General features: G+C 70.0%; 43 protein-coding genes and 1 CRISPR repeat array (1 of these 44 running past the window's edge). Of the genes, 25 read left to right on the top strand and 18 right to left on the bottom strand.

The window, feature by feature from the left end; all coding sequences use genetic code 11:
• The 3 genes in view from HNV26_RS03485 to HNV26_RS03475 are tightly spaced (at most 7 nt apart) and all read right to left on the bottom strand, a layout consistent with a single transcriptional unit that may run on beyond the window.
• Positions 1–109: the 5' portion of a YncE family protein gene (locus tag HNV26_RS03485; RefSeq protein ID WP_171439995.1), read on the bottom strand. The gene continues 1,145 nt to the left of window position 1, outside the view; the window shows 109 of its 1,254 coding nt (coding positions 1–109); it begins with the start codon at positions 107–109; the stop codon falls past the left edge of the window.
• The gene (locus HNV26_RS03480; RefSeq protein ID WP_216611759.1) at positions 106–714 is read right to left on the bottom strand and encodes a hypothetical protein; all 609 of its coding nucleotides are present in this window, start codon (positions 712–714) and stop codon (positions 106–108) included. The genes HNV26_RS03485 and HNV26_RS03480 overlap by 4 nt, the downstream gene beginning before the upstream one ends.
• 7 nt (positions 715–721) lie before the next feature.
• Positions 722–2,041 (bottom strand): WD40/YVTN/BNR-like repeat-containing protein, encoded by a 1,320-nt coding sequence (locus HNV26_RS03475; protein ID WP_171439993.1) that lies wholly within the window; start codon positions 2,039–2,041, stop codon positions 722–724.
• Positions 2,042–2,183: 142 nt separating this feature from the next.
• Here HNV26_RS03475 and HNV26_RS03470 point away from each other — a divergent pair, with 142 nt between their 5' ends.
• The 3 genes from HNV26_RS03470 (at position 2,184) to HNV26_RS03460 (ending at position 5,794) form a co-directional block, all read left to right on the top strand.
• Complete coding sequence (locus HNV26_RS03470; protein ID WP_171440042.1) at positions 2,184–3,224, top strand: aldo/keto reductase; 1,041 nt, start codon at positions 2,184–2,186, stop codon at positions 3,222–3,224.
• A 150-nt stretch (positions 3,225–3,374) separates the two neighbouring features.
• Positions 3,375–4,562 carry a cyclic nucleotide-binding domain-containing protein gene (locus HNV26_RS03465; protein WP_436410027.1) on the top strand — a complete coding sequence of 396 codons (1,188 nt, stop codon included), beginning with the start codon at positions 3,375–3,377 and terminating at the stop codon, positions 4,560–4,562.
• A gap of 14 nt (positions 4,563–4,576) precedes the next feature.
• Entirely contained in the window at positions 4,577–5,794 is a 1,218-nt protein-coding gene (locus HNV26_RS03460; RefSeq protein WP_171439991.1) for a cyclic nucleotide-binding domain-containing protein, read from the top strand.
• An 84-nt stretch (positions 5,795–5,878) separates the two neighbouring features.
• Here the strand turns inward: HNV26_RS03460 and HNV26_RS03455 are convergent, their stop codons facing one another.
• Entirely contained in the window at positions 5,879–7,072 is a 1,194-nt protein-coding gene (locus HNV26_RS03455; protein WP_171439990.1) for an OmpP1/FadL family transporter, read from the bottom strand.
• A gap of 27 nt (positions 7,073–7,099) precedes the next feature.
• Positions 7,100–10,075 (bottom strand): hypothetical protein, encoded by a 2,976-nt coding sequence (locus tag HNV26_RS03450; RefSeq protein ID WP_171439989.1) that lies wholly within the window; start codon positions 10,073–10,075, stop codon positions 7,100–7,102.
• A 192-nt stretch (positions 10,076–10,267) separates the two neighbouring features.
• Between HNV26_RS03450 and HNV26_RS03445 the strand changes: the two genes are divergently transcribed.
• Positions 10,268–10,795, top strand: a complete 528-nt coding sequence (locus HNV26_RS03445; RefSeq protein WP_216611758.1) for a hypothetical protein — start codon at positions 10,268–10,270, stop codon at positions 10,793–10,795.
• A 20-nt stretch (positions 10,796–10,815) separates the two neighbouring features.
• On the opposite strand, the gene HNV26_RS03440 is transcribed toward HNV26_RS03445, so the two are convergent.
• Positions 10,816–11,703 (bottom strand): OmpA family protein, encoded by an 888-nt coding sequence (locus HNV26_RS03440; protein WP_171439988.1) that lies wholly within the window; start codon positions 11,701–11,703, stop codon positions 10,816–10,818.
• A gap of 108 nt (positions 11,704–11,811) precedes the next feature.
• On the opposite strand from HNV26_RS03440, the gene HNV26_RS03435 reads away from it, so the two are divergent.
• Both HNV26_RS03435 and HNV26_RS03430 read left to right on the top strand, forming a co-directional pair.
• Positions 11,812–12,069, top strand: a complete 258-nt coding sequence (locus HNV26_RS03435) for a hypothetical protein (protein WP_171439987.1) — start codon at positions 11,812–11,814, stop codon at positions 12,067–12,069.
• Positions 12,070–12,189: 120 nt separating this feature from the next.
• Positions 12,190–12,879 (top strand): nucleotidyltransferase family protein, encoded by a 690-nt coding sequence (locus HNV26_RS03430; protein WP_171439986.1) that lies wholly within the window; start codon positions 12,190–12,192, stop codon positions 12,877–12,879.
• Positions 12,880–12,943: 64 nt separating this feature from the next.
• On the opposite strand, the gene HNV26_RS03425 is transcribed toward HNV26_RS03430, so the two are convergent.
• A complete protein-coding gene (locus HNV26_RS03425) occupies positions 12,944–13,873 on the bottom strand; it encodes a hypothetical protein (RefSeq protein ID WP_216611757.1) in 930 nt (309 codons plus the stop codon).
• 333 nt (positions 13,874–14,206) lie between these two features.
• Here HNV26_RS03425 and HNV26_RS03420 point away from each other — a divergent pair, with 333 nt between their 5' ends.
• Positions 14,207–14,611, top strand: coding sequence for a response regulator (locus HNV26_RS03420; RefSeq protein WP_171439984.1), 405 nt, complete (start codon positions 14,207–14,209; stop codon positions 14,609–14,611).
• A gap of 44 nt (positions 14,612–14,655) precedes the next feature.
• Here the strand turns inward: HNV26_RS03420 and HNV26_RS03415 are convergent, their stop codons facing one another.
• The 3 genes from HNV26_RS03415 to HNV26_RS03405 all read right to left on the bottom strand — a co-directional run bounded on the left by HNV26_RS03415 (position 14,656) and on the right by HNV26_RS03405 (position 17,641).
• Positions 14,656–15,519, bottom strand: coding sequence for a hypothetical protein (locus tag HNV26_RS03415; RefSeq protein ID WP_171439983.1), 864 nt, complete (start codon positions 15,517–15,519; stop codon positions 14,656–14,658).
• A gap of 79 nt (positions 15,520–15,598) precedes the next feature.
• Complete coding sequence (locus HNV26_RS03410; RefSeq protein WP_216611756.1) at positions 15,599–17,110, bottom strand: hypothetical protein; 1,512 nt, start codon at positions 17,108–17,110, stop codon at positions 15,599–15,601.
• Positions 17,111–17,269: 159 nt separating this feature from the next.
• Complete coding sequence (locus HNV26_RS03405) at positions 17,270–17,641, bottom strand: hypothetical protein (RefSeq protein ID WP_171439981.1); 372 nt, start codon at positions 17,639–17,641, stop codon at positions 17,270–17,272.
• A gap of 377 nt (positions 17,642–18,018) precedes the next feature.
• Between HNV26_RS03405 and HNV26_RS03400 the strand changes: the two genes are divergently transcribed.
• Positions 18,019–18,867, top strand: a complete 849-nt coding sequence (locus HNV26_RS03400; RefSeq protein ID WP_171439980.1) for an HAD family hydrolase — start codon at positions 18,019–18,021, stop codon at positions 18,865–18,867.
• Between the two features lie 78 nt (positions 18,868–18,945).
• Here HNV26_RS03400 and atpA read toward each other — a convergent pair whose 3' ends face one another.
• The 3 genes from atpA to atpH all read right to left on the bottom strand — a co-directional run bounded on the left by atpA (position 18,946) and on the right by atpH (position 22,914).
• Positions 18,946–20,493: a F0F1 ATP synthase subunit alpha gene (atpA, locus tag HNV26_RS03395; protein WP_171439979.1), complete on the bottom strand. Its 1,548-nt coding sequence runs from the start codon at positions 20,491–20,493 to the stop codon at positions 18,946–18,948.
• 247 nt (positions 20,494–20,740) lie between these two features.
• Positions 20,741–22,219 (bottom strand): PAS domain-containing sensor histidine kinase, encoded by a 1,479-nt coding sequence (locus tag HNV26_RS03390; RefSeq protein ID WP_171439978.1) that lies wholly within the window; start codon positions 22,217–22,219, stop codon positions 20,741–20,743.
• A gap of 146 nt (positions 22,220–22,365) precedes the next feature.
• Positions 22,366–22,914, bottom strand: a complete 549-nt coding sequence (gene atpH, locus HNV26_RS03385) for an ATP synthase F1 subunit delta (protein ID WP_171439977.1) — start codon at positions 22,912–22,914, stop codon at positions 22,366–22,368.
• A gap of 192 nt (positions 22,915–23,106) precedes the next feature.
• On the opposite strand from atpH, the gene HNV26_RS03380 reads away from it, so the two are divergent.
• From HNV26_RS03380 to HNV26_RS03365, 4 genes are all read left to right on the top strand, one after another.
• Positions 23,107–24,933 carry an Hsp70 family protein gene (locus HNV26_RS03380; RefSeq protein ID WP_171439976.1) on the top strand — a complete coding sequence of 609 codons (1,827 nt, stop codon included), beginning with the start codon at positions 23,107–23,109 and terminating at the stop codon, positions 24,931–24,933.
• 70 nt (positions 24,934–25,003) lie between these two features.
• Positions 25,004–26,167, top strand: a complete 1,164-nt coding sequence (locus HNV26_RS03375; RefSeq protein WP_171439975.1) for a TIGR02266 family protein — start codon at positions 25,004–25,006, stop codon at positions 26,165–26,167.
• A gap of 75 nt (positions 26,168–26,242) precedes the next feature.
• Complete coding sequence (locus HNV26_RS03370) at positions 26,243–28,423, top strand: beta-propeller domain-containing protein (protein WP_171440040.1); 2,181 nt, start codon at positions 26,243–26,245, stop codon at positions 28,421–28,423.
• A 147-nt stretch (positions 28,424–28,570) separates the two neighbouring features.
• Positions 28,571–29,968, top strand: coding sequence for an MATE family efflux transporter (locus HNV26_RS03365; protein ID WP_171439974.1), 1,398 nt, complete (start codon positions 28,571–28,573; stop codon positions 29,966–29,968).
• Between the two features lie 14 nt (positions 29,969–29,982).
• On the opposite strand, the gene HNV26_RS03360 is transcribed toward HNV26_RS03365, so the two are convergent.
• Positions 29,983–30,696: an esterase family protein gene (locus tag HNV26_RS03360; protein WP_171439973.1), complete on the bottom strand. Its 714-nt coding sequence runs from the start codon at positions 30,694–30,696 to the stop codon at positions 29,983–29,985.
• A 485-nt stretch (positions 30,697–31,181) separates the two neighbouring features.
• On the opposite strand from HNV26_RS03360, the gene HNV26_RS03355 reads away from it, so the two are divergent.
• The 8 genes from HNV26_RS03355 to HNV26_RS03320 all read left to right on the top strand — a co-directional run bounded on the left by HNV26_RS03355 (position 31,182) and on the right by HNV26_RS03320 (position 45,284).
• Positions 31,182–33,428, top strand: coding sequence for a CRISPR-associated endonuclease Cas3'' (locus HNV26_RS03355; protein ID WP_253816181.1), 2,247 nt, complete (start codon positions 31,182–31,184; stop codon positions 33,426–33,428).
• A gap of 21 nt (positions 33,429–33,449) precedes the next feature.
• Positions 33,450–34,109, top strand: coding sequence for a type I-C CRISPR-associated protein Cas5c (gene cas5c, locus HNV26_RS03350; protein WP_171439971.1), 660 nt, complete (start codon positions 33,450–33,452; stop codon positions 34,107–34,109).
• Positions 34,106–35,848 carry a type I-C CRISPR-associated protein Cas8c/Csd1 gene (gene cas8c, locus HNV26_RS03345; protein ID WP_171439970.1) on the top strand — a complete coding sequence of 581 codons (1,743 nt, stop codon included), beginning with the start codon at positions 34,106–34,108 and terminating at the stop codon, positions 35,846–35,848. Before cas5c ends, cas8c begins: the two co-directional genes overlap by 4 nt.
• Positions 35,849–35,886: 38 nt before the next feature.
• Positions 35,887–36,801 carry a type I-C CRISPR-associated protein Cas7/Csd2 gene (gene cas7c / locus HNV26_RS03340; protein WP_171439969.1) on the top strand — a complete coding sequence of 305 codons (915 nt, stop codon included), beginning with the start codon at positions 35,887–35,889 and terminating at the stop codon, positions 36,799–36,801.
• Positions 36,798–37,439: a CRISPR-associated protein Cas4 gene (cas4, locus tag HNV26_RS03335; RefSeq protein ID WP_171439968.1), complete on the top strand. Its 642-nt coding sequence runs from the start codon at positions 36,798–36,800 to the stop codon at positions 37,437–37,439. The genes cas7c and cas4 overlap by 4 nt, the downstream gene beginning before the upstream one ends.
• A 12-nt stretch (positions 37,440–37,451) precedes the next feature.
• Positions 37,452–38,480 carry a type I-C CRISPR-associated endonuclease Cas1c gene (cas1c, locus tag HNV26_RS03330; RefSeq protein ID WP_171439967.1) on the top strand — a complete coding sequence of 343 codons (1,029 nt, stop codon included), beginning with the start codon at positions 37,452–37,454 and terminating at the stop codon, positions 38,478–38,480.
• Positions 38,480–38,779, top strand: a complete 300-nt coding sequence (gene cas2, locus HNV26_RS03325) for a CRISPR-associated endonuclease Cas2 (protein ID WP_253816180.1) — start codon at positions 38,480–38,482, stop codon at positions 38,777–38,779. The genes cas1c and cas2 overlap by 1 nt, the downstream gene beginning before the upstream one ends.
• Before the next feature lie 182 nt (positions 38,780–38,961).
• Positions 38,962–44,837: direct repeats of the CRISPR family, unit length 37 nt; unit sequence GTCGCTCCTCGTGAACGCGGGGAGCGTGGGTTGAAAC.
• A 39-nt stretch (positions 44,838–44,876) separates the two neighbouring features.
• On the top strand, positions 44,877–45,284 hold the full coding sequence (locus HNV26_RS03320; RefSeq protein WP_253816179.1) for a hypothetical protein: 408 nt from the start codon (positions 44,877–44,879) through the stop codon (positions 45,282–45,284).
• Here the strand turns inward: HNV26_RS03320 and HNV26_RS03315 are convergent.
• Both HNV26_RS03315 and HNV26_RS03310 read right to left on the bottom strand, forming a co-directional pair.
• Entirely contained in the window at positions 45,266–45,982 is a 717-nt protein-coding gene (locus HNV26_RS03315) for a YqiA/YcfP family alpha/beta fold hydrolase (RefSeq protein ID WP_171439966.1), read from the bottom strand. The two genes, HNV26_RS03320 and HNV26_RS03315, sit on opposite strands and share 19 nt — an antisense overlap.
• Before the next feature lie 36 nt (positions 45,983–46,018).
• A complete protein-coding gene (locus tag HNV26_RS03310; protein ID WP_171439965.1) occupies positions 46,019–46,612 on the bottom strand; it encodes a hypothetical protein in 594 nt (197 codons plus the stop codon).
• Positions 46,613–46,817: 205 nt separating this feature from the next.
• Between HNV26_RS03310 and HNV26_RS03305 the strand changes: the two genes are divergently transcribed.
• The 4 genes from HNV26_RS03305 (at position 46,818) to HNV26_RS03290 (ending at position 53,209) form a co-directional block, all read left to right on the top strand.
• On the top strand, positions 46,818–47,999 hold the full coding sequence (locus HNV26_RS03305) for an AAA family ATPase (RefSeq protein ID WP_171439964.1): 1,182 nt from the start codon (positions 46,818–46,820) through the stop codon (positions 47,997–47,999).
• Between the two features lie 121 nt (positions 48,000–48,120).
• Positions 48,121–48,624, top strand: a complete 504-nt coding sequence (locus HNV26_RS03300) for a bpX5 domain-containing protein (RefSeq protein WP_171439963.1) — start codon at positions 48,121–48,123, stop codon at positions 48,622–48,624.
• Positions 48,621–50,441, top strand: coding sequence for an amino acid adenylation domain-containing protein (locus HNV26_RS03295; RefSeq protein ID WP_171439962.1), 1,821 nt, complete (start codon positions 48,621–48,623; stop codon positions 50,439–50,441). The genes HNV26_RS03300 and HNV26_RS03295 overlap by 4 nt, the downstream gene beginning before the upstream one ends.
• A complete protein-coding gene (locus HNV26_RS03290; RefSeq protein WP_216611755.1) occupies positions 50,438–53,209 on the top strand; it encodes a bpX6 domain-containing protein in 2,772 nt (923 codons plus the stop codon). Before HNV26_RS03295 ends, HNV26_RS03290 begins: the two co-directional genes overlap by 4 nt.
• A 4-nt stretch (positions 53,210–53,213) precedes the next feature.
• Here HNV26_RS03290 and HNV26_RS03285 read toward each other — a convergent pair whose 3' ends face one another.
• Together HNV26_RS03285 and HNV26_RS03280 are read right to left on the bottom strand one after the other, a co-directional pair.
• Entirely contained in the window at positions 53,214–53,903 is a 690-nt protein-coding gene (locus HNV26_RS03285) for a response regulator (protein WP_171439960.1), read from the bottom strand.
• A gap of 693 nt (positions 53,904–54,596) precedes the next feature.
• Positions 54,597–56,897: a sensor histidine kinase gene (locus HNV26_RS03280; RefSeq protein WP_171439959.1), complete on the bottom strand. Its 2,301-nt coding sequence runs from the start codon at positions 56,895–56,897 to the stop codon at positions 54,597–54,599.
• 227 nt (positions 56,898–57,124) lie between these two features.
• On the opposite strand from HNV26_RS03280, the gene HNV26_RS03275 reads away from it, so the two are divergent.
• Positions 57,125–57,671, top strand: a 547-nt coding sequence (locus HNV26_RS03275) for an RsbRD N-terminal domain-containing protein (protein WP_495525088.1), incomplete at its 3' end; no start/stop codon positions are given.

Genomic DNA, 57,671 nt, shown 5'->3' with positions numbered 1-57,671 from the left:
AGTCCAGCCCCTCCGGTGGCGCCACGCCCACCACCCGCGCCGAGTTCTCATCACAGCCGGCCATCAGCAGCGCCAGCACCGGCATCCACCACGGCGTCCGGTGACTCATCGCGAATCCTCCACGCGGATGGTGCGTGGTGACTCCAGGCGATATGGACCTTCACGCAGCCGGTTCTGGACCAGGTAGGCGCTGGTCACCTGGACGCGGAGGTCCTGACCCGGGGCGGCACGCAGCACGTCCCAGGTCGACGCGTCGAGCTGCCACTCCATGTTCGACGTCAGCAGCTCCACCGGACACCGCCGCCCGGGCACGGTGATCTGCACCCAGTAGAAGTCGCCGGTGACGGGCGGCAGATGCGCCTGGGCGGATGGCAGCAGCAGGTTGCCCAGCCACGCCAGCATGGAGCGGGGCGTCTCGCGCGATGGAAGCCGGGAGGCCAGTGGAGACGTCCAACGCCACGTGGGCGGCGCCGCGTCCATCGCATAGGTCTGGCCCGGGACGGGGGACTCCAGCGTCACGGCCTGGGAGCTGTCGGTGGGGCGGCCTTGCGCGTCGACGAAGGTGCGCCACGCCTCGTCGGTGGCCTCGCCGCCGTAGAGGGGTTCGCCGCACGCTTCGTCCCGTGGCGCGTCCTCGCCGTCGCAGGCGGTGCCCAGCACCAGCAGCACGGCCGCGCAGGGGGCCCACCGCCGCTTTCGAATCGGGAGTGTCATCAGAAGCCTATCGATGTGGACGCCGTGGGCCACGGCACTTCGGGAGGAGGGAGGACAGCAACAACAGCAGGGGCAGGGTGGGGCCCGTCGCGGCGGCGCAGCCACCGGACTTCGGCTCGATTGGGCGTTGCTCGGGCGGCTGTTGCCCCGCGTCCGGGGGCCCCGCATCCGGCGGCGGTGGCTCCTCCACGCCACCATCCGGGTAGAGCGGAGCGCCCAGTTGCTCCGCGAGCTGCGGCCAGCGGGCCGGGCAGAGGTCCCGCACGGGGGTTCCGCGTGGGCAGAGCTGCGTGCCCTGGATTTCGTACAGCGCGAAGATGTGCTCCCACGTGCGCCCCTGGTCCGTGCTGCGCGCCAGGGCCCAGTCGTGCAGCCAGGTGGAGCCGCAGCCGTAGAGCGTCTCGCCATCGCGCAGCACGCACGCATTGCCGGTGGGCAGGGGCTGCTTCTCCAGCGGGCCGGTGCTCGAGCCCATGAAGAAGGAGTTGAGGGTGCCGACCCAGGCGGTGCCTCCGTCGGAGGACAGGTCCATGTTGATGAACGTGTCATCCAACACGGTCACCTGCGTCAGCGTGCGGCCCCCGTCATCGCTGCGCAGCAGGTGCGTGTAGCCCTGCGCGGAGACGCGCACCCACACCACGTCCGCGGCGACGGGGTCCACCGCCACCACGGTCAGCGCGTAGGGCCGCAGCAGCTCTGGGAGCGTATGGGGGAACTCCTGCCAGGTGTCCCCCGCGTCGTCGCTGCGCAGCACCACCATCTGGTTGTTGGAGACGCCCGACACGTAGATGCGGCGGGGGGCCACCGGGGACACGCGGACCGCGTTCAGCTCCAGCCCTGTGCGCAGCAGCGGCGAGGCGGTCCACGTCTCTCCGCCGTCGTCGGAGCGGTACAGGCCGTTGGCGATGCCGGGCCGTCCGGTGACGGCATGGAAGACGCGGTCATCGGTGGGGTGGGCCGCCAGCCCCGTCACCCAGGTCGACTTGAAGAAGGGATGCGTGCGCCAGGAGCAGCCCTCATCCGGGGAGTGCAGCAGGGCGCTGCCCGTGGCGGCGAGGATGTCGCCGGATTCTCGCCAGAGGTAGGCCTCCGGGCGCCATCCGCCATACCCCATGGCATCCGGGCACACCCAACGCCACGTCTTGCCGCTGTCGCGGGAGATGACCGCGCCGAACGTCGTCCCGGAGAAGAAGTCCTGGGGGTGGCCCCGGCGGAGGGTGATGTTGGACGTCTCCGGGAGGCCGGCGTGGGCATGCGAAGCCATTCCAGGCAGCAAGGCCAGGAGGGACGCGACGGTGCTCCAGGCAACCGTGATGCGCGACTTCATTCCAATGGACTCCGGGAGAACGTGCCGGCCCCCTCGTTAACGTTCACCGCGTTGAAACATAGCGGGGCGAATCGCTGCCCGGGTCGCGCATTCCGATGGAGCGCCTGGGGCTCGCCCGTTATCAGGAGGCCCCTCTATGGGAATGGAATATCGGCAGCTCGGCGGCTCTGGCTTCAAGGTTCCGGTGTTGACGCTTGGGACGGGGACCTTTGGAGGCCAGGGGGACTTCTTCAAGGTGTGGGGCAGCAGCGGGGTCGAGGAGGCCACGCGCCTGGTGGACATCTGCCTGGAGGCCGGGCTGAACATGTTCGACAGCGCGGACAACTACTCGCGCGGCCTGGCGGAGGAGATTCTCGGCAAGGCCATCTCTGGCCGCCGGGAGAAGGTCATCCTCTCCACGAAGGGCACCTTCCGCTCGGGTGAGGGGCCGAACGACGTGGGCTCCTCGCGCTTCCACATCACCCGCGCGGTGGAGGGCAGCCTGAAGCGGCTGGGCACCGACTACATCGACCTCTACCAACTGCACGCCTTCGACGCGCTCACGCCCGTCGAGGAGGCGCTGCGGGCGCTCGACGACCTCGTGCGCGCCGGGAAGATTCGCTACATCGGCGCGTCGAACTTCTCCGGCTGGCACCTGATGAAGTCGCTCGCCACCTCGGAGAAGTACGGCCTCGCGCGGCACGTGGCGCATCAGGCCTACTACTCGCTGGTGAGCCGGGAGTTCGAGTGGGAGCTGATGCCCCTCGCCCTGGACCAGAAGGTGGGCACCGTGGTGTGGAGCCCGCTCGGCTGGGCGCGGCTGACGGGGAAGATTCGCCGGGGACAGCCCCGGCCCGAGGGCTCCCGCATGCAGTCCTCGCTCAACGCCCAGGGGGCGCCGCCTCTCTCCGAGGAGTACCTCTTCCGCGTGGTGGACGCGCTCGATGCCGTCGCCGCAGAGGCGGGGAAGACGGTGCCCCAGGTCGCCATCAACTGGCTGCTCCAGCGCCCCTCCGTGTCCACCATCGTCATCGGCGCGCGCAACGAGGCGCAGCTCCGGCAGAACCTGGGCGCGGTGGGGTGGAGCCTCACCCCGGACCAGGTGGCCCGGCTCGACGCGGCCAGTGCGGTGACGCCCACCTACCCGTACTGGCACCAGCGCGGCTTCTCCGAGCGCAACCCGTTCCCGACGAAGGTGGATTGAACGCGGCCTGGGGCGGCGTCTTCCATGTGGAAGACGTCTGCCTCGCGAGGACGCTCGCCTCCGTTCATGGGGTCTGCTACGCACGGCGCCTGGTCCGGCACGTGGAGAGCCCAGGGGGTGGGCCCAGGGGTGCCTGGGGGAGTTCACGGCATGGCGCGTTCCACGGTGGAGCCGGGGCACGGTGACGAGCTGCCCGCAAGCGCGGGTACGCGGCCCTTCTGGGAGGCGGTGGCGCAGGGGACGGTGGACATGGCCGTCCGCATCTACGAGGCCCTGGCGGCGTCGCAGCGAGACGTCGTGCTGGAGGAGTCCTCGCGTGCGTCCGCGTCCGCTCGCGTCACCCTGGTGTCGGTGCTGCGGCGGGCGCGTGACTTCGCTGGCGCCGCGCGGGTGCTGGAGGTGGATGGCGCCGCGGCCGAAGTCGCACAGCTCCACGAGCAGGCGGGCGCGTTGCTCCCGGCCGCGGAGGCGTGGCTGCGCGCGGATGAACCGGCCCGGGCGGCGGCGGCCTTCGAGCGCGGCGGCGCGTTGGAGCGGGCGCTGTCGCTGTACGAGTCGCTGCGGGCGCGCGAGGCCATGGCCCGCTGTCTCACCCGGCTGCGCCGTCCCATGGAGGCCGCCGCGGTGTACCGCGAGCTGGGCAACCCGCACGCGGAGCTGGAGTCCCTGCGTGCCGTGTCTCCGGACATCGCGGTGGCGCGGCGTGAGGCGGTGCTGCGGATGAGCGCGCTGCTCGACGCGCAGGGGGAGTCGTGGCGGGCGCTGGTGCTGCTGGCGGATGCGCTCCAGGAGCCGGAGCTTCGGGGAGACATCGCGCTCCAGGCGGAGCACACGCGGCTGCTGCGTCACCTGAACCTGAATGGCGGTCCGTCGGTGGAGCCCGCCCGCGCGCCGCCACTGCCACCGCCGCCGCCGGACGGCTACGAGTACCTCAAGGCCATTCCCCTCTTCGGCGAGTTGTCCCTGGTGGACATGAAGGACCTCTACCAGCTGGCGCGGCCGGTGCAGTTCGCGCGGGGGGCCACGGTGCTGGCGAAGGGCGCGCCCGGCTCGGGGCTGCTGGTGCTGTTGGAGGGGACGGTGGACGTGCTCGTCGGTCCGGAGCCCGGCGCCCGGTTGCTCAACACGCTGGGGCCTGGAGCCTTCATCGGCGAAGTTTCCCTCATCCTGGACGGAGACACGTCCGCGCAGGTGTGCGCGCGCACGGACGTGCGGGCCCTGCGGGTGACGCGCGTGGACTTCCAGCACTACCTGGACACGCACGAGGCGGCCGCGCTGCGCATCCTCCGCCTCTTCACGGAAAAGCTCGCGGAGCGCGTGCGCGCGCTCAGCGCGTAGCAGGGGAGGCGGCCATGGCGCACGTGCACGGCGCGGACAGGCAGCGGGCCGTCCAGCTCGCCAGCGAGGGCAGGTTGGAGGAGGCCCTGGCGGAATACCAGGGCGTGGTGAAGGACGCCCCAGACGACGCGGAGGTGCGTCAGAAGGTGGCGGAGCTGCTGGAGTGGCTCGGCCGTCCCGCGGACGCTGTCGCCGCGTACCAGGAGGCCGCGCTGGCTTGGACGAAGGCGGGCCAGCCCCTGCGCGCGGTGGCCGCGTGCGTGGCCTTGCCTCGGCTGGGCGCGCCCCAGGCCGCGCTCGTGCGCACCGCGCGCGTGCTGGCGGAGCGCTTCGCCCTGCCGCCGGGCGCGGCGGTGCCCGTGGAGGCCACCCGGGCGCATGTCGCGGAGGATGGCGCCACCGGGCTGCCCATCCTCTCGCAGGTGGGCCGGGAGGCCTTCGTCGCGCTGCTCGAGGTGCTCCAGGTGCGCGCCTTCTTTCCGGGGCAGGTGGTGGTGGAGGAGGGGACGCCGGGGGCCTCCATGTTCGCCCTGGTGGAGGGCCGCGCGGACGTGGTGCGCGCGCTGGAGGACGGCCAACGGCGGAGCGTGGGCACCGTGACGCCCGGGGACTTCTTCGGGGAGCTGGCGCTCATCTCCGAGGGGCCCCGGCTGGCCACCGTGGTGGCCACCGAGCGAGCGGTGCTGCTGGAGCTCACGCGCCAGCACATGGAGGCGGTGGCGGCGCGGCACCCGGACGTGACGGCGGTGGTGGACGCCTTCTACCGGCGCCGGATGGTGGAGAACCTGCTGCGCAGCAACCCGCTCTTCAATCAGCTGTCGCCCGCGCAGAAGGCCGCGGTGTCGCGCGACTTCGAGCTGCGCTCCTTCGCCGCGGGCGAGGCGTTGATGACGCAGGGCCAGCCGGGAGACGCCTTCTACGTGCTGCTGCGTGGGCGCTGCACTCCGTGGCTGGAGCAGCCTCACGGACGGCGCGTGGCGCTGTCCGCGCTGCGCGAGGGTGATGTCTTCGGTGAAATCTCCCTGCTGCTGGACAAACCGGTGTCCGCGACGGTGCGCGCGGACGTGGCGGGCGTGGTGCTGCGGCTGGAGCGCGACGCCTTCCAGAAGCACCTGCTCAGCCAGCCAGGCCTCAAGGGCCAGTTGATGCGCATGGGCACGGAGCGGCTCCAGCGCACGGCGCAGGCGCTGGCCTCCGGGCGGGTGTTGCACGACGGAGACCTGCGCGTCTGACGCGAAGGGCTGCCGCTGGAAACACAACGCCCGGGCCTCCGTGAGGAGACCCGGGCGCGGTGAGGTCCGGACAGTCCCGGAAGACTACATGGAGTAGCCGAGCGTCAGGCCGAACACCTGGGCCGTGCCGTTGTAGATACCCGTCATGCCCGGCGCGGTGCTGTCCTTGTCGAACAGGTTGACGAACTGGTAGGCCGCGTCGACGCGCACGGCGCCGAAGCTGTAGCCCACGCCCGCCGACACGCCGAAGCGGTCCGCGTCCGGCAGGTCCGGCGTCAGCGTCTCATCCGGGCTGGGCGCCGGGTCCCACAGCACGCCGGCGCGCACCTGCAGCGCGTCGGTGATGCCGTACTCACCGCCCAGGTGGAAGTTCCACGTCGAGCGCCAGTTCTTCGGCAGCGGGTTGTTGATGGCCGGGTTGTCCGGGAACTCGATGGCGAGCTCCGGGAAGCTGGACCAGCCCACCCAGTTGGCGTCGAACGCCAGCGTCAGGCGCTCCAGCGGCGTGACGGCGATGCCCGCCACCACCGACTGCGGCAGCTTGACGTCACCCTCCACGCGGGTGTCCGGCAGGCGGCCCTGGAAGGCCGGCGGCACGTCGCGGAAGTCCGCGTCGCCCTTGAACGTCATGCTGATGGGGCTGCGGTACTGCACGCCCAACGTGACGAGCTTCGGGACCACCACGGCCTGGACGCCGGCGTTGAAGCCGAGGCCCCAGCCCGCGCCGCCCAGGTGCACCTGGCCCTCGCTGGTGACGAAGCCCAGGGCGCGCTTCAGCTCCAGCGTGCCGCGGGTGATGTTGAGGCCCGCGCCCACGCGGAAGCGCTCGTGGACCTGGTACGCCACCGTGGGGTTGATGTTGTAGATGGACAGCGCGGACTCCTGGGCGCGGAAGCGGCCCACGAACCCGTCTTCCCACCGGCTGCTCGCGCCGAACGGCGTGTAGAAGCCCACGCCGGCCGCCAGCGAGTCCGTGAGTTTGTACACGGCGAACACGTGCGGCGGCGGGGACAGCGTCGTCTTCTGCCCCTGCACCGGGCCACCCGTGGGGGTGAACTGCAGGCTGGGGAGGATGCCGGTGACGCCCGCGGTGATGTCCAGCTTCTCCACGCCCAGGATGTTGGCCGCGTTGGAGTAGATGGCGGACGAGTCATCCAGCCACGCCGCCGCCGCGTTGGCCATGCCCGAGGAGCGCGCGCTCTGGGTGTTGACCTGGAAGCCCGCGGCCTGGGTCGTCCCGGCGGCGAGCAACGTGATGAGGGAGAGTGTCTTCTTCATGTGGGTTCGTTCTCTCTCTGGAGGCCGTTACGGGGTGGGCGACGCGATGCCCGTGTTCAGGAACTGGATGACCTGGTTCTGCGCGGTGTTGCGCACGGACCGGAGGAACTGGCTGCTCCCCGAGCTGGGGTCCAGCGACGGGTTCACGATGCCGAAGAACGCGTGACGCACGTCCTCGGGCAGGCCCATCCCATCCGCTGCCAGGTACGTCTGCACCGTGCGGGGCGTGGAGACGTTGACCAGCGGGTGGTGGGCCGCGCTGATGAGTCCCTCGGTCACCGCGTTGGGGATGACCATGTCACCCGCGATGTACTGGATGAACGCCTCGCGGTTGGCGGGTGCGGACGGCGCGTTCTCCAGGTACTTGCCGTAGTTGCGGGGCGAGGCCGGGTCCAGGATGGTGCGCGCCAGGGTGATGAACTCGTAGAACTCCGGCGAGCCCGGGGCGCGGCCGTTGTTTGCCAGGGTTTGGAAGAAGCCCGCGCGGTACCGCACGAACGCCGGGTCCGTGGCCGTCAGGAGGACGTCCACCAGGTCACCGCCCACCGTGTTGAGCGCCGTGCGGCCCACGACTGGGGACACGGAGGCGGACAGGACGCCCTGGATTCCGCCGAGGCTCTGGCCCACGTAGTTGAACTGGCTGGTGTTCAGCGTACCGGCGCCCGCGGCAGCCAGGCGGCCCTTGAGGCTGTCGGTGTTCAGCGCGCGCACCAACTGGGCGAAGTCCACCACGTGGTGGCGGAAGTTGTCGCGGGTGGCGAACAGGTTGACCAGGTTCAGGAAGCCCGCGCCGGAGACGTACGGCGGCTGATTGGGACCCGGACGGGCGAAGTCGCCGCCCTCGCAGGTGCCGGTGGCGCTGGTGGGCGCGGCCACGCAGCGGCCCAGGCCCTGGCTGGCGCAGAACACGTCACCGTGCGGCGACGCGGTCGCCCCCACGTCGCAGGCCGGCTGGTTGTTCGACACGCAGCGGCCGAAGGTGGGGCTGCCCGCAGTCACGTCGCAGGTGTCGCCGTCGTCGCAGGCCTCATCCGGCGTGGTGAAGATGAACTCGGGGACGCCATCGCGGTTCTCGTCGATGATGACCGGGGCGTCCTCGCTGATGCCGGCGCAGCTGGCGCGCTCACCGTGGAACACGGTGTCGATGGCCGCCACGGCGTAGCCCGCCGCGTTGAAGTTGTTGGCCACCGTCATGATGTTGGTGCGGTTGCCCGTCAGGCCGTGGCCGTAGATGACCACCGGGTAGCCGTCCGCGGGCATCGTGCCCGCCGGCGTGAAGAGCATGAACGGGACGCGGTCGATGCGCGCCGCGGCGCGGTTGAGCGTGCCCTGCACGTCATCCAGGAGGAAGGGCGAGTGGTACGCGCCGATGAAGACGCGGCCCACCGCGTCGTTGTCCAGCGTCAGGGCGGCCATCGTGCCCTTGATGGTGGTCGTCTGGTCCAGCAGATAGACGGGGTCGGCCGGCACCGGCGTGGGGGCCGCGTTCAGCTGCTCGAGGATGGAGCGGGTGCTCTGGGTGGTGAAGGCCCACGCCAGGTTGATGTCCTTGCGCGGGATGCCCGCGGCCTCCAGGCCGTCGAACAGCGGCTTCATGCCCACTCGCGCCCGCTCCAGGTCCTGGGCGAGCGTGTCGGGAACGGCGGACACCTGGCTCTTGCCGTTGGCGTCCACCAGCGGGTTGGCCATGCGCATCAGCGCCTGCGCGGCGGTGGGCGCCACGGTGCGGCCCAGCGTGTCCTTCATGCCGCGCAGCATCACCACGCCATACTGGGTGGCCTCATCCAGGGGCACCTCCGGGACAATCTGGAGCTGCTGGGGCGAGTTCGGCGCCGGCGTCAGGCCCTCAACGACGGGCTCGCAGTTGAAGCACACCTTCACCTGGGGGTTGGTGCCCGAGGCGTGGTTCGTCAGCTTGACGAAGCGCAGCGTGGTCTTCGGCTCCGACTCGTCGTCCGGCGTGAAGCCGATCTTCATGCGCACGGTGTTCGCGTCCAGCAGGGAACCCGTGTCGATGGTGCCGCGTTTCGCGCCGTTCTCCGACACGATGGGCGCGGTGGTGGACCAGCCGTCCAGGGTGTTGAGGCCCAGGATGAGGCTCTGTGCGGTGCCGGCCTCGGGGGGCACCGGCAGGGCCAGCTTCCCGGTCGCGGGGTTGCGCAGCAGGTCATTGGGGAAGGGGACGACGCCGTTGCCCGGATCGAAGGTGGCCTCCGGGTGGTCCATGATGGAGAAGGTCCACAGGAGGACGATGTCCTCGCGCTTCACGCTGAACTGCTCGGACACCTCCTTCAGGATGGGCGCGTAGCCGCGGCGCAGCTGCTCCAGCCGCAGGGCGCTGGCCGTCTGGTCCGCCAGGCGGGCGGCGGGCTCCGTCTCCGTGGAGGGGATGAGCTCGGTGGCCGTCTGGCAGTTGGGCGCCTTCAGGTCGTCGCAGGTGACCAGCGACTCGGTGGAGCTGGCGAAGGCCCACGTCGCGGACGGGATGACCGGCTTGCCGGCCGTCGTCTTCACGCCGTTCTCACCGCCGATGATGGCCACGGCGTAGCGGCCACCCTTGGGCCAGCCCCCGGGCAGCGGGGGGATGATGGTGACGAGGTTGGTGTTCTCGTTGTACCCGATGTAGCTGGGCGTCGCCGGCCTCGCCAGCGGCGTGCCCGCGTACACGTCGATGATCTTCACCGTGTTCGCGTTGACCGTCGCCGCGTCCAGACCGCGGATGCGCGTGGTCGCGGTGATCGTGGTCGGGAAGCCGTTGAGCGTGTTCACGTAGTCGCGCGTGAACTCCTGCTCCGCTGCGGGCGCCTGCGGATTGATGGGCGCGTTGACCAGACCGTTGACGATGGCCAGGTCGTTGGGCGAAGGGACGACGGGCGGAGACCCGGTTGGATCGAACTCCGCGACGACGGAGTCTTCGGGGCTCCGCGGCGGATCCTGGGCGATATCGGGAGTACAGGCCGAGGCGCCCAGGGCAAAGGCCCCGAGGAACAACACCTTTCTCATGGGTACAACCCCCTCCAAGTCCTGGGTTGGGATGACTGGACTGGAAACGTCCGTGGCGTACCACGTCCATGGGTTGGCAGGAAGACAAGGGACTTGACGCGTCGTGTCAGTTGTGATGGCGCGTGCGGGGTTGTGAGACGGGCGGTCGTTGACACGCTGCGCAGTGAGGCCCAGGCGGTTACGCTGCCGCGCATGAACCGACTATTGGGTGTGCTGGTGGTGGCCGTTGCCGTGGTGGCGCATGCGGAGGAGGCGGGGGGCCTGAAGTGGACGGCGCCCGCGGACTGGGCGGTGCAGGGGGCCCGGCCAATGCGCGCGGCGACGTACAAGATTCCCGCGGCGAAGGGCGACACGGAGGGGGCGGAGCTGGCCGTCTTCTACTTCGGCCAGGGCCAGGGCGGCGCGGTGGACGCCAACGTGAAGCGCTGGGTGGGCCAGTTCCAGACGGCGGACGGCAAGCCCATTCCCCAGGAGAAGTCGAAGACGAAGACGGAGAAGGTCAACGGCATGCCGTTGACGACGGTGGACGTGAAGGGCACGTACACGGGCGGCGGGCCGATGATGGGCCCCTCGACGCCCAAGCCCGGCTTCCGGCTGCTGGGCGCCATCGTCGAGGGCGCCCAGGGCGCCGTCTTCTTCAAGCTGACGGGCCCGGAGAAGACGGTGGCCGCTTCGGAGAAGTCCTTCCGCAAGCTGCTGGAGTCGGTGGAGAAGCAGTAGCGGAGAGGCGCGGCGCGCGGCTACTTCGCCCCGCGCGCGGGCTTCGCCTGGGCCTTGGTCGCGGTGCCACCCGCGACCGCGCGCTGGACGGCCGCGGCCGGCGTGCGCTTGGAGGGCAGGTCCGGCATGAGGAGCACCTCGATGCGCCGGTTGCGCGCGCGGCCCAGCGGGGTCGCGTTGGTGGACACCGGACGCATTTGCCCGTAGCCCGCCGCCACCAGCCGGCGCGCGGGCACGCCGCCCGTGTCCTGGAGGAAGCGCACCACGTTCACCGCGCGCGCCACGGACAGCTCCCAGTTGGACGGGAAGGTGCTCTGCAGCTTCTGCGACGGGGGTGAGTCATCCGTGTGGCCCGACACCTGGATGGACTTGTCCTCCACCTTGGCCAGCACGCTGCCCAGCCGCGTCAGCACCTCCTGGCCGCGCGCGCTGATGCTCGCGTCGCCGGAGTCGAACAGCACCTTGTCCACCAGGTCCACCTGGATGCGGCCCTCCACCTGGGACAGGCGGATGGCGCCCTCGGCGATCTCCGCCTTCATCTTGTCCTGCAGGTCGTCGTAGGTCGCCTTCAGCTTCGCCAGCTCCGCCTCCTGCTCCTGCACCGTCTGGCTGAGCTGTTCCTTCTCCGTGCTGAGCCGCTCCTTCTCCGTGGCAAGCTGGGCGCGCTCGGCTTCCAGCGCCGCCAACTTCTGCTCCAGTTGCAGCCGCGCGGCCTCCGCGTCACGCGCCCGCGTGGCGGCCTCCACCGCGGACTGGCGGGACTGCTCCGCCAGTGCCTCGGCCTGGCTCGTCCCGCGGTGCGCCAGGTACATCACGCCGCCCGACATCAGCACCACCAACGCCGTCACCAGCCAGGGCACCCAGGGCCGTCCGTGCTGTGCCTGGCCGTGTTGCGTGGACTCCGTCATGTCGCGACCTCCCGAGTGGCTGAACGGGGGCCACCGTAGCCAGACGCCCAGGGTGTGCCTCAAGGCGCCCCGGTGTGCGCAGGTGTCTGGCGTTGCAAGGTTGCAGCGGTGTCAGAAGGGCGCCCTCCGCTTCGCACGCCGCGTCCGGAGGACACGGCCTGGGAGCAGAACCCCGCGCCGGAGGTGGCGCACCTGGCGGCGAGGATGGCCACGACCTTCCAGGGCTGCTCCGGCTCCGTCCCGGAGCGCTTCCGCGGCTTCGAATTCACGCGGGAGCCCCCCCGACAGGGCACGGTGTTTCGGATGACGCATAGGGGACGGAGCGCCTGGCTGGAGGCTCATCCAGCGAACACCCGTCCGGAGTGACTGGCGTCTGGCTGACGGCTGGGACCCTGGGGTGGGCTGCAATCCCACGCGGACGCCACAGCCTTTGAGCGGAGGCCCCCGGGCCTGCGGCGTTCATTCATGGGGGCGGAGGAGGCTGGCATGAAGGCAGTGGCGATCATCCTCGCTGCGGGTGAGGCCCGGCGGATGGGCCACCCCAAGGCGCTTATCGAGCACGAGGGAGGCAAGAGCTTCCTCCAGTCCCTGGCATCCACCTTTGGCAAGGCGGGTTCCATGGTGCTCGGCGTGGTGGGGAAGGACTCCGAGGCGGTGCGCGAGCAGCATCCGGGGATGGAGCTGGTGGAAGCGGAGCGGTGGCAGGAAGGGCCCCTCCTGTCGATAAAGGCGGGGTTGGACGCCGCGCTGGAGGCGGGCGCGGACGTGGTGCTGCTGCATCCGGTGGACATGCCGGCGCTGCGCGCGTCCACGCTCAAGTCGCTCCTGAAGATGGCGGGAGACGCGGATGAGCTGCTGCGCCCGGAGTTCGAGGGCGCGCCTGGCTGGCCACTGGTGCTCTCACGGAGCGGGGCGGAGCGGCTGCGCGCCGCGGAGGGCCAGCAGTTGGAGCCCGCGTTGGCGACGATGAAGGTGCGCCGCGTGCCGGTGAAGGACCCGGGCGTGGTGGTGAACATCAACACGCCGGAGACGTACGAGCGCCTGTTCGGCACGCAGCCGCGGCTGGCGCCTCCGCCCAAGCGTCGCGGCGCCAAGCGTGGCACCGCGTCTGCGACGTCCAACGTGGCGGAGCTGGGCGGTGGTTCGGCGCCCATGGCCGCCGCGTCCGAGGAGTAGCGCGCGACGGCCGGCTGGCTGGGGCCCGTGAGAGAAGGGGCTCCGGCCAGCACCACCCGAGGCGTCAGAGCGTGAGGCCCAGCCCCAGGTACGGGCCGGTGAGCCGTTCGATTTGCTTCTCCCCGGTCGTGTGACCGGCGTCATTGAGGTAGAGGGCCCGCCAGCCGCCGCGCAGGTGGAGCGAACCCACGTGCACGGCCAGGCCGGCCTGGGCATCCACCTGACGGTGCGGGAAGGGCACCGCCTGGATGCGGGCCTCGAGGTCCACCGGCGAGGCGCCGATGCAGGCCTCCGCGGACGCGGCGAAGCTGGGGCCCACGAAGAGGATGTCCGGCGCATGCGCGCTGGCGACGCCGCCCTCGAGTCGCAGCCGGCCCCGCTCCCCCGCCCACAGCGCCGCGGAGGCGTGCGCGCTCAGCAGGGTGATGCGGTCGGTGGCCTCCGAGCCATCCTTCGTGGGCAGCGACATGCCGGTGATGCGCGCGTCCAGGCCCAGATGGCGGCCATCCATGGCCATGAAGAGCCCCATGGCCCCGGCGTCGCCCAGCAAATCTCCCTGCACGCCCATGCGCACCAGCAGCGGCACCGTGTCCTCTGGCTCGCGCACCACCCGTTGGGCGGGCCGCGCGGCGGCGAAGCCTGGGCGGGTTGCGCCGATGACGGCCCCCGCGACGATGGAGCCCGCTGGTGGCCGGCGCACGCGCGTGGCGCGCCGCCGGGGCGCGTCGTCACCCCGGGGCGTGCGCTCGCGGCCAAGGGCGGAGGCCGGGTGCGTGCGGCGGTTGTCATGCGAGCCCTCAGGGGACTGGCCAATGGCGGACGCGGGATGGGCTCGGGCGCGGCGTGACTCCTGGGACGGGGAGGCCTGACGGGACGTGCCCCGTGACGAGGACGAGGAGGCGTCTCGCTTGCCGAAGCGCGCCTGCGCGGGAGAGGTGCCCAGCAGGACACTGACCGCGAGCGCGGCGCACAGCACGGCCTTGGATGCGGGCAAGGTCCACTCCTCGTGGGGATTTCGGGGGCGGGCGGATTCAACCGACTTCCCTCCCCAGGGACCATGGGCCTCCAGGCGCGAGGTGTCGTCCACCAGCGTGTGCTGTGCGGCGCCAGACACCGCGCCGGTTCGCCGTCGCTGCGAATGCCACCCGGTGGAAGCTCACGTCGCGCGCCTGCCCGGGAGGCCGTGTGGCTCGCGGCGCCGAAGGGGCCACAGCGGCCTCGCCCGTGCTGTAATATCTGCATGCGCGGGCCCGGCAGATGCTCATGCTTTGACAGTGAGCGGAATGCGGCGAAGTCGCTCGTGCCTGGGCGCGAAGGAGGGACTAGGGTGCCGGGTGTGACTCATCCCGTGGTGCAGCCGCAGGTCCTGATTGTGGAGGATGACCCGGACGTTCGGGGGGCCATGGCGGAAGCGCTGCATGACGAGGGCTTCGAGGTGTCCATGGCCATCAACGCCGTGGAGGCGCTTCGCGTGCTCGCGGCGCTGGAGTCCGCCTGCCTGGTGCTGCTCGACTGGGAGATTCCGCGCGTGGACGGGCGAGGTCTGCTCGAGCGGCTGCGGTCCGATGAGCGCTTCGCCGGGACGCGGGTGGTGGTGATGACGGCGGAGGCCGGGCCGCTGCCGCCTGGCGCGGCGGGGGTGCTGCGCAAGCCCGTAAGGCTGGAGATGCTGCTGGCGGCGACGCGGCGGCACTGCCCGGTGGCCAGCGGCGCGGTGAAGACGCCCGCGTGAGCGCGGGCTGCGCGCTGACGCGGGCGTGAGGACTTCAGCGGACGTCAGTAGGTAAGGCCCAGGCCCAGGAAGGGGCCGTGGAAGGTGTCGACGTGGGAGGCGCCATCCACGTAACCGGCGTCGTCCAGCACCATGCCGCGGTAGCCGCCGCGCAGCACCACCGCGCCCAGCTTCAACGCCAGCGCGGCGTTCGCGTCCACCTGCCGGTAGGGGAAGGGCGTCACCTGCAGGCGCGCCTCCAGGTCCAAGGGGCCGGCGATGCAGGCCTCCAGGGAGGCGCCGAAGCTGGGGCCGACGAAGGTGATGTCCGGCGCGTGCGCGGTGCTGACACCGGCCTCCGCGCGCAGGCGGGCACGCTCATGGGAGATGAGCGCCCAGGTGAGGTGCGACTGCGTCAGGGTGATGGAGTCCGAACCACTCGTCCCGTCATCCGTGGGCAGGCCCAGGCCCGTCAGCCGCAGGTCCACGCCGAAGCGCCGGCCCTCCAGCCCGAGGAACAGGTCGGCGCCGCCGCCCCCTTCGTCGAGCGGCCCTCCCTGGATGCCCACGCGGAAGGACAGCGCCGCCGCGTGGCGCTCCCCGCGCAGCTCCGGCGACACGCCCATCCGGTGGTTGCCGGTGATGAAGAGGTAGGAGAGCCAGCTCACCGTCACCGTGCTCGAGCCGCTGCTCACGTGCCGCCGGTTGCTCGAGGAGCGCCGCCGGGAGCGGCGACGTGGCGCGTCGTCGTCGTCATCGTCGTCGTCCGAGCCGATGGCGGAGGCCCCGTGCTCCTGGTCATCCCTGTCCCGGTTCGAGTCGCTCTGGGACGGCCGCGAGCGCTTGCCGAAGCGGGCCTCCGCCGCCGTGGGACCCAGGCCCAGCGCGAGCGCGAGAAGGGCACACAGCAGGGTCCGGATTGGGAACACGGGTCAGCTCCTGACGATGGGCCGGGGATGCGGCCGCCGGAGACCTGGACGCCTGGCGGCCTGCTTTATTCAATCCGAATCACTGTTGAGGTGGCTCCGGGCAGTTCTTGGGGTTGTTCAGGCACGCGTCCGTCTGGAGGCACTGGCCCGGGGACTTCTTGAGCTTGCACGTGTCCGAGCACTTGGGAGGGAACTCGGAGTAGTCGCACGTCACCCCACAGGTGGTCTGCGTCTTGGGGGAAATCGCCTCGCAGGGCGAGCGCAGGTACACGGTGATGGGCTCGGGGTGCTGGAAGCCGGCCTCGTCCATGCAACCCTCGAAGTCGCCGTCCCCCCACACCGCGGTGCCGTCGTTCACCTTGCAGCGGACGGCGCGGGGGTTGTAGCTGCCCGGTTCGCAGGGGCCCTCCGCGCGGGCCATGCAGCCGGCGATGTGCTCACCGCCGACGTCGGCGTTGGCGCAGATGCGCGAGCGCAGGTGGCTGTCGCCGTCCACCCAGTCCCGGCCGTGGCAGGCGTGGACGTTGTCATGGACCACGCCCTTGAAGCGCAGGTTGACGAGCTTGGGCTGGAGGGTGTCCTGATTGAGGACGACCTCCACCGTCAGGCCGCGCGAGTCGAACATGTTCCCGTAGAAGGCGCCCTCCCGGAACGTGTACGCGCCGAAGGGCTCGGCCGGGTAGGTGCCGGAGGTGGCCACCGGGGCCACCCACGAGCCCGGAATCGCGGCGCGGCTGTAGGGCGCGGACATGACGCTGTAGCGGCCGCTCGCGGGGCACTTGAACTCGACGCTGGGCTCGATTCCTCCGCAGGGGTTGCCGAGCGTGTCCGCCAGGCGGTCCTCCCAGGCGCAGCCCCGCGGGTCCTCGCACACGCGCAGCACCCGGTCTCCGAAGATGCGGCCCAACTGGCCCGTGCACGTGGCCGGGTGGGGCGCGCCCGCGGCCACCGTCACCGTGTCGCCCGGGTTGCAGGTGCCCACGTTCTCCCCCAGCCAGCCGCACTCGGCATGGAGGCCCGCCTCACCCGACGCGCAGGGCAGGAACATGGGGCTCCACTCCTGGCGGGCGCCCGAGGGGTTGAAGCGCCGGGGTTCGCTCGGGTCCTCGCCGCGCATGGACACCATCACGCGGCGGCCGAAGGCGTTGTTGCGCGCCAGGAGACAGGCCGTCACGTAGCCCAGGCAGGCCTGGCTCGGCTTGTCCTTCTCCCACTCGGGGCACAGCCCCACCTCGCCCTTGAAGGTGTACGTGTCGCCAGCGCGGCTGGTCCACTCCACGGCGGCGCCGGGCGGCAGCGCGCACTCGGTGAGGTACGCCATCACGTTCCGGGCAGGTGGGTGCTCCAGCGCGTGCTTGAGCCGGCCGTCGAAGACGAACGTCTTCGAGTGCAGCGGCATCTCGGTGAGGGCGTCCAGCGCGGCCCGATTGCTGGTGAGCGCGTTGAAGGCCAGCTCCTCGGCGCGGAGCGAGTTCAGGATGCGGATGCCGGGCTCGGCCCGGGCCGGGGCCTGGGGAAGCAGCAGCGCGGTCAGGAACAGGAGCGCGGCCCGCAGGGAGCGCGAGGAGGGGCGAAGCGCGAAGGGCGACATGGAGCGTGGACCTCGGAGCGAAAAGAGACTCGGTGGCTCCGGCGGTAGCACGTCGCGGGCCGGGCGCTCAGGCCCGCGGTTTCGCGGGGTTGGCGGTGGGCCCTGTTGCCTGGGGGTCCACACCCTCTCAAGGCGTGTGGACGTGGTGGCCACGCGCCGTCAGCGCCGGCCCTGCTTCTTGGCCTTGGCCAGGCGCCGGGGGTCGGGCTTGCCCGGCGCGGGCGGCGGCTGGAGCGCCGTGGTGCACGCGGCGGTGGCCGTCACCGCGGCGGCATAGGCGGCGTGGTGCTGCTGCTCCAGCGTGCGCAGCCGGCGCGACATGGCCTCGCGCAGGGCCTGGAGCTCGGCCACGCGGGCCTCGGACTCGGCCGCCTCGCGTGTCAGCGCGTCGTTGCGTTCCACCAGGGCGGAGATGGAGCGCGAACCCGCCCAGGCCCCTGTCGTGGCGAGCAGCACCGCGCTCACCAGCAGGCCCCAGGGCAGCCACGCCCGGCGCGGGGGCGCCGACTCGTTTCGCTGCATCGCTTCCATGCCCGTGAGGTTAGTGGCCTGGGCGGGGTAGGCTTCAAGGGGAGGACGTGGGAGCCTGCGGCACCTGGGGCATGGGTGGCGCGGCACGAAGCGCGCGCCGGGGCCCACGGGAGGCGCTTCCACAGTCAGCTCGCCGCCGTGGGCGCGCGGGCACGCTGGCGGACCTGGGCGACAGGCCACGGGGGGGGGGCCTGGGCTGTACGGTGGGCCGTTCCGTGGCGGGATGACAACCCGGGGTGCAGGGGGAACATCCGCGGGGTGATGTTCCCAGGGGCCGTGGCCGCCCAGCCGCCCGTTGATGCGGGCGGGCTTGATTCGAGGCCCGTGGGTGAGGCCTCATCCGGCCCCTTTCTTCATCTTCGGGAGCTGATGGTCTGATGGCGATTGCGTGCGTGGTGCTGGACTTCGACGGAACCTTCACGGACGTGGCGGCGGAGAGCGCCCCCTTCCTCCGGCATTTCCGGCAGGGCCTGGCGGCGGCGCTGGGCGAGGATTTGGAGACCGCGTGGGAGGAGGAGGTCGCCACGTTGCGCGCGGGCGCGGACGCGCTGGGTTGGGATTTGGGCGGCCGGGTGGTGGCGCCCGCCACGGCGGACCCGTACCTGACGGCCACCTGCGCGGCCCACCGCCTCATGCAGCGCTTCGCGCAGGGCCAGGACGAGGCCCGCCGCTCCGACGTGGTGCAGAAGCTCTACCGCGAGGCCTACGCGCACTCGGCCACGGCCTTCAAGCCGGAGGCGAAGGAGGTGCTGGAGGCGCTGGTGGCCACGGGCCTGCCGGTGACGGTGGTGACCAACGCGCACACCGACCTGGTGGAGAAGAAGCTGGACCAGCTGGCGCCCAAGGGGCGCGAGAAGCTGACGGTGTCCGGGGACGCGCGCAAGTTCCTCCTGGACCCGCCGGACGCGGCGGATGCCCGCTTCACCGCGGTGCCGGAGACGCAGACGTTGGACGGCGTGCTGCGCCGCCCCGTCTACCTGCGCCGGGGCCGGTACTTCGAGGCCCTCAAGCGCGTCTGGGAGTCCACGGGCACCACGCCGGAACAGACGCTGGTGGCCGGTGACATCTACGAGCTGGACCTCGCGCTGCCCGCCGCGCTGGGCGCGCATGTGCAGCTGGTGGCCCGTGACAACGTGCTGCCCTACGAGCTGAAGGCCATGGAGCTGCTGGGCGCGCGCGGCGGCGTGGACCGCAGCCTGCACGGCGTGCTGCCCCGCCTTCGCTGAAGGCCGGGCCCGCAAGCACGAAGCCCCGCCTCCCGGTGAAGGGAGCGCGGGGCTCGTGGGCTACCACCGGCGAGGGCGTTAAACCTTGGCGCCCGGCGTCGGCTGGAAGACCTCGTTGAACTCGGTGATGGCCTTGCTCAGCGCCGTCTTGATGTCGGCGGTCAGCTCGCGCTTCGACGCCAGGTCCTTGGCGACGTTCGGGTGCTTGCCGTCGGCGAACTCCAGGAACTCACGCATCCAGCGCACCACGTCGGACGTCGGGATGTCGCGAATCCAGCCGCGCTTCTTGGGGTCGTCGCGGTTGGTTGCGGCGTAGATCTGCATGACCTGCTTCTCGACGGGCATGGGCTCGTACTGGCCCTGCTTGAGCAGCTCCACCATGCGGGCGCCGCGCGCCAGCGTCTCCTGGGTGGCCTTGTCGAGGTCGGAGCCGAACTGGGCGAAGGCGGCCAGCTCGCGGTACTGCGCGAGCTCCAGCTTCATGGTGCCGGCGACCTGCTTCATGGCCTTGATCTGCGCGGCCGAACCGACGCGGGACACGGAGAGGCCCACGTTGATGGCCGGGCGGACGCCGGCGAAGAAGAGGTCCGTCTCGAGGAAGATCTGCCCGTCGGTGATGGAGATGACGTTCGTCGGGATGTACGCCGACACGTCACCGGCCTGCGTCTCGATGATGGGGAGCGCGGTGAGCGAACCGGCGCCCTCCTCGTCGGACAGCTTGGCGGCGCGCTCCAGCAGGCGGCTGTGCACGTAGAACACGTCGCCAGGGTAGGCCTCGCGCCCCGGCGGGCGGCGGAGCAGCAGCGACAGCTGACGGTACGCCACGGCCTGCTTGGACAGGTCGTCGTACACGATGAGCGCGTGCATCTTGTTGTCGCGGAAGTACTCGCCCATGGCCACGCCGGCGTACGGCGCGAAGAACTGCATGGGGGCCGGGTCGGAGGCGTTGGACGCCACCACCGTGGTGTACTCCATGGCGCCGTAGCGGTTCAGCTTCTCCACCACCTGGGCCACCGTCGACTGCTTCTGGCCGATGGCCACGTAGATGCAGTAAACGTTCAGGCCCTTCTGGTTGATGATGGTGTCGATGGCGACGGCCGTCTTGCCCGTCTGGCGGTCACCGATGATGAGCTCGCGCTGACCACGACCCACCGGCACCAGCGCGTCCAGCGCCTTGATGCCCGTCTGCAGGGGCTCGTGCACGCTCTTGCGGGACACGATGCCGGGCGCCTTCACTTCCAGGCGGCGCGTCTCGGTGGCGGCGATGGGGCCCTTGCCGTCCAGCGGCTTGCCGAGCGGGTCCACCACGCGGCCGAGCAGCTCCTTGCCCACGGGCACGGAGGCAATCTGCTGGGTGCGCTTGACCGTGTCACCCTCGCGGATGGACTGGAAGTCACCCATGATGGCGACGCCGACGTTGTCCTCTTCCAGGTTGAGGACGAGGCCCTGCACGCCGTTGGCGAATTCCACGAGCTCACCGGCGAGCGCACCCTCGAGGCCGTAGATACGCGCGATACCGTCACCGACGGACAGCACGGTACCCGTCTCCGCGACGGTGACCTTCTTCCCGTAGTCCTTGATCTGCTCCCGGATGATTCTGCTGATCTCGTCGGCGCGGATTTCCATGAGCGTATGCGTCCTTGCGCAGGGGCGGCCGACGTGGAGCAGGCCGCCGAAACCTTGAAGTCGGGGCCCCTTACCACGCACACCCACCCGCTGCAATGCGGTCCGCCCCACCCGCAACGGGGTGGGAGAGGACGGCCGTTCAGGAGTGGGACAGGCGGCTGCGCAGAGGCGCTCCAGGGGGGCCGAATCGCGCCTGGCTACTCTGGTGCATCAGCCGCCGTTGAGGCGGCGCCAGGCGCGGAGGCCTTCAGTGCCCCGGCCCCTCGCGGGGTAGCCAGGCGGTGAAGCTCATGCCGCCCTCGGAGCAGGACTCCACCGCCAGCTTCCCGCCGTGGGCCACGGCGATCTGCCTGGCGATGTAGAGCCCCAGGCCCAGGCCCTCTGGCGTGGCGCCGCGCTCCCTGCGGAAGGGCTCGAAGAGGGAGGTGCGCTCCTCCGCCGCCACCGTGAGTCCGGGGCTCCTCACACACATCGTGACGCCGCCCACCGCGCCCACCGCGCGCAAGGTGACCGGCGAATCCTCGGCCCCTTGACGGAGCACGCTGCCCAGGAGGTTGTCGGCCAGCTGCGCCAGCCGGTGGGTGTCCCAGTGGCCGCGCAGGTCGCCTTCCGTCTCCAGGTGGAGGGGGCGCCCGGGGTGCTCACGGCGGCGCTCCTCCAAAACGCGCGCCACCACCGCGTCCAGCACGGCGGGCTCTGGCCGCAGCGCCAGTCCGCCCCCCAGCCGCAGGCGGGTGAAGTCCATCAACTCCTGGAGCATCCGCTCCATGCGCCGGGCGGACCGGGCCACCTGGCTCACCAGGGCGCGCTGCGGCTCCTCCAGCGCGACCAGCCGCTGCAGGGAGCGCGTGCCCTCCCGCAGCGATTGCAGGGGCGCTCGCAGCTCCACATCCACGGCGCCCAGCATCTGGTGCCGGAACTGCTCGGTGTTCGCGGACAGCTCCTCCGCGGCCTTGCGGCTGCTGATGTCCCAGACGGCGACCAACCGCACCTGCCGGCCTTCCCACGTTACGTAGCGCCCCAGCACCTCCAGGGGCAGCCGCTGGCCATCCCGTCGGAGGACGACCACCTCATAGGGGGTCTCCAGCCCGCGGCTGAGCACCAGCCCCACCTGCGAGCGGAACTCCGGGGCGACGTAGTCCGCCAGATGCCGGCCGATCATCTCTGAGGGGGACGCGTAGCCCAGCAGCTGTGACATCGCGCGGTTGGTGTCCATCACGATGCCGTTGTCATGCAGGAAGTGCCCGTCACAGGCCACGTCCGCCAGGCTGCGCATGTGAGACTCCCGCGCGCGCAGCCGCTGCTCCTCGAGGAAGCGCTCCGTCTCGTCGCGCACCCACAACGCCACCCCCGCCAGCGCGCCGCCCTGCAGCGCCGGGGACAGGCCCACCCGCAGGTGCCGCTCACCCGCGGCGGGGGCCAGCACGCCCCGCACGGGGGCATCCATGACGTCCTCTCCGGAGAGTGCCCGGGCCAGCAGCGGTGACAGCGCCTGCGCCACCTGCGGCCACAGCTCCGCGAGAGGACGGCCCACGTGCGCGCGTGGCTCCAGGCCGGACAGCGCCGCCAGCGTGGCATTCACCCACACGGGGCGCAGCTCCCGGTCCAGCAGGGCCACCCCACAACCCGCCGCGCTCAGGAGGGCCCCCAGAAAGGGCCGAGCCTCCTCGGGCGCCGCCAGCGTGGACGGACCTTCGGAATACCGGTGGAGTAGGGACTGCGGCATGTTCAGGTCATCCAGGCGGCGCGGGGCTGTCCCGCACCACCTGAGAGTATACCGCTGTCAGGGTCCGCTGGAAATACCGGTTAGCCCTGGACTGCGGGGTGATAAAGACGACCTGGAACGTTGGTTGCCCGGCGAGCGGGCGGGTTTCAGCGCTGCTTCAGTTCGCGGCGCATCTCTTCGAGCTGGGTCCGAATGCTGCCGTCGTAGAGGATGCTGCCCACCTGGGCGGAGACACCACCCAACAGGCTGGGGTCCACGCGCGTCTCCAAGAGGACGTTGCGCTGGGTCAGCTGCTGCAGGGTCTGCTGGAGCTGGGCCAGGGCGTCGGCCGGAAGCGGCGCGGCGCTGGTGACGTGGCCCCGGACGCGGCCGGCACGGGCGTCCGCCATGTCGCGGAAGAGGCGGGCGATGTCCGCCAGGGAGCCCAGGCGGTTGCGGTCCACCAGCAGGCGGAGGGTGTTGGCCAGCGTGGCCTCCACGCCGCCAGGGATGACCTGCATCACCGACTCCACCACGCGCAGGCGCTGCTCCCGGGCGTAGGCGGGGTTGACGAGCACATCCGTCAGCTCGGCGTTCTTCGCGATGACGTCGGCGAAGGCGGTGAGCTGCTCGGCGACGGCGTCAGTGCGGCCCGCCTCCGAAGCGACATCGAGGAGGGCGCGGGCGTAGCGGCGGGCGATCGACACGTTCACCATGGCGGTCGCGCCCTTAGCATGAGGATTTCCCCCGGGCAATGTCCCTGGCATCGTGAAGCCCTGTCGTCGGGGGCACGCTTGCTGGCCCGGGCCGTGGCACGGGAAAGCGGCGCTTATCGGCAGGCCGGCGAGGGAAGGGGGCTTGGCGAGCTGGCGCGAACACCCGTAGGGTGGTGTCCTCTCGGCCCCCCAATGCATGACCCCGTCATCGGCATCGACCTGGGTACTACCAACAGCGCCGTGGCGACCGTTGAAGACGGACGCCCGCGCATGATTCCCCCGCGCGCGGGTGGCCGGTTGACGCCGTCCACACTGGGCGTGAACAAAGCCGGCGAGCGCGTGGTGGGCGTCGCGGCACAAACCCTGGGCGAAGAGCACCCGGACTCCGTGGTGTGGGCCACCAAGCGTTTCCTGGGGCGCCGCTACACGCCGGAGCTGGTTCAGGAGGCGAAGTCGCTGGTGCCGTATCCGCTGGTGGCCGGGCCCTCTGGCGACGTGCGCGTGCGGCTCGCCGGGCGGGTGATGCCCGTCACGCAGGTGTCCGCGATGATTCTGGGCGAGCTGGCCCTGGACGCGCAGGCGCACTTCGGCCGCCCCGTCACCAAGTGCGTCATCACGGTTCCCGCCAACTTCGACGACAACCAGCGGCAGGCCACGCGCGAGGCGGCCAGCATCGCCGGGCTGGACGTGGTGCGGCTGGTGAACGAGCCCACCGCCGCGGCGCTGGCGTATGGCCTGTCGCGCGGCTTCGAAGGCAACGCGCTGGTGTTCGACCTGGGCGGTGGCACCTTCGATGTGTCCATCCTCGAGGTGAAGTCCGGTGTCTTCGAGGTGCGCGCCACCGGCGGCGATCCGCGGCTGGGTGGCGAGGACTTCGACCAGCGCATCGTCCAGTGGCTCCTGGCGCAGGTGGACGATGAGCTGCGGCACGTGGTGTCGCAGGACGCGCAGAGCCTGCGCCGGCTGAAGGTGGCCGCCGAGTCCGCCAAGCGCGAGCTCACCGAGAAGGAAGAGGCGTCCATCTACGTCGCCGGGTTGGGCGACCACTCGGCGCCCGGCAAGCGGATGGCGGAGCTGGAGACGGTGCTGACGCGCTCCTTCTTCGAAACGCTGTCCGAGCCGCTGTCGCGCCGCTGCCTCGAGGTCTGCGAGTCGGTGATGCGCGAGGCGAAGATGGACCCCCACGCGGTGGACGTGGTGCTGCTGGTGGGCGGCATGACGCGCGTGCCGCTGGTGCGGCGGTTGGTGGCGGACTTCTTCGGTCGCGCGCCCTCCACGGACGTGCACCCGGAGGAGGCCGTCGCGCTGGGCGCCGCGGTGCAGGCCGACGAGCTCGTCCGCCAGTCCGGTCAGGCGCTGCTGCTGGACGTCGCCGCCCAGAGCCTGGGCGTGGGCGTCATGGGTGGGCGCGTGAAGCGGCTCATCCCGAAGAACACCGGCGTGCCGGTGGTGGCGCGGGACATCTTCTATCCGGGCAGCTCCGGCCAGCAGGCAGCGCGCATCCCCGTGTACCAGGGCGAGAGCGAGTTCCAGGACGAGAACTACAAGCTGGGCGAGGTGGTGCTGAAGCGCCTCCACGTCGCCGCGCGGGGCGACGTCCCGCTGGAGGTCGTCTTCGAGCTGTCCAGCGAGGCCATCTTGTCCGTCAAGGCCACGGACCTGACCTCAGGCAACATGGAGGCCGTGCGGCTGGAGGCCCGTGCGGGGCTGCCGCAGGGCGAGGCAGAGAAGTTGGGCGCGGAGCAGGCCCACTACGCGCGCTCGCAGGGCGTGGTGGACGCGAAGCGCGCGGAGGAGCTGTTCCGCAAGCTGCTGGAGCGCGGGGAGAAGCTGGCGCGGCTGCTCCAGCGCAGCGCGCAGGAGAACCCCAGCCCGGAGGCGCAGGCCACCCTGGGCACGGTGCAGCGTCTGTTGGAGGGCGGCCGCTCTGCCCTCGACAGCGGCAACGCGGCGCAGTGCGCTACGATTGCCAAGCAGCTCACGCGGCTGTTGTCTGGTCGCCAGGAGCCTCGCGCCTGAGCGTCCATCCCCGAACGGTGGCCCCGGGCGCCCGTGGCCTTGGCACCCCTTTCCACCTATCCGTGAACGTATGAGCCCTCCTCCCAACGCGCGTGACACCGTGTTCGTGGTGGATGACTCCCGTACCGCCCGGGAGGTGGTGCGCCTGCACCTGACACGGCTGGGCTGCGAGGCGGTGGCGCTGGAGGGCGGCGAGGCGTGCATGGCCGAGCTGGCCCGGCGCACCCCGGCGCTCATCCTGTTGGACCTGCGCATGGAGCGCATGCAGGGGGACGAGGTGTGCCGGTTGGTGAAGGCACACGCCGCGGGGCGCAACGTGCCCGTCATCATGTTCACCTCCGGCGGCGAGCCCCACGAGGTGATGCACTGCTGGCGCGCGGGCGCCGACGACTTCCTGCCCAAGCCGGTGGCGCTGGGCGCCCTGGAGGCGAAGCTGGCCGCGGTGCGCCAGGCCCGGGAGCGTGTCCGCGAGGGCCTGCCGCGTGGGCGCAGGGTGCTGCTGGTGGAGGGCGGGCGTTTCCTGCACACCTTCCTGGGCGGCTCGTTGGAGCAGGAGGGCCTCCACGTCCTCTACGCGCGGGACATGGGGGACGCGGCGAACCTGGCGGTGGAGCACGGCGCGCAGCTGGATGGCTTCGTGGTGGACGTGTCGCGCACGCCGCGCGAGGCGCTGGCCCTGGCCACGAAGCTCCACGACGCGCACCCGCGCAAGCCGCTGGTGCTGCTGTCGCGCGCGGAGGAGTCGCAGGAGGTGCTCGCCCGGGCGCAGGCGCTGGGAGGCGCGCCGCTCCTGGAGAAGCGTCACATGGGCGCGGACGAACTGCTCGGCTGCGTTCTGGGGCGACTGCTTCCCGGCCACGCCCCGCTGCGCGCCGCGGAGCGCGTGCCCTTCTTCACGGTGGTGGAGTTCACCACGCCCAACGGGGCGACGCTGTCGGGCTTCAGCCATGACGCGGGGCCGGGCGCGCTCTTCGTGCGCACGCTGACGCCGGCGCGCGAGGGCGCCCGGCTGACGCTGAAGGTATTGCTCGCGGGCCAGCGCGCGCCCTGCACCGCCGAGGCGACGGTGGCGTGGTCCAACCCGCCCCTGCCGCAGGGAGTCTTCCGGTCCTCGGTGGGCATGGGGCTGCGGCTGGAGCACATGGACCCGGTGCTCACCCAGCAGTTCGTCCGCTTCGTGCCCCGGGGCCTCGGTTTTCCGGCTCCAGGTTCTCCGCGCGCCTCAGGTTTCTGAGAGGCGAGGGCGCCCGCAGCGGGTGGCGGGGCCTGGGGTTCCCTGGGGGAGCGTGCCCTGGCACGCCGGTGGCAGATACCCTGGCCGCCGCTGGCGTGGCACCGGGGAGGCCCGGGGGCCGTCAGTGGGGCCGAAGTGCAACGGGAGGGTCGAATGCGGCAGTGGAAACGCTGGAGCTGGGCCGGAGTGGTGGCTGTCGTCGCGGTGGGGTGTGACGAGGGCAACAAGCCGTTGTCCCCGGTCGACAACGAGCCCGTGCAGCAGGAGGCCCGGCTGGAGAGCTTCCCTGGCTGTGAGGCCCTGGAGCAGCACATCGAGGACACCGCGACGAAGCACATGCGCGCGGAGCTGGAGCGCTACAAGCAGTACGCCTACGGCGGTGGCGATGGGGGGGCGCCCACGGCGGGACCGCCGCAGGAGGACTCCTCCGGGGGCGGCGACAGGCCCACCGACTACACGGGCACGAACAACCAGGTCGCCGGCGTGCACGAGGCCGACTTCGTGCAGAACGACGGCACGCGCATCTTCGTGCTGTCGGGCCCCCGGCTCTACGTCCACCGTTCGTGGCCCGCGGAGCAGCTCACGCGGACGGCCGTGCTGGAGGTGGAGGGCTGGCCGCGCGAGATGCTGCTCGACGCCGAGCGCAACCGGCTGGTCATCACCTCCTCGGTGGCCGAGGACCGGCCCGGGACGGTGGCGGGGGGCCGCGGCACGGACGACATGCCGGTCATCGACTGCGCCGGCTTCGGTTGTGGCCATGCGTACAGCAACACCGTGAAGGTGACGGTGGTGGACGTGGCGGACCTGGAGGCGCCTCGGGTGCTGGAGCAGGTCTACCTGCCCGGCGGCTACATCAACGCCCGGCGCGTGGACAGCGCGGTGCGGCTGGTGTTCTCGGACGGGTTCCGCTGGCCGGCGGACGTGCGCCTCTATCCCGAGTACTCGCCGGGGCTCTTCAATGACCGGGGCCGGCTGGTCGCGTCCATCGACGCGCTCATCAAGCAGAACGAGCAGCGCATCCGCGCGCAGTCGCTGGAGCACTGGCTGCCGAAGGGCCGGCGCATGATGGCGGACGGCGAGGTGAGGCCGCTCGCGTATGACTGCTCGTCGTTCTACCGCTCCAACGGGCCCACCGGGTTGGGTCTGGTGTCGGTGCTGTCGCTGAACCTGGACGCGGAGGAGTCTTCGCCCAGCCGGACCAGCGTGGTGGGACTGCCCGGCGAGGTGTACGCGTCCCATGAAGCGCTCTACGTAGCGTCTCGCCACTGGTGGTGGTGGCCGGAGCCCGGCCAGACGACGCACACGTACCTCCACAAGTTCGACATCCGCGACCCGGACCAGGCCACCTATGTGGGCAGCGGCACGGTGGAGGGAAACATCGTCAACCAGTTCGCCATGGACGAGCACGAGGGAGTGCTGCGGGTGGCCACCACCGTGGAGCTCCCACCGGAGAACCCGGGGACTGGGAACGGCGGGGACACCGTGTGGACGCCTCCGGAGACGGTCAACCGGGTGGTGACGTTCCGCGAGGAGGGCGGACGCCTGAAGGAGCTGGGCCGCAGCGAGGACCTGGCTCGGGGTGAGCGCATCTTCAGCGCGCGCTTCATGGGCACGCGTGGCTATGTCGTGACCTTCCGGCAGGTGGACCCGCTCTTCACCTTCGACCTGAGCGACCCGGCGAACCCGCGCAAGGTGGGCGAGTTGAAGATTCCGGGCTTCTCCACGTACATCCACCCGCTGGGTGACACGCACCTGCTCACCTTTGGCGAGCACCGCAACGAGGATGGCACCTGGCAGGACCGCGCCCTCAAGCTGTCGCTCTTCGACGTGAGTGACCTGGCGCAGCCCCGGGAGACCTTCACGCACCCACTGGGCTCGATGGGCAGCCACAGCGAGGCGCTCTACGAGCACAAGGCCTTCACCTACTTCCCCGCCAAGGGATTGCTGGCCCTGCCCTTCACGGACTGGGACTACAACGCCTCCGACTACTGGTCCGGCTTCCGCAGCGAGCTGCGCGTCTTCCGCGTGGACACGGCCACGGGCTTCTCGCCGGTGGGCACCGTCTCCGTGCGGGACATGTACCAGTCGTTCAATCTGCGGAACTGGAGCTGGTACTGGCAGCCCACGGTACGCCGCAGCATCATGGCGGACGACTACGTCTACACCATCTCCGACGCGGGGCTGCGCGTGTCCCACGTGGACAGCCTCCAGACGCCGCTGGTCACCGCGCCCTTCCATCCGCCCATGCTGCCGTGACGCCAGGCTTGCCCCCTGGGACGCCAGGCGTCCCAGGGGTGCGTCTCATGGGTGTGTGCCGGGCCTTCCAGTCAGGCGAAGGGGGGGGTGGCGCGTCGGACGTGGGCAGCGCATTCCCTGCCGGAAGGCGCTATAGGCGCACTCTCCATGTCCACCGCTGCAACGCCCACCCCAGACGTGAAGTCCCCTCGCACCGAACTCCGGGAGTTGGCCCGGCTGGCGATTCCCATCGCCATCGCCCAGGGCGGGCAGGCGCTCATGGGGTTGGTGGATACGCTGGTGGTGGGGCGCGCGGGGACGTCCGCGCTGGCGGCGGTGGGGCTGGGCAACGGCCTCTTCTTCGCCGTCAGCGCCTTGGGCATGGGCCTGATGATGGGCTTCGACCCGTTGATGTCCCAGGCCATGGGCGCGCGGCACTTCACCCGGGCCCGGGGGCTGCTCTGGCAGGGCGGGTGGCTGGCGCTCTTCGCCGGCGTGTCGCTGGGGGCGCTGTTGCTGCTGGCGCCGCGGCTGCTGCTGCTGGGGGGGATTGGCGAGGCCGAGGTCGCGGGCGCCCGGGACTACCTGGTGTGGCGCGCGCCCAGCATGCCGCTGATGCTGGCCTTCCTCATGGTGCGCTCGTATTGCCAGTCTGCGGCCTACACCCGGCCGCTGGTGGTGGCGACGGTGGCGGCGAACGTCTTCAACCTGGCCGCGGACGTGCTGCTGGTGTTCGGTGGTCAGGTGTTGCCGGCCGCCTTCGGGCCGTTGCGGGCGCTGCCGGCCATGGGCGTGGCGGGCTCCGCGCTGGCGACGACGCTGTGCACCGCGGTGCAACTGGGCGTGGTGGTGTTCGCGGTGCGTGCCAGGCCCCTGGCGGGCGCCGGGCCCTCCACGCGCCTGCCCGTGTGGGCGGACCTGGCCCGGGCGGTGAAACTGGGCATCCCCATTGGCCTCCACTTTGCCGCGGAGATTGGCGTGTTCGCGCTGGCAGGCGTCCTGGCGGCGAGGCTGGGGCCGGCGAGCGTGGGTGCGCACCAAATCGCCATCTCCTTCGCGAGCGTCACCTTCACGGTGGCCATGGGCATTGGCAACGCCGGCAGCGTGAGGGTGGGCTGGGCCGTGGGTTCGCACAACACGCCGCAGGCGCGGTTGAGCGGATTCATGGCCTTCGCGGGCGGCGCGGGGTTCATGGCGCTGGGGGGCCTGGTGTTCGCGCTGTTCCCACAGTCATTGGCGCGGCTGGCGGGGGCCCCCGATGACGTGTTGCCGATGGTGGTGCCGCTGCTGATGGTGAGCGCCATCTTCCAGGTGTTCGACGGCGTGCAGGGCGTGGGCGCGGGCGTGCTGCGCGGCACGGGTGACACGCGCTTCACCTTCCTGGCCAACATGGTGGGGCACTACGCCATTGGCCTGCCGCTGACGCTGCTGTTGGGGTTCAAGCTGGGCCTGGGCGTGGTGGGCATCTGGTGGGGCCTGTGCGCGGGCCTCATCACCGTGGCCGTGGCGTTGCTGTGGCGCTTCAACCGGATGAGCGCGGGCACGCTGCGTCCGGTCGAAGCGTAGCGGCTCGAGGGCGGCTACCAGGGCAGGTACTGCTGAATCATCTGCCGCCACACGGGCCAGTCGTGCGTGCCGCCCTGCCACACGGCCAGGTGGTTGCCGATGTCCTTCTTCCACAGCAGGTTGGAGAGGTGCTCGTTGGAGGGGCGGCAGAAGTCGTGCTCCCCCACCGCCAGCACCATCTCCACACGCTGGAGGGCGGAGAGCTGCGCGGGGTCCGTGAGGTTCGGCAGCCACTCCGTGCATGAATGGAAGTAGACGTCCGAGTCGTGGTGTCCGTCGAGGAACTCGTTCGTCTCGAACTTGCCGCCCATGGACAGCAGGCGCCGGAAGACGTGCGGGTGCCGCAGGCCGACGTTGTATGCGTGGAAGCCGCCGAAGCTGCACCCGGCCAGGGTGAGGCGCCCGCCGGTGCTGCGGCTCTTGAGCAGGGGCACCACTTCGTGGAGGAGGTACTCCTCCCACTGCTGGTGGCGCCGGACGCGGTCCGCCGGGTGGATGGCGGTGTTGAACCAGGACTCCTCGTCCACGGAGTCCGGGCACACCACGATGTACCGGCCGGACTGGACGCGGTCGGCGATGGCGCCGATGAGGCCGAAGTCCTCGGCCTGGAAGAAGCGGCCCTTGCTCGTCGGTAGCAGGAGGACCGGCTCGCCCGAGTGACCGAAGATGAGCAACTCCATGTCGCGGTGCAGCCGCTCGCTGTACCAGCGGTGGTATTCGCGGTTCATGGCGCGCAACTTAATCGCAATGCGTCAAAGGCCGCGACTGGAGTGCGATGGCCGCCCGCCGGACTGCCGGGAGTGAACACCTGGGCGGATGTCTGACTTTGCCGAGTCGTGGGTTACCCGCCCGGGTGTTCGTTGCGGCTCCCACTGACGGTGTCGAGCTTTGAACGTGAGGCTTCCAGGCCGTTCGTGCGTGTGCATGGCCAGGGGAGGAGAGGCCGCCAGGCCAGAGTGATGGCGCAGCGGCGCTGAGCGCTTCATCGGTGGCACATCGCGGCGGATGCAGCCGTCTGGCACGCATGAGGCGCCGCCTGTGTGGCCAGAAGCCTGCCCGCATTCCCCTCGCTTGGGCATACCACCCCAGGGGGAGCGCGCGTCCCGGGCTTTCGTAGGACAAGCCATCTTGTGCCAGTCACCAGACGGAAACGAGAATGCAGACGCACGTGTTCGCTGGTGCGGCCAGTCACGCGGGCGGTGGGGGGAGTGCCATGAAGAAGGACCTCGGGCTTCCGGAGCAGCCCGCCGCGCCACGCGTGGTTACGGCGGAGCCATTGGCGCACGTTGCAGAAGACGGCCGGGCTCATCTGCTGCGCGAGCACTTGGAGGCCGTAGGGCAGTGGGCCGCGACGCTGGCGCCGCGAGAGGATTTGCGTGCGCCGGCCCTGGCCACCGGGCGCTGGCATGACCTGGGCAAGTACACCCGGGACTTCCAGATACGCATCCGCAAGGAGAACGGCTTCGAGGCGCACTTGGAGAAAGAGGGCGCGCTGGAGCGCGACCACTCGACGGCCGGGGCGCTCTGGGCGCTGAGCCGGGAGCCCCGCTTGCTCCCGCTGGCCCTGGCGATCGCCGGGCACCACGCTGGGCTGCCGGACCTGGCGGCGTTCAAGGAGCGCCTGGGGCGCGAGGGGAAGCAGGCGTTGCTCGCGGACGCGAGGGCCCGCTGTGATGTCCCCGCCCTGCTGGACGGTCCACTCGGCTTCGAGCCGGACGCGCTGCTGCGGCTCGCGCCGCTCCGGTTGGAGCTTTGGACGCGGATGCTCTTCTCGCTCCTGTGCGACGCGGACTTCCTGGACACGGAAGCCTTCTTCGATGCGAGCCGGGGCGCGAAGCGCGAGGTGCCGGTGACGCTGTCCCAGCTCGCCGAACGCCTCCGTGGTTTCTTGGATGAGAAACAGCGCGTGGCCCCGGACACGGAGGTCAACCGGGTGCGGCGCGAGGTGCTCTCCGCCGCGGTGGAGGCGGCGTCCCTGCATCCGGGCGTCTTCAGCCTCACGGTGCCCACGGGCGGGGGCAAGACGCTGACGTCCATGGCCTTCGCGCTCGAGCACGCGCGGCGGCATGGGCTCCAGCGCGTCATCGTCGCCATTCCCTATACGTCCATCATCGAGCAGAGCGCGGACGTGTACCGCCAGGCTTTCCAGGGGCTGGAGCACGCCGTCATCGAACATCACTCCGCCGTCGACCCCGAGAAGGAGACGGCGCTCAACCGCGTCGCCAGTGAGAACTGGGATGCGCCCGTCATCGTCACGACCACGGTGCAGCTCCTGGAGAGCCTCTTCGCGCGCCGCCCGTCGGCGTGCCGCAAGCTGCATCGGGTGGCCCGGAGCGTCATCGTGCTCGATGAGGCCCAGACGCTGCCGCCGTCGCTGCTGGCGCCCATCCTGGATGGCCTGGGCGCGCTGGTGAAGGACTACGGCTGCTCCGTGGTCATCTGTACCGCCACGCAGCCCGCGCTGGGCCGCCGCCCGGACTTCCAGGAGGGCCTGCCGGACGCGCGGGAAATCGTCCCGGCCTCGGTGCGCGCCTTCGAGCGGCTGCGCCGGGTGCGGGTGCGGTGGCCCAGCCTGGGACGCAAGCTCCCCTACGCCGAACTGGCCGACGCCGTGGCGGCCGAGCGGGACGTCCTCGCGGTGGTGCACCTTCGGGACGACGCACGGCGGCTCTGCGAACTCGTGGATGAACGGCTGGGCCACCAGGAGACGCTGCACCTGTCCGCGCTGATGTGTCCGGAGCATCGCTCGGAGGTGCTCGCGAACATCAAGGCCCGCAAGCGGCGTGGGGAGCCGGTACGACTGGTGGCCACTCAGCTCGTCGAGGCGGGCGTGGACCTGGACTTCCGCGTCGTCTTCCGTGGATTGGGGGGACTGGATTCGCTGGCCCAGGCCGCGGGCCGGTGCAACCGGGAGGGGTTGCTGGACGGGCTCGGCGAGCTGCGCGTCTACGAACCCGAGACCCAGCCACCCCGAGGCGTTCCGCGCGCCGCCCAGGACGTGACTCGCGGTTTGCTGGAGCAGGCGCCCGACCTGGACCTGTTCGCGCCCGCGAGCTTCCAACGGTACTTCGAGCGGCTCTATGCCACCCGCAAGCTGGACGAGAAAGGCATCCAGGACCTGCGGGCGAAGCTCCAATTCGAAGCGGTGTCCAAGGCCTTCAAGCTCGTTGAGGACGACTGGAGCGCGTCGGTGGTGGTGCCTTACGGGGACCGCGAGGCGCTCCTCGATGTGCTGCGTCAGTTGGGCCCCTCGCGAGAGCGCCTGCGTGCGCTGCAACGCTTCACGGTGACGGTCCCCCGCAAGGTTCGGGAGGCATGGTTGGCTCGGGAGCTGGCCCGGCTCGCGGCGGAGACGGTGGCGTACCTGGGGCCGGAGCACACGTCCGCGTACCACGAGCGCTTCGGCCTTCTTCTGGACCGGGTCGGCATCCTCGACCCGTCCTTCCTCATTCCCGGCTGAGACACGCATCAGGAGGTGTGGATGACATCGACGGAAGACAGGCGGTTTCGCGTGAGGGCCCGGGGGCCCGTGGCGTGCTTCACGCGACCCGAGATGAAAGCGGAGCGCGTCAGCTACGAGGTGATGACCCCCTCGGCTGCGCGCGGCGTGCTGGAGGCCATCCTGTGGAAGCCGGCCATCCGCTGGCACATCCATGAAATCGCCGTGCTCGCGCCGGTGAAGTGGACGAGCTTCCGCCGCAACGAGGTCAACAGCCGCGCCACGGTCGGCAGGTTCGACTACGCGGCGGACGAGGACCGGGCCCAGCGCAACACGGTGGCGCTGCGCGATGTGGATTACGTCATCACCGCGTCCTTCACGCTGGTGCCCGGGAAGGCGGGGCCCGAGGACAACGCGCGCAAGTTCGAGGACATGTTCGAGCGGCGCCTGGAGCGGGGCCAGTTCTTCCATGCACCCTACCTGGGCTGCCGCGAGTTCGCGGCCCGGGTGGAGCCCGCCGAGGACGGCCTGCTGCCTCATGAAGCAGGCAACGGGCGGCGGCCATTGGGGCTCATGTTCTACGACTTCGTCTTCGACGTGCCCGGTGCGCCCGTACGCCCCGAGTTCTTCCATGCGTTCCTGGAGGATGGCGTGCTGCGCGTGCCGCCTCGTGCGCAGGTGCTGGGAGGAGGTGCCTCATGATGCTGACGGCGCTCAACGACTTCGCCCGCGAGCGCGGGCTCACGGACGACCCGCTCTACGAAGTGAAGCCCGTGGACTTCTTCATCCGCATCAGCGCGGCGGGGAAGTTCGTCTCGCTGGAGAGCACGGCGGGAGAGGATGGGCGGGGAAAGCCCCTCTCGATTCCTCGGCTGCCGCAGCGCTCGGTGAACATCGCCGCGGGCTTCTTCGCGGACAACCCGAAGTACGTCCTCGCTTACGAGAAGGACGCGCCCAAGGCGAAGGCGGGGGGCGTGGACAAGCGCGTGGCCCGGCTGGACGCGTTCCTGAAGCCGGTGCGCGAGGTCGCCGCGGAGACGAAGGACCCGGAGGCCCGGGCCGTGGAGTCCTTCCTGTCGAGCGAGGCCGAACGGCGCAAGGTGCTGGCGGCTCGCGACGCGGAGGAGTGGACGGGCTCTGAGTTGCTCGCCTTCGTCGTCGGCGATGCCACGGCGCCCGTGCATCAAAACCCGGCCATCCGCGCCTGCTGGGAGCGACGCTCCGGCGAGAAGCGCGCGCTGGGTCGGACGGCGCGGTGCCTGGTGACAGGTCAGGAAGGGGTGGTGGCCCTCACCCATCCCAAGCTGAAGAACGTCCCGGAAGCCCAGTCGTCGGGAGCTTCACTGGTGTCCTTCAACGCGCCCGCGTTCTCGTCACACGGTCTGGAGCAAGGGGACAATGCCCCCATCTCCCAGGAGGCGGCGCTGGGCTACGTGCTGGCGCTCAACGACATGCTCCGGAGGACGGAGCAGCGCCGCTTCCGGCAGGGCATTCAACTGGGTGATGGCTCGGTGCTGGTCTTCTGGACGCGCGCTTCACCTTCCGAGGAGAGCCTCCTGTTGTCGTGGATGGACCCGACGGAGGAGGACCTCCAACGCTTCACCGAGTCGCCGTTTCACGGGTTGCAGCCCGGCGAGCTGGATGACCGGGCCTTCTATGCCGTGACGTTGACGGGGAACGCGGGGCGCGTCGCGGTGCGTGACTGGTTCGAGTCGCGCGTGGGCGAGGTGAAGCGGAACATCCGGCGCTACTTCGATGACCTGCGCATCGGCAACGCGCCCGCGGGGCCAACGCCCATCTACCGGCTGCTCAAGGCCGTGGAGGCTCCGTCCGGACGCGGTCTGTCTCCGGACGTCGCGACCCGGATGGTGGGGGCGGCGCTGCGGGGGCTGCACTTTCCGCGTCAACTCCTGACATCCGCGCTGGACCGACTGCGGCTGCCACCCGCCGACGACAGGTTCGAGCGCGAACAACTGCGGCTCCGCGTCGCGCTCATCAAGGCCACCCTGCTGCGACTCCCTCGAAGTGGAACCACTCCCCTGGAGGTCACCGTGTCACTGGACAAGAACAACGCCTCGCAGCCCTATGTGCTCGGCCGCCTCTTCGCCGTGTTGGAGCGGTTGCAGGGCGCGGCGCTGAAGGACCTCAACGCCACCATCCGCGACCGCTACTTCGGCGCCGCGTCCCGCAATCCCGTCACCGTCTTCCCCCGGCTGCTCCAACTCTCCGTCCACCACGCCTCCAAGGCGGGCGAGAACGGCAGGTGGCTGGAGCGCACGAAGGGCGAGGTCATGGCGCTGCTTCCTCCAGAGCGATTCCCACGGGTGCTCGGCCTGGAGGACCAGGGCCTCTTCGCCGTCGGCTACTACCACCAACGCGAGGCGTTCTTCACCAAGCGCGAGGCGCCGGCTCCAGGGGAGTCCGACGCGTCCTCCTCCTGACGTTCCGCTGTCTTCACCTCATTCCCAGAGAAAGCGCCATGACCGACCTCAAGCATCGCCATGACTTCGTCCTGTTCTTCGACGTGCTGGATGGAAACCCCAATGGAGACCCCGACGCCGGCAACCTGCCCCGCATCGACGCGGAGACAGGCCACGGGCTGGTGACGGACGTGAGCCTCAAGCGCAAGGTGCGCAACTTCATCCTGCTCACGCAGGAGGGCAAGCCGGGGCTGGACATCTTCGTGAAGGAGAAGGCCATCCTGAACAACCGCATCGCGGACGCGTACAAGAGTCTGGGCATCGACCTGAACGAGAAGCCCGCCCGCGCCGAGGATGGGAAGAAGCGCAACGACAAGGGATTCGCTCAGGGCTCCGAGGTGGACAAGGGCCGCGCGTGGATGTGCAAGACGTTCTTCGATGTCCGCACCTTCGGCGCCGTCATGTCCACGGGGGCCAACGCGGGGCAGGTGCGGGGGCCGGTGCAGCTCACCTTCGCGCGCTCCGTGGACCCCATCGTGTCCCAGGAGCACTCCATCACCCGCATGGCCGTGGCGACGGAGGCCGAGGCCGAGAAGCAGGGCGGTGACAACCGCACCATGGGCCGGAAGAACACCGTGCCCTACGGGCTCTACCGCGCGCACGGCTTCGTCTCGCCGCACCTGGCGAAGCAGACGGGGTTCGGCGCGGCGGACCTGGAGCTGCTCTTCCAGTCCTTCACGCACATGTTCGAGCTGGACCGCAGCGCCGCACGGGGGCTGATGTCCATGCGCAAGGTGGTGGTGTTCAAGCATGGCTCGGAGCTCGGCAACGCGCCGGCCCACGCGCTGTTCGACCGCGTCCATGCGGTGCGCGCCCAGCCGGAGAAGCCAGCTCGGAGCTTCTCCGACTACGAGGTGCGCGTGGACAAGGCCGGGCTGCCCCAGGGCATCGAGGTGCTGGAGCTGGCGGGATGAGCGCGGACCGCGAGACGTGGGTGGCGCTGTCGGCGCTCCAGCACCTGCTGTACTGCGAGCGGCAGGCGGCGCTCATCCACGTCGAGCGGCAATGGCGCGAGGACGTCAACACCGCCTCGGGCAGGCTGCTCCACGAGCGCGTGGACCTGCCGGGGCATGACGCGCGGGCGGGGCGGCGGGTGGAGCGGGCCGTGTTGCTGGGCTCGCAGCGGCTGCGCGTGTCCGGGCGCGCGGACATGGTCGAGTACCAGCGGGACGCGACGGGGGCGGGCTGGCGGCCCTATCCGGTGGAGGTGAAGCGCGGCCGGCGCAAGGCGGGTGAGGCGGACCGCGTGCAGCTCTGCGCGCAGGCGCTGTGCCTGGAGGAGATGCACGGCGTGGACGTTCCGGAAGGGGCGCTCTTCTACGGAACGGAGCACAAGCGTGAGGCGGTGCGCTTCGACGCGCGGCTGCGCCAGCGGACCGAGGACGCCATCGCGCGCATGCACGAGGTGCTGCGTCGGCAGTCGGTCCCTGTCGTGGCGCGCGCGCCCCGGTGTGACGGGTGTTCGCTGGAGCCGCTGTGCCTCCCTGGGGTGACGGCGGGGCAGCGGAGCGCCCACGACTTCCTGATGCGGTGGATGGACGAGGCCGGCTGAACGGAGGAACGCATGACGACCGCGCTGAACACGCTGTTCATCACCGCCGAGGGAACTCGCCTGAACAAGGAAGGTGAGTGTGTGGTGGTGACGGTTCAGGAACAGAAGAAGGCGGAGGTTCCCTTGCGGCACCTCCGCTCGGTGGTGTGTCTGACGCGTGCGTGGCTGACGCCGGAGTTGATGGAGAGCTGCCTGGAGGCGGGCATCCATGTCTCCTTCTTCGGGATGACGGGGCGCTTCTTGGCGCGGGTGGAGGGCGTGCCGGGCGGCAACGTGTTGTTGCGGCGGCAGCAGTATCGGGCGGCGGATGATATCGCTCGCTCGGTGGCCATCTCCCGGGCGCTGGTGGTGGGGAAGCTCGGGAATGCGCGGCAGTTCGTGTTGCATGCGCGGCGTGACGCGGCGCCCGAGCGACAGGAGGCCCTGTCGGAGACTGCGCGGCGGCTGTCGGAGCACCTGCGCGCGCTGACCCGCGTGGAGGACTTGGAGCAGGTGCGGGGGCTGGAAGGCATCGCGGCGCGTGACTACTTCGAGGCCTTTCCCTCGTTGTTGAAGAAGAGTGCCCAGGGTTTCGAGTTCGATGGCCGCAACCGCCGGCCTCCGAGGAATCCGCTGAACGCGATGCTCTCGTTTGGCTATGCGCTGCTGGCGCAGGACTGCGCGGGAGCGCTCGCGGGCGTTGGACTCGACCCCGCCGTGGGGTTCCTGCACGAGGACCGCCCTGGGCGCTTGTCCCTGGCGCTGGATTTGATGGAGGAGTTCCGCGCGCCGGTGGTGGACCGGCTCGTCTTCTCGTTGGTGAATCGGGGGCAACTGAAGCCCGGGGATTTCCGCACGGAGTCAGCGGGGGCCGTGTTGCTGAAGGACGATGCGCGCAAGACGTTCCTGGTGGCGTACCAGGAGGCGAAGCAGGTGGGGGTGCGGCACGCGTTCCTGGGGCAGGAGGCGACCTGGGGCATGGCGCCTCACCTGCAAGCGCTGCTGTTGGCGCGCCATCTCCGAGGGGAGCTGGACGGCTACCCTCCCTTCGCGATGCGCTGATGCGTAGATTGACCGTGCTGATCTGTTACGACGTGCGGGTGTCGGACCCACAGGGGCCTCGGCGCCTGCGCAAGATTGCGCGGGCTTGCAGAGACCATGGCGTGCGAGTGCAATACTCCGTCTTCGAGTGTGTCCTGGAGCCCAAGGACTGGGTCATCCTACGCGCCCGCCTGCTTGATGCGTTCGACTCGGAATGCGACAGCCTGCGCTTCTATTTCCTGTCGGAAGACGATGCCCGGAAGACGGAGCATCATGGCGCCAGGCCACCCTTGGACGTCGAGGGGCCGCTGGTCCTGTAGGGCTCCGCGAACCGGCCCCGGTGTGCGCTCCGTCGAGGGTTCGCGCTCATTGAAATCCCGAATAGAATCATGGAGTTGGGTGAGTGGGCGTCAGGAACGGCGAGGCGCTTTCGTGGCCCCGCGGGCCGGTTCGCGAAATGCGGCCGGATTCCGTAGTCAGAACGCTATGTTAGAGAGGCAGAGTCGCTCCTCGTGAACGCGGGGAGCGTGGGTTGAAACGCCAAAGAATCATTTTTGACGAGGACACGGAGAGTCGCTCCTCGTGAACGCGGGGAGCGTGGGTTGAAACCATACGCAGAATAAAAGAAAGTACAGCATTTACGTCGCTCCTCGTGAACGCGGGGAGCGTGGGTTGAAACCACCCTGTCCCGTTGGCTTTTACGGATGCTACCAGTCGCTCCTCGTGAACGCGGGGAGCGTGGGTTGAAACATTTTCCGCAGGTGGGACAAGCTCTGCCTAAAAGGTCGCTCCTCGTGAACGCGGGGAGCGTGGGTTGAAACGCCACGCCCAGTGCCTCGGACAGCGTGGCCTTGGTCGCTCCTCGTGAACGCGGGGAGCGTGGGTTGAAACCATCAACGAGTTCAAGTGGATGGTGGAGCAGCTCCACGTCGCTCCTCGTGAACGCGGGGAGCGTGGGTTGAAACCTCGACTTCGAGACGACGGGCCTGGACCCGGCCACGTCGCTCCTCGTGAACGCGGGGAGCGTGGGTTGAAACCGGTTGCTTCGCGAGATGGAGGCGCTGTGCCATGTCGCTCCTCGTGAACGCGGGGAGCGTGGGTTGAAACGGCAACAACCTGTCCATCGGGATAAGGGCTGCCGTCGCTCCTCGTGAACGCGGGGAGCGTGGGTTGAAACGAGGCTGCCGGTGACCACGAGATATTTGTGGGGATGTCGCTCCTCGTGAACGCGGGGAGCGTGGGTTGAAACCTGAGCACGAGCGCAGCATGAGCATCCCAAGCCGTCGCTCCTCGTGAACGCGGGGAGCGTGGGTTGAAACCTTTCCGCAATGCAAGCCAAAGCTGAATATGACGGTCGCTCCTCGTGAACGCGGGGAGCGTGGGTTGAAACCAGGTGGGCGACGTGGAGCGCTTCACGGCGGACTGGTCGCTCCTCGTGAACGCGGGGAGCGTGGGTTGAAACAACCTCATCGCGTCCGAACTCGGCCTGCGCAGCCGGGTCGCTCCTCGTGAACGCGGGGAGCGTGGGTTGAAACCTTTCGTGCGACCCCGCGTTGGGGGCCAGGGGTGTCGCTCCTCGTGAACGCGGGGAGCGTGGGTTGAAACTCCAACCGGCGCAGTCGCTTGGCAACGGCGCCCAAGTCGCTCCTCGTGAACGCGGGGAGCGTGGGTTGAAACCTCCCGCTCCGCGTAGTCCAGGAGCTGCCGGGGTCGCTCCTCGTGAACGCGGGGAGCGTGGGTTGAAACCACCGGCTCTGGTGGACTCGACTGGCTACTCCTCACGTCTCTCCTCGTGAACGCGGGGAGCGTGGGTTGAAACGTCAGCACCCAGCAGTCCAAGGAGCAGACCCGATGTCGCTCCTCGTGAACGCGGGGAGCGTGGGTTGAAACCACTCGCGCTGTGACGTGCCGCAGGTGGCGGGGTCGCTCCTCGTGAACGCGGGGAGCGTGGGTTGAAACCGTCTCTGCCTGCGTCATGGCTACCCCCTGTGGCTGTCGCTCCTCGTGAACGCGGGGAGCGTGGGTTGAAACCAGTCCAAGGAGAGCATCCGGCCCAGAGAGCCCGTCGCTCCTCGTGAACGCGGGGAGCGTGGGTTGAAACCGGGGCGCAGCGGAGCAGGAATCGCAGGCCTCGTCGCTCCTCGTGAACGCGGGGAGCGTGGGTTGAAACGAATCGTCACCGTCTCGTAGTTCTTGGCCAACCTGTCGCTCCTCGTGAACGCGGGGAGCGTGGGTTGAAACGAGAGCTGGATTGCGCTGCGCAGCAGCAGGAGGACCGTCGCTCCTCGTGAACGCGGGGAGCGTGGGTTGAAACAAGCTGCGTGGCAACGTCATGCCTGTGAGCTCCAGTCGCTCCTCGTGAACGCGGGGAGCGTGGGTTGAAACATCGAATCGCAGTTGATGAAGGTCGAGAAGAAGTCGCTCCTCGTGAACGCGGGGAGCGTGGGTTGAAACCAAGGGCGTTGCCCGACTCCTGACGCGCGCAGAACAGGTCGCTCCTCGTGAACGCGGGGAGCGTGGGTTGAAACTGCGTCGACGGCATCCTGCACGACGTGTCCGAGGTCGCTCCTCGTGAACGCGGGGAGCGTGGGTTGAAACGAGTCACCCGTTTCCGGGGTGAACGCAACCGCCGTCGCTCCTCGTGAACGCGGGGAGCGTGGGTTGAAACACCCAGCAGGCACGACTCGTTCGGGCCGAGGCAGCGTCGCTCCTCGTGAACGCGGGGAGCGTGGGTTGAAACCGCGAGCAGGCGGCGCGTGAGTGGCTCATCCGCGTCGCTCCTCGTGAACGCGGGGAGCGTGGGTTGAAACAAGAAGGCGGAGAGGAAGAACGCGAAGCTGCGGCTCGTCGCTCCTCGTGAACGCGGGGAGCGTGGGTTGAAACCTGGGCAAGGACATGGTGCAGGCCACGGCTACCCGTCGCTCCTCGTGAACGCGGGGAGCGTGGGTTGAAACTGGTTGGACACCCTCTCCATGTCCCGCGCCATCCAGTCGCTCCTCGTGAACGCGGGGAGCGTGGGTTGAAACAGCATCCCCGCCGCTGAGCACTCGACCATCACGGTCGCTCCTCGTGAACGCGGGGAGCGTGGGTTGAAACTCAAGCACCTCCGGAATGTCGCCAAGGTCAACGGTCGTCGCTCCTCGTGAACGCGGGGAGCGTGGGTTGAAACGGCGGTAAGGCCATCACTGGCCTCGACGCCGCGGTGGTCGCTCCTCGTGAACGCGGGGAGCGTGGGTTGAAACGAACGTGATTACGTACTCGTCCGCCCTCGACCAGGTCGCTCCTCGTGAACGCGGGGAGCGTGGGTTGAAACTACTTGGCCGCCCAGTGTTCTCTCAGGTTGGCCGTCGCTCCTCGTGAACGCGGGGAGCGTGGGTTGAAACGACAATGACGCCGCCGCTGCGGTGCGCAGCAACCGGGTCGCTCCTCGTGAACGCGGGGAGCGTGGGTTGAAACCAGGTGTTTCTGGGGCCACGCCCCGGCGAGGAGGTCGCTCCTCGTGAACGCGGGGAGCGTGGGTTGAAACCGCCACGGCTCACCCCTCGGTTTGCAGGCCCGAGTCGCTCCTCGTGAACGCGGGGAGCGTGGGTTGAAACACGCCACGCGCGGCCGGCTGGACTGGCGCGCCGTCGCTCCTCGTGAACGCGGGGAGCGTGGGTTGAAACCACCCGGAAGGTGTCGCCGGAATAGACCGGCACCCGGTCGCTCCTCGTGAACGCGGGGAGCGTGGGTTGAAACGCACAGTCGCCTCTGGATGTCGAGGGACTCCGCCGCGTCGCTCCTCGTGAACGCGGGGAGCGTGGGTTGAAACCAGTAGGCGCGCTGCCGAGCGTTGTCGCAGTCGTGTCGCTCCTCGTGAACGCGGGGAGCGTGGGTTGAAACCTCGATACGCTTGGACGAATTGGGCGGGCTGTTGCTGTCGCTCCTCGTGAACGCGGGGAGCGTGGGTTGAAACGTGAAGGGCTCCGGTCAGCCGCGTCTGCTCCTTGAGCGTCGCTCCTCGTGAACGCGGGGAGCGTGGGTTGAAACATGAAGGAGTGGTACGCCTGCCGGCTGGAGCGTGTCGCTCCTCGTGAACGCGGGGAGCGTGGGTTGAAACAGCAGCGGCGACGCCAACGAAATGACCCGGGCGCCGTCGCTCCTCGTGAACGCGGGGAGCGTGGGTTGAAACCGGAGCAGGACCTCTATGCGTTTCCGCATTCCAGTCGCTCCTCGTGAACGCGGGGAGCGTGGGTTGAAACGGCAGTTATCTTGTCCATGTTGCCCCCGGCACTAGTGTCGCTCCTCGTGAACGCGGGGAGCGTGGGTTGAAACGCTCACGCCCGGCGCCGGACTTGAGCACCCCCAGTCGTCGCTCCTCGTGAACGCGGGGAGCGTGGGTTGAAACCAATCCGGTTCCGCGCGCTCCGTCCACGTCGCCGTCGTCGCTCCTCGTGAACGCGGGGAGCGTGGGTTGAAACGTCGGAACGCACCGTCTCGTTGATGGCTTTGCGGATGTCGCTCCTCGTGAACGCGGGGAGCGTGGGTTGAAACACCCGTGAGTGCGACAAGGCAGCGGAGGCCAAGTCGCTCCTCGTGAACGCGGGGAGCGTGGGTTGAAACCCAGACGGCGGCACCGTAGTGCTCTACGAGGTACGCGGTCGCTCCTCGTGAACGCGGGGAGCGTGGGTTGAAACGCCGCTAACCTCTCCCTGCCCCACATATCCGGAGTCGCTCCTCGTGAACGCGGGGAGCGTGGGTTGAAACTTGTAGATGAGATACGCCGCCGCGGCGAACGCAGTCGCTCCTCGTGAACGCGGGGAGCGTGGGTTGAAACGGCTTCACGGACGCGCAGCTCTATGGCCCCAGCGGTCGCTCCTCGTGAACGCGGGGAGCGTGGGTTGAAACTCGCTGGAGGACCCGGAGATTTGGCTGCCGAAGCGGTCGCTCCTCGTGAACGCGGGGAGCGTGGGTTGAAACTGTATGCGGCCGGCTCGGTGGTTGCTGCCGGCGTGTCGCTCCTCGTGAACGCGGGGAGCGTGGGTTGAAACTGGGAAAACGTCGGCGGAGCAACTAGCGCTCTTGTCGCTCCTCGTGAACGCGGGGAGCGTGGGTTGAAACATCCTCGCGCTGCAGTTGCGGAAGCTCGACGGCAGTCGCTCCTCGTGAACGCGGGGAGCGTGGGTTGAAACCCTCCCTCGCGCAGCCCTGGAAACCGCCTGCGTCGTCGCTCCTCGTGAACGCGGGGAGCGTGGGTTGAAACCGGGACGGCGTGGGGTGACTTCCAGGCTCTGACGGTCGCTCCTCGTGAACGCGGGGAGCGTGGGTTGAAACGAGTTGAAGGAGCCGAAGCGATGACGACGAAGAAGTCGCTCCTCGTGAACGCGGGGAGCGTGGGTTGAAACCGAACGGGCAAGGCGCCGAAGAAGAAGCGGAGTGTCGCTCCTCGTGAACGCGGGGAGCGTGGGTTGAAACGCGGCGGACAGCGACTCCGCCACGGACTGCACGCCGTCGCTCCTCGTGAACGCGGGGAGCGTGGGTTGAAACACGATGGTTGGAGTGGATGCGCCAGGGATGACGTCGCTCCTCGTGAACGCGGGGAGCGTGGGTTGAAACATGGGAGTGCTCCTGGGGTGAGGCGAGAGCCGGGGTCGCTCCTCGTGAACGCGGGGAGCGTGGGTTGAAACCGGCTTCCGGTTGGGCCCACCTTCCGCGAGCGACGTCGCTCCTCGTGAACGCGGGGAGCGTGGGTTGAAACGCTGGTCCTGGAAGGTCGGGCACCCCGACTACGTCGCTCCTCGTGAACGCGGGGAGCGTGGGTTGAAACATCGTCGGGTGTGGCGGACGCGCAGGCCAGACAGTCGCTCCTCGTGAACGCGGGGAGCGTGGGTTGAAACGCGCGATGGCCGAGGCAACGGCACTGCGCGCCTTGGTCGCTCCTTGTGAACGCGGGGAGCGTGGGTTGAAACTCCGGGCTGGTGCTCGGGGCCGGGTGGCTCGCGCGGTCGCTCCTCGTAAACGCGGGGAGCGTGGGTTGAAACGACATCTACGTCGACGACGTGGAAGGCGCTCAATGAGTCGCTCCGCGTGAACGCGAGGAGCGTGGGTTGAAACGTCGGCAAGCGCGACGTGGGCCAGGACGAGCTGCCGTCGCTCCGCGTGAACGCGGGGAGCGTGGGTTGAAACGCGCTGGAGCGGCTCCGCCACACCTTCGTGACGGTCGCTCCGCGTGAACGCGCGGAGCGTGGGTTGAAACCCGGAGCAAGACGGGGGGCAGGTTGCCGCGCACGTCGCTCCTCGTGAACGCGCGGAGCGTGGGTTGAAACCCGCAGTTGAAGCGCTACAGCCAGTTCGCCCCCGACGTCGCTCCTCGTGAACGCGGGGAGCGTGGGTTGAAACGGTTCAGCTCACCGGTACTCTCCGTTGCTTCCACCGCGCTTGAGCGAAGGACTTTCGCCGCTGGAACATTCGGCACGGCGGCAGCAGCGGTTCTCCGCGGAGTCGCTCGTGCTCAGGCTCCAAGAGTCGCCGGGCATTCCCAATACACGGCACTTCTGGCTCGAGGTCTTCGGGGCTGGTCGTTCCAATCACGACGGCTCGTTCCTATCCGACGCGAACGTGGCCGCCGCCCATCGGCTCACGACGTTGCTCATCGCCGCGAGCTGGCTGGACGAATACAAGGAAGCTCGCAGCGCCCCTCCTCCCGTCGTACATGACCGGCAGGTGACAACGTCTGACTCCACCGTGGACGGTCGGCGCACGCGGCTGACGTTGGGCACCGACACGCCGCCCGACCTCCTCCGCTTCATGCAGCAGGTGGCTGCCGCTTACGGCATCGAACCTTGAGCGCGAGGACCCCGGGCGCCCCAGGGCTGGAGGAACACCGCCGTCTCCTCCAGGATTCGCGGCAGTGACGCGGTGAGCTCGTGGCCATCGTCCACCTCCACCAGCCGGACGTGGCGCTTGCCCTCCGCCCACTGGCGCGAGTTCTGGACGTCACAGGTGTCATCCTGACGGCCGTGGATGATGAGCGTCGGGACGCGCACGTCGGGCCAGCCACCGGTGCGGGCGTCCACTGCCTCCGCGTCGGCGATGAATCCCGAATGGATGCGCGCCTTCTGCTGCGTCACGAAGTCGTCCGTCTCAATCCAGCCCGACGTCTGCCAATGCCGCCACGCCGCGTCTCCCATTCTCCGGCGCAGCTGCGGGACGATGCGGAAGGCGGGGGCCAACAGCACCAGCGCACACACGCGGGCGTCCTGCTCCGCCACTCGGGCCGCCGTGAGGCCTCCCAGGCTGGAGCCGATGAGCACCACCCGCTCCTCGGGCCCGCCCATCGCGGCCAGCACCGTGTCCAGCATGGCGCTCAGGCGCAGCTGCTCCAGGGAGGGGACGCGGAGGTTCAACCGCTCCACCGGAATGCCCTGGTCCGCGTAGTGCCGCGCCACGGCCACGCCCTTCTTCGAATCCGGACCCGATGCGAAGCCGTGCAGGTACAGCCAGCGAGGACCCACGGCGGAAGGCGATGTCGTCGAAGTGCTCATGACAGGCCACTCTAACGGGCGCGCGGGGCCGTGGCTTCAGATGCGCAACACCGGCCCGGCAATCACCGACTGCATGAGCTTGGCGCACTGGTTGAGCGCGTTGGAGGTCAGCTTCACGTCACAGAACTGGAAGCCCGTGGAGACGGACACGCCCCAGCGGTCGCTGAACCAGCCGTCCACGCCCACCCGGAAGGCCATGCTCGTGGTGTCGATGTTCTGCCGCAGCCAGGTGCCCACGTCGTCCGGCGTGAAGGTGCTCCCCCAGCTCTTCGACAGCCGCGCGCCCACCCACGGCGTGATGGGCTTGTCCTGGAAGAAGCGCAGCCGCGCCTCGATGCCCACTGCCCGGTAGTCGATCTGCGAGCGCTCCAACTGCCCCGGTCGCATCGCGTCCGGGAACTGCTGGCCCCACGTCTCGGAGATTTCCGCCAGCAGGCCCACCGACAATCCGGGTGGGGTCTCCAGGCCCAGGTATCCGTGCAGCGCCGGGCCCTTCGCGCGGAAGTTGCTCAAATGGTCCAGGGTGATGCCGGCGCCCAGCGATGCATAGCCATTCCAGCCTGCCGCCACCGCGTCCGTTCCCACACACAGCACGCCCACCACCGCCACCCACATCGACTGCTTTCTCATGCGTTGCAGTCTATGCCTGGAGGTCGCCGTGGGGGACTCCGAGTGCCGCTGCGTCTTATGAAATCATGCAGCCGCGCGCGCCTCGATGTGGCCATGCGCATCCCTGCGGACAGTCCAACTACTGCCGCCCCGTCGGAGGGAGGGGTGGGGGAGGGGACTTGCATGCGCTTCCGGAGGGCAAGTCCGGAAGCTAGGGTGGTGTTCCATGTCCAGCTCCTTCGAAGTCGCCGCCTCCGCCGTTCGTGACGCACTCACCAGTGCGGGCCGGGGTCTGGTCGAACGCGAGGCGATGGTGGAGCTCGTCGCGCTCTCCGCCGTGGCGGGGGAGCACCTGCTCGTCATCGGTCCACCGGGCACCGCGAAGAGCGAGGCGGTGCGGCGCACCGCACGTGTCCTGGGCGGCTCGTACTTCGAGTACCTCCTGGGCCGCTTCACCGAGCCCTCCGAGCTCTTCGGCCCAGTGGACCTCCGCAAGCTGCGCGAGGGCATCGTCGAAACGGAGACCCAGGGCATGCTGCCGGAGGCCGAGGTCGCCTTCCTCGACGAGGTGTTCCTCGGCTCCACCGCCATCCTGAATACGCTGCTGGGCCTCCTCAATGAGCGCACCTTCCGGCGCGGCCACACCCGGATGCGCTGCCCCCTGCGGGTCTGCGTGGGCGCCTCCAATGCCTTGCCGGAAGACGAGTCGCTGGCCGCCTTCGCGGACCGGTTCCTCGCACGCATCTTCGTCGAGCCCGTGCCAGACCCGCGGCTGGAGGAACTGCTCGCGGGCGGCGCTTCACTGTGGGGGGACGCGGACGCGCATGTCACCTCGCTGGAGTCCCTGGACGTGGTCGCCCAGGCCGCGCGTGAGGCGGACCTCTCCGGGGTGCGCCCGCATCTGGCGCATGCGCTGCGCACGTTGCGCGCCGCGGGCGTGGCCTTGTCCGACCGCCGCGCGGTGAAGGTCCAGAAGCTCATCGCCGCCGCCGCGGCGCTCGCGGGCCGGCGCACACCTGGGACCGCGGACCTGTGGCCGCTCGTGTATGCCGTGCCGACGAAGGAGGCCCAGGCGCTCGCTCGGGACGTGCTGCGGGACGTGCTCGCCGGGACGGAGAACCCGGCCCTGCCGGCGGCGGCGCTGGAGGCCAGCGCGGGCCCCCTGGCGCGGGCGCGGCGCATCGCTTCCGCGGGGCAGGCGCTGCTGGCGGAGCGGCCCGTGGATGGCAATGGCGAGGCGCTCGCCGCGTGGCGGCTCAAGCTGGAGGGCGTGGCGCGGGAGATGGACGCGGGCTTCGCTCCCGAGTCGCTTCCCGATGACTTGAAGGTGCTTCGCGCGGAGGTGACAGGGGTGCTCGCCTCCGGCGCTTCAGGGCTCGAGTCATCCGAAACGGAGGTGGCGGTGTGAGCGCGCAGGGGTCCCGCGCTGGCTCCGCCGCTGCCTGGACGCAGGCCCACGCGCCTGGAGGCTCCGCGCATCGGTTTCCGGAGGCGCCGCCTAGGGGCCGGGGTGCGGTGGCTGACGTGCCGTGAGCGCGACGGGAAGAGATTCGCGGACGGGGGACGCGCTGGAGACGCGCGGCGATGACGCCGCTCTCCTGCCGGTGCGGTGGCGTTCGCGCGCCGAACCGCTGGAGCCGCTCGCCGTGGCAGGAGAAGGCCCTGTGGCGGTGGCGCTCGCTCGCCGGGTGCTCGCCGAGGACGATGCACGCCTTGCCAGTTGGGAAGGCGTCGCGGGGCGGGGGCTCCTGGTGCTCCTCGGGGCCTCGGCGTCGCTGCCATGGGTCGACGGCGCCGTGTACCTGGGACGGGATGCCGCGGCGCCCTCGCTGTTGCTTCCCTGTGCGTTGGCGCCAGACGTGGCGGCTTCGCTGCTGGAGCGTGCGTTCGTGGCGCATGCGCATGGGACGGGAGCGAAGTTGGCGGTGTTGCCCGCATCCATGTGTCTCGTCCGCATGGACGCCGCGCGGCCCGTGTCCCGTGTCACGCTTCAGACCTGGCTGGACACGGGGTCGCCGGGGGACACGCCGTGAGCACGTTGCCCCATGCGCTACGCCCCTGGGCGTCAATCCTCGCGAAGTTCCCGCTGGAGGTGGCGCTGAACCTGGGCCCGCTGGTTGCCCGGTTGTCCGCGGCGCTGGGGCCGCTGCGGGCGCCCTCGGAGAGGGAGGGCGGCGAGCCTCAAGGGTATGACGGTCTGTCGCGAAGAGGCTCCTTCGACCGGCTGCTGGTGAGTGAATGGCTGTGGGCCCTGGAGGCACCCGACGAACTGGTGCGCCGTGCCGCCTTCGGAGAGCTGTCCTATCTCAAGCCCTCGTTCCGCCAGCCTCAGCGCGCGCATCGCACGGTGATGTTGCTCGATGCGGGACCCGACCAGCTTGGCGCTCCGCGCATCGCGCACCTCGCGTTGCTCATCGTCATGGCGCGCAGGGCAGAGGCCGCGGGCGCCACGTTCGCATGGGGCGTGCTCCAGGCAGACCCGCGGCGTGGCTGGTTCACGGAAGTGACGCCCGCCACGCTGGGCGCCTGGTTGAACGCGCGTGACATCGCGCCGCCCTCGGCTGAGCGGCTCTTGGCCTGGCGCGAGGCACTCGCGCTCGACGCGCGGCCGGCGGACGCCTGGCTCGTGGGGTCCTCCCGCCTGTCCCGGCTCGTGGGGGCGGAGATGCTCTCGCGCATCGAAGTCTCCGAGGTCCTGGCGCCCGACGTGCGCCAGCTCGCGGTGGAGGTGCATCCCGCCGCGCGCGCTCCGCGCTCCGTGTTGCTCGACCTGCCGTCTCCGGATGACAGCGTGCGTCTGTTGAGAGACCCGTTCCGCGCGCGCGTCGCCGCGCCCGTGAAGACAGGCCAGCACACGCGGGTGTCGGGGTTTGCCTTCTCCGCGGATGGCCGCCGGCTGATGCTCTTCTATGAAGGGGGCGGCGTCGGCGCCATGGCGCTGCCCAACTCTCCTCGCGCCACCCTCGCGCGGCCCCAGCGGATGATGCCTCGGAGTGATGAGACCTTCCTGGGCGCGGGCTGGCGGCGTCAGGGGGGCCTGCTCGTGCTGACGCGGAAGCAGGGCGCCTATGTCTTCCGGGGGCAACTGCAACATCAATTCAGGCCCCATGGGCCCAGTGCGTTTCCCTGGACGCTGCGCGATACGCAGGCGCATCCACCCATTCCTGCTCGAGGCCAGCCCCCCGGCCGGCTGACGACCTATCTCGATGCACTTAATCGGGAGTGCGTGCTCCTGTCCGGCCTGGACGACACGCTCTATTTCTTCGAGGAGGACTCCGCGTCCCGTCGCGTGGTCTCCGCCCAGGTGGCTCAGCGGGTCATCGCCGCCGCTCAGGTGAAGGGTTCCAGCATCGTCGTGACGCGCGACGAAAATGAGAGGGTTGCGAGTTGCATGCGGCTGGGCATCGTGAGTGCGAAGGAGGTGCGCCAGATTCGCCTGCAGGACTCGAGGGGCGACACCCTCTGGTTCGGTGCATCGCACCACTCGGGGCATCCGGAGGCTGGGTTGCTCGCGGTGAACAAAGTCCCAGGCATGTGGTGTTTGCACCATCGGGACTCGGTGCAATTCGTGACGCTGCGCTCGGGATTACGAGTCGTGGGCGTCGGGGTCTGTCCGCAGGCGAAAGGAGAGGCCGGACTGTTGGCGCTCGACCCGGACCAGCGGACCTTCTGGAACGTGGGGCCCCAGCACCAGTTCAGGCTGGCGGTGGCCGCCGCTGACGTGGTCCACGCGGAGGCCAGCCATGCGGTGCCTGTGCTCGGGTGGCTGACGACGGAAGGCGAGCTGGTGCTGTACCACCTGGAGCATGAAGCCGTGCTGTGCCGTCTCCATACGGGAGGCGGGGGATGAGCACGGCACGTGCGGGGCTACGGCCCCGGCAGCAGGTGCACCGGGGGACGGTTCGGGCCTCGGCTTTCTGGCTCGACCCGGCCCTGCTCGGTGAGGCGGAGGCTCGCCGCCGGATTCTGGCGGAGTGGACGCCCGGCATGTCCGTTCACGCCGTGGCGGGTGGATATCTTGTGGAGATGTCCGCGCCACGCGCGGTGGTGTGCGAAGCCGCGCCGGGGCTGCCGCTCACCCGGGAGCACGGCGTCCTCTCCTCGGCGCCATTGTCTCCAGCGGAGCGTCGGCACCCGAGTCTCCATGACGGCGCGGTGTTGCTGGTGCTGAGGGGACGGTCCCTGGTGTTCTCTGTCGGTGCGATGCCGCGGGTGGATGTGTCCACATGGCTCGACGTGTCCGCGTGGAGGGTCCGAGCCCCGGAGACGCTGGGCGCGCCGCCGCCCCCCGTGCCCGTCCTGGAGCCCGTGCCGCCGCCGCCGCGCGAACGCTTCGGTCCCGGCGTGCCCGAGCCGTCACCTGAAGCACAGAAAATGCTCGCGCGCATGGAGGGGCGCCGCGCTCCCGTCGCCACAGGGGCGCGCCGCCCGGGATGGTGGGCGTGGCTGCGCGAGAAGTTCTCCCGTCAGGGCGCGTCGGTGCGCGGAGGCGGCGAGTCCGAGCGTGGCCGGCCAGGGTGGATGGCGCGGCTCGGGGCCGCGCTCTTGGGAGCGGTGGCCCCCGGAGCACCACAGGGCCCGAGTCCCTGGAGCTGGCTGTCCGACTGGATGATGCGCAACACCCTGCTCGGCGCGTGGGCGCGGCAGCGGAAGGCGGAGTACGTGCGCCGCCTCTTCGACCTGTTCGAGGAGGGCAACCTCCATGAGGCACTGCGGCACGCCATTCCACTGGGCAAGGAGCTGAGCGAGAACGCGCGCGAGGCCTTGGGGCTGCCAGGGCCTCGTGAGCAACTCACCGTCCAGACGGAGGCGCGGGGCGCGGCGGGGTCCGTGTTCGGGGGAGGCTCTGACCTCTACTCCGCGCTCCAGCAGCGCTACCGCGAGGCCTTCCGGCGCTTCGAGCGCGAGGGACGCATCGACGAAGCCGCGTTCGTCCTCGCGGAGCTGTTGGGCGCCGTCGAGGAAGCCGTGTCCTTCCTGGAGCGGCATGGCCGCTTCAAGCTGGCGGCGGAGCTGGCCGAGGGGCGCAAGCTGGCTCCGGGGCTCGTGGTGCGTCAGTGGTTCCTGGCTCAAGACGTCGCGCGCGCCGTCGCCATCGCCCGACGCAGTGGAGCCTTCGGGGACGCGGTGGCGCGGCTGGAGCGTTCGAATCCGCCGGAGGCCCTTGCGCTCCGCCTGCTGTGGGCGGAGACGCTCGCCGAGGCTGGCGACTACGTGCGCGCCGTTCAGGTGGTGTGGCCGGTGGCGAAGAATCGTGCCCCGGCGCGCGAATGGCTGGAGCGGGGCATTGCGAGTGGTGGCGTGACGGGCGCTCGGCTGCTGGCGATGTGGGCCACGGCGTTCGCGGATGGGCTGACAGTGGCGGGTGCACGGGTGCGTGAGTTGCTCGACGACGACGCGCCGGAGCGCGCGTCCGAGCGCTTCGTCTTTGGACTGGCGCTCGTGGAAGAGCCTCCTTCCGCCAACCGCGCCGCGCTGGTGGTGCCCACGCTGCGCGCGTTGCTTCGGGACCGGGCGGCGGGCAATGCCCGCTTCACTTCGGACCTGAGCCTCATCAAGCGCTTGTTGGGCGCCGCGCCCGACGGCACCTTGCGCACGGACCTGCCGCCGCTGGCCGACTGTATCTCCCCCGCGTGGCGCGATACCCATGCACGGCCGCGCATCGACGTCACGGTGCGGGCCTCCGAGGCAGGGACCTTCACGCTTCATGACGTGGTGGTGCTGTCAGACGGCCGGCTGTTGTACGCCCTGGGGGAGGCGGGGGCGTGGCTGGTTCGCGCGGACGGCCGGATGGTGGCGCACTTCGACGTGCCGGCCTTCCACCTGGTGCCTTCCATTCATGGAGACCGGGTCCTGGTACTCGCGCGGCGGGACGATGTGTGGCGCCTGTCCCGGCTGGACCTGGTGACGCGCAGGTGCAGCCCCTGGGGGGATATGGCATTGACGGCCTGGTCCCCCTGCTACGACGGCAATGTCTGGTTTGTATCCTCTGAAAACACGGTGATGATGGTGGATGCGCTCGCCGCTGACTGCCGCGCGCTCTGGCGAGTCCCGGAACTCGCAAGCCGTGCGTTTCCCATTGCGGCGGATGCCACACACATGAGTTTCATCGTCGGAACACAGGAGCGGTGGACGTATACGCTCGCGGACGGGCCCACATTGCGCGACCGTGCGGAGCTGCCTCCAGAGGTGTCGGACCCGAAAATGGTGAGCTGGCATCAGTCCGTGGTCCCGGACGGTGAGGCTGCTGTCCTGTGCATGGAATTGCCCCTTTCCCCCGAGGATGTGGCTCAAGGAAGGAACAGTCTGAGGAGCTCGCTGGCTTGGGTGCAGCCCGTGTCACTTCGCAATCGGGTTCGGACGGAGCGCGACCACGAGGCGCTCAGGGGCATCTTTCTCTCGCGGGAATGGTTTTTGGAGTTGTTGGATTTGGGGACGGATTGGCAGCTTCATTTGACAGACAGGCGCGGATTTTCCCGCGCCGTGTTGACGTTCGAAGGGAAGGCCCGCCCGAGGGTGCGGCTCACGGACAGCATGTTGCTGGCATTCGACGAGGGGGGCGGGGGCGTGTGGCTGGATTTGGAGAGCGGTGAGGTCCGGCACTTGCCGGTGCCTTGAGCCGTCAGATGCCGTGGCGCAGGTTCGGTGACAAGGTGACGTCGCTGACGGTGAGCCGTCGCTGCGCGTCATCCACTTCCAGCTCCACCTGCACGCCGTCCACCGTCACCAGGAGCGAGGGGGGCGCCCCGGGGAGCGCCATCAACCAGGTGGAGGCCAGGGGCAGCTCCGTCCCCGCCAGCTCCGCGGCGCGCAGCAGGTGCAGGCGCACCGCGTGGCTCAGGGGGCCTGGCAGGGTGCGCAGCGGCAGGGACACGTCCTCGGGCAGGTGCAGTGCGTAGGGCTCGGCGGAGTCCCTCGCGGGAAGCTCAGGGAGCCCGCGAAGCTGGGCGCGCAGGGCCCCGTCCACGGCTTCGGGCGCGTGCGGCTTGCGCAGGTAGCCCACCACGCCGTCCAGCGGGGGCTCCTGGCCGCTCAGCGCGCCGGAGAACATCAGCACCCCCAGATGGCGCAGCCGCGCGTTGGTCCGGAGCTGTCCGTAGAGCTCCCATCCGTCCATCCGCGGCAGCAGCAGGTCCAGGAGGATGAGATCGGGGTGGCTTGCCCGGGGCCGCGTGCACAGCCAGTCCAGGGCTTCCTGGCCATCCGCCGCGTGGGAGACCTTCACCCCTTCCGCGTGAGCAACCACGGTCAGCCGCTCGCGCCAGGCGCGGTCATCCTCGACGAGAAGCAGGTGCTGGAGCGGCCGGGACATGGTGGAGGAAGAGGTGAGGGGGCTCGGATACCCCGGACCCGAGGAATGCGCCAGGGGCCAGCGCACTCCGCGTCCGATGCCCGACACCCTTGGCCTCACGGGGGCCCATCCCCGGGCCGCGAAGGCGTGACATTCGTCCGTGTGACATTGCGCCAGATGTCTGTGGAAAGCAGAACATCATCCTGCACATGGAAGCGACCTGCGCCATGGATATCGAAGGGCGGCGTATCCTCGCGCGGCAGCGGCAATCCCGGCCCGGGCGGCGTCTTCACCGCCCTTGGGTGTCTGGCACTCCACAGCGAAGTGAGGGGTGGTCCCCTCATGGGGCTGGAAGCCGACGTCAAATATGCACTTCAGGTACATCTTGTCGTCATCGCCACGGCTCGTCAGTGTGAAACGACCATGGCCCTTCGACTTCAGCTCGCTCCCCGGGCACTCCGGACCCTGGCAGGATGTTCGACTCCGGTGCGAGAGAAGCTCCAATGTGAACTGGGCGCTCTCGCCGCGGGCCTTCCGCTCGACGGGCCTTTGAGGTCGGACCAGGGTGGGTTGGTGGTGCTCGACTCGGGTTTTCGCGTCCGCTACCAGCTCGACCTGGGGCGCGGCTTGTTACGGCTGACACACGTGGCCGCGCCCTCCTTGCCTCGGCCCTGGCCCGACGTGCCACCCGTCGACCCATGAGCGGTGCGCACGTCACGCCTCGCGCGGGTCGTTCCGGGGCAGGCGGACGATGGCGCAGGTGCCGCCGCCCTCGCGGGCCGCCAGGTGGATGCTGCCGCCATGGCGGGTGACGATTTCACGGCTCAAATACAATCCCACGCCCAGGCCCTCCACGCGGCTGATGGTGGACAGCGTGCTGCCGCGAAGCGCCCGGCTGAAGAGCTCCTCTCCCCCGCGCGGCCCCAGTCCCACGCCCCGGTCCTTCACCTCCAGCAGCGCGTCATTTCCCTCCCGCCGGAGCACCACCTCCACCGGTCCGCCCTCCGGGCTGTAGCGGATGGCGTTGTCCACCAGGTTGTAGACGACCTGCTCCAGCCGGGGCTCGTCCCACCAGCCGTCCACGCGCTCCAGGCTCAGCTTCAGTGGGTGCCGGGGCGCGGACGCCGCGCGCCGCTCCGACACCCGCCGCACCAGCGCCGACAGCTCCAGGGGCACCTGCGCCAGTGACAGCCGGCCGCTGGCCAGCTCGGACACATCCAGCAGTTGGTTGACCAGCCGCGCCAGCCGGTCCACCTGCCGGTCCATGAGGACCAGGTCCTGCTGGCGCACGGAGTCCGGACGCAGCCGCTGCAAGCGCAGCTTGAGGGTGGCCAGGGGCGTCTTCAGCTCATGGCTGGCGATGGAGAAGAAGGCCGCCTTGGCCTGGCTGACGCGCTCCACTTCCTCCAGGTGCCGCTGGAGCCGGGCCGCCATCTCGTCGAAGGCCAGGCCCAGCTTCTCCACCTCGATGGCGCCTGCGCGGTGGCGCGTTCCGAAGGCGCGCACGTCGCGTTCGCCCGCGGCCATGCGGCCGGCGGCCTGGGACACGGCCTCCACCGGCCTGGAGAGCAGGCGCGTCAGCAGGCGGGTGACGGGAATGGCCAGCACCAGCGTCAGCGCCAACGTGGCCAGCAGCGCGCTGTAGGTGCCGATGACGCTGAAGTCCATGTCGCGCATCGGATGCTCCACCAGGACGCGCCAGCCCGGTTGGAACAGCGGCGCGGTGGCCAGGTGCCGCGCCTCCAGGGTCCGCCGCAGCGGGGGGGCCTGGGGCTCCGTGTCGTAGATGCGGGTGCCCGTGGCGGGCAGCGTCGACAGCAGCTTCCCCAACGCGGTGCCCTTCAGGGACTGTGGCTCCGGCCCGGGCGTGGCGCCGGTGTCAAAGGCCACGTTGCCGTCAGGGTCCACCAGCAGCGCGCGCTGCCCCGGAGCCAGACGCTCCTGCGCCACCGCTCGCATCCGAGGCAGGTTGATGGCCACCAACGTGAAGCCTTCGAAGCGCTGCTGCCGCAGCAACGGGGCGGCGGCGACGATGACGGGACCCGTCACCGTGCCCCGGCCCGCGAACACGCCACTCACCACGGGCTCGCGCTTGTCGCGGACGTCCCGGAAGTAGGCGCGGTCGGCGAAGTTGGAGCCCGCCATCGGTTGGGCCGCCACGCCCAGCGGAGGCCAGATGGCCACCAGGCTGCCGCCGCTGTCCCCGATGGCGAAGTTGAGCGCGAACGCGGAGTGATACACCCAGTCCCGCAGCAGCTCCTCCAACTGCGGCTGGGGTGGACGCTCCCCTGCGCGCTCCCACCAATTCATGACGATGCTCGCCAGCAAGGCGGACTGGGATTGGGCGGTGGACAGCTCCGCGTCCACCGTCTCCGCCAGCAGGTGGGCGGTGGAGAGGCCCTGGTCGTCCATCCGCCGCCGCTCGGCGGCATAGCGGGCCCGGCCCTCCAGCGTTCCCACCATCAGCAACGGCAGCACCAGCGCGAGCAGCAGCGCCGAGCCCACCGCCGACGACAAGGTGAAGGTGCGCAGCGTGGGTGTCAGCAGCGGCCACAGCCGCGCGCGCGCCATGGGCGTCATCAGCACCACCTGCGTCAGCAGCGCTGGCACCAGGCTGTTGAGCGCCTGCTTGAGGGCAATGGCGAGCGTGCTCGCCGCCGTGACGTCCACGCCCAGGCGATGGCTGACGATGAGGAGGTAGGGGATGCCTCCCAGCCAGAAGAGCCCGTCCGCCTGAAGGGGCCAGTAGCGCCGGGTCAGCGCGCCCAGGACGACCCCTTCCATCATCGAACCCAGCATGCTCCAGGGGTGGCCCCACATCTGGACGGTGACGGACATGGCGATGCCGGCCGCGAGCCCCGCGCACCAGGGCCCCAGCAGCGGGGCCGCGGGGATGATGAGGAAGAAGCCCAGCAGGATGTCGATGCCTGGGATGAGCTCCACGGGAAATCGGTTGAGCGCATTGCCCAACAGCCCCACCACCAGCGCCCAGGCAAACCGTGCGCGCCCGCTCATGTCGAAGGGACCCTAACAGCGCAGCCCCTGGCGACCTCCAGCGCTCTTTTCAAGGAGTGTCCGTGACGCGCACTCCGGACGTGCGAGGTGGCTGCACGCTTTCGGACATTGCCGCTGCCGGGCACTCGGGGCGCTTTGCTGTTGTCGTCGTCCGCGCCGACGCCTACATCCACGAGATTGTGCCCATCCTCCTGGCCGAGTTCCTTCTACAGCAGCGGGAATCCATCATGTCCGCGTGGGAGTCGGAGGTGCGCCGCATCCCCGCGGCCCAGGCACTGCCAAGGCTCGCGCTGCGAGACGGGTTGCCCCGGCTGCTGGAGATCGTCGCCTCGCTGATGCAGCGCAGCTCGCCCGGCGGCGTGGAGGATGGCCTGGGGGATATTCCGGACCGTCACGCCATCGAGCGGCTGGGGGAAGGCTTCGACCTGCGGCAGGTGGTGACGGAGTACCGGCTGCTGCGCGCGTGCGTGCTGCGCTTGTGGACGTCCCGGGAGAACGCCACCCACCGGCCGGAGGCGGAGCTCGTCTTCCACGAGGCCATGGATGAGGCGGTGGCGGCCTCCGTCAGCCGCTACTCGCTGGCGCGCGAGCGCACGTTGCAGGCGCTGGACCGCATCAGCACCGCGGCCCTGGGCAGCGCCGACGCCGCGGAGCTGTTGCCGGCCCTCCTCCAGGTCCTGCGGGAGACGGTGGCCGTGGTGGACCTGGCGGCCGTCCTGCTGCTGGAAGAGGGCGTCCTGCGGGTGGAGAGCGTGGTGGGGACGGGGATGGCCG

Source organism: Myxococcus xanthus, from assembly GCF_013116825.1.
Lineage (GTDB): Bacteria > Myxococcota > Myxococcia > Myxococcales > Myxococcaceae > Myxococcus > Myxococcus xanthus_B.
Note: the sequence above shows the minus strand (reverse complement) of the source record. Positions and strands in the feature narration are given on the sequence as shown.

What these genes read in the sequence shown, in the direction of transcription:
- HNV26_RS03480 (WP_216611759.1), bottom strand. Translation starts at nt 714, where the DNA reads ATGACACTCCCGATTCGAAAGCGGCGGTGGGCCCCCTGCGCGGCCGTG.
- HNV26_RS03475 (WP_171439993.1), bottom strand. Translation starts at nt 2,041, where the DNA reads ATGAAGTCGCGCATCACGGTTGCCTGGAGCACCGTCGCGTCCCTCCTG.
- HNV26_RS03470 (WP_171440042.1), top strand. Translation starts at nt 2,184, where the DNA reads ATGGAATATCGGCAGCTCGGCGGCTCTGGCTTCAAGGTTCCGGTGTTG.
- HNV26_RS03465 (WP_436410027.1), top strand. Translation starts at nt 3,375, where the DNA reads ATGGCGCGTTCCACGGTGGAGCCGGGGCACGGTGACGAGCTGCCCGCA.
- HNV26_RS03460 (WP_171439991.1), top strand. Translation starts at nt 4,577, where the DNA reads ATGGCGCACGTGCACGGCGCGGACAGGCAGCGGGCCGTCCAGCTCGCC.
- HNV26_RS03455 (WP_171439990.1), bottom strand. Translation starts at nt 7,072, where the DNA reads ATGAAGAAGACACTCTCCCTCATCACGTTGCTCGCCGCCGGGACGACC.
- HNV26_RS03450 (WP_171439989.1), bottom strand. Translation starts at nt 10,075, where the DNA reads ATGAGAAAGGTGTTGTTCCTCGGGGCCTTTGCCCTGGGCGCCTCGGCC.
- HNV26_RS03445 (WP_216611758.1), top strand. Translation starts at nt 10,268, where the DNA reads ATGAACCGACTATTGGGTGTGCTGGTGGTGGCCGTTGCCGTGGTGGCG.
- HNV26_RS03440 (WP_171439988.1), bottom strand. Translation starts at nt 11,703, where the DNA reads ATGACGGAGTCCACGCAACACGGCCAGGCACAGCACGGACGGCCCTGG.
- HNV26_RS03430 (WP_171439986.1), top strand. Translation starts at nt 12,190, where the DNA reads ATGAAGGCAGTGGCGATCATCCTCGCTGCGGGTGAGGCCCGGCGGATG.
- HNV26_RS03410 (WP_216611756.1), bottom strand. Translation starts at nt 17,110, where the DNA reads ATGTCGCCCTTCGCGCTTCGCCCCTCCTCGCGCTCCCTGCGGGCCGCG.
- HNV26_RS03405 (WP_171439981.1), bottom strand. Translation starts at nt 17,641, where the DNA reads ATGGAAGCGATGCAGCGAAACGAGTCGGCGCCCCCGCGCCGGGCGTGG.
- HNV26_RS03400 (WP_171439980.1), top strand. Translation starts at nt 18,019, where the DNA reads ATGGCGATTGCGTGCGTGGTGCTGGACTTCGACGGAACCTTCACGGAC.
- atpA (WP_171439979.1), bottom strand. Translation starts at nt 20,493, where the DNA reads ATGGAAATCCGCGCCGACGAGATCAGCAGAATCATCCGGGAGCAGATC.
- HNV26_RS03390 (WP_171439978.1), bottom strand. Translation starts at nt 22,219, where the DNA reads ATGCCGCAGTCCCTACTCCACCGGTATTCCGAAGGTCCGTCCACGCTG.
- atpH (WP_171439977.1), bottom strand. Translation starts at nt 22,914, where the DNA reads ATGGTGAACGTGTCGATCGCCCGCCGCTACGCCCGCGCCCTCCTCGAT.
- HNV26_RS03380 (WP_171439976.1), top strand. Translation starts at nt 23,107, where the DNA reads ATGCATGACCCCGTCATCGGCATCGACCTGGGTACTACCAACAGCGCC.
- HNV26_RS03375 (WP_171439975.1), top strand. Translation starts at nt 25,004, where the DNA reads ATGAGCCCTCCTCCCAACGCGCGTGACACCGTGTTCGTGGTGGATGAC.
- HNV26_RS03365 (WP_171439974.1), top strand. Translation starts at nt 28,571, where the DNA reads ATGTCCACCGCTGCAACGCCCACCCCAGACGTGAAGTCCCCTCGCACC.
- HNV26_RS03360 (WP_171439973.1), bottom strand. Translation starts at nt 30,696, where the DNA reads ATGAACCGCGAATACCACCGCTGGTACAGCGAGCGGCTGCACCGCGAC.
- HNV26_RS03355 (WP_253816181.1), top strand. Translation starts at nt 31,182, where the DNA reads ATGAAGAAGGACCTCGGGCTTCCGGAGCAGCCCGCCGCGCCACGCGTG.
- cas5c (WP_171439971.1), top strand. Translation starts at nt 33,450, where the DNA reads ATGACATCGACGGAAGACAGGCGGTTTCGCGTGAGGGCCCGGGGGCCC.
- cas8c (WP_171439970.1), top strand. Translation starts at nt 34,106, where the DNA reads ATGATGCTGACGGCGCTCAACGACTTCGCCCGCGAGCGCGGGCTCACG.
- cas7c (WP_171439969.1), top strand. Translation starts at nt 35,887, where the DNA reads ATGACCGACCTCAAGCATCGCCATGACTTCGTCCTGTTCTTCGACGTG.
- cas4 (WP_171439968.1), top strand. Translation starts at nt 36,798, where the DNA reads ATGAGCGCGGACCGCGAGACGTGGGTGGCGCTGTCGGCGCTCCAGCAC.
- cas1c (WP_171439967.1), top strand. Translation starts at nt 37,452, where the DNA reads ATGACGACCGCGCTGAACACGCTGTTCATCACCGCCGAGGGAACTCGC.
- cas2 (WP_253816180.1), top strand. Translation starts at nt 38,480, where the DNA reads ATGCGTAGATTGACCGTGCTGATCTGTTACGACGTGCGGGTGTCGGAC.
- HNV26_RS03315 (WP_171439966.1), bottom strand. Translation starts at nt 45,982, where the DNA reads ATGAGCACTTCGACGACATCGCCTTCCGCCGTGGGTCCTCGCTGGCTG.
- HNV26_RS03310 (WP_171439965.1), bottom strand. Translation starts at nt 46,612, where the DNA reads ATGAGAAAGCAGTCGATGTGGGTGGCGGTGGTGGGCGTGCTGTGTGTG.
- HNV26_RS03305 (WP_171439964.1), top strand. Translation starts at nt 46,818, where the DNA reads ATGTCCAGCTCCTTCGAAGTCGCCGCCTCCGCCGTTCGTGACGCACTC.
- HNV26_RS03290 (WP_216611755.1), top strand. Translation starts at nt 50,438, where the DNA reads ATGAGCACGGCACGTGCGGGGCTACGGCCCCGGCAGCAGGTGCACCGG.
- HNV26_RS03285 (WP_171439960.1), bottom strand. Translation starts at nt 53,903, where the DNA reads ATGTCCCGGCCGCTCCAGCACCTGCTTCTCGTCGAGGATGACCGCGCC.
- HNV26_RS03280 (WP_171439959.1), bottom strand. Translation starts at nt 56,897, where the DNA reads ATGAGCGGGCGCGCACGGTTTGCCTGGGCGCTGGTGGTGGGGCTGTTG.